Genomic DNA, 55172 nt, shown 5'->3' on the forward strand with positions numbered 1-55172 from the left:
GGTGGTCCGGATAACCAGATGCGCCTGCCTTCGGCGCCCCCGCCCATTCCCCCAACCGCCGCGTACCCCCCCCCCCCCCTCCCCCCTCCCCCCCCCCCCCCCCCCCTCCCCCCCCCCCGGCACGCGGTGGCGGCGACCGGAGCCGCGGCGCCGGCCTCGCCATCGCGCTGCTCTCCGCCCTCGCCTTCGGCGGCTCGGGCGTCGCCGCCAAACCGCTGATCGCGGCGGGCCTCGAACCGCTGCACGTCACCTGGCTACGGGTGGTCGGCGCGGCGCTGGTCATGCTGCCCCTGGCCTGGCGCCACCGAGACCTGCCGCGCCGCAAGCCCGCCCTGCTCGCCGGCTTCGGCCTGCTCGCCGTCGCCGGCGTGCAGGCCTGCTACTTCGCCTCGATCTCCCGCATCCCGGTCGGCGTCGCGCTGCTCATCGAATACCTCGCCCCCGCCCTCGTACTGGGCTGGGTGCGCTTCGTCCAGAAACAGCCGGTCACCCGCGCCGCGGCCGTCGGTGTCGTCCTGGCGGTCGGCGGTCTGGCCTGCGTCGTGCAGGTGTGGTCCGGTCTGAGCTTCGACGTCATCGGTCTCGCGCTCGCGCTCGGCGCGGCCTGCTGCCAGGTCGGCTACTTCGTGCTGTCCGACCAGGGCGGCGGCGACGAGGACGCGGCGGACCCGCTCGGCGTGATCGCCTACGGACTGCTCATCGGGGCCGTCGTCCTCACGCTGATAGCCCGCCCCTGGGGCATGCGGTGGTCGGTCCTCGGCGGCAGTGCCGACATGAACGGCACGCAGGTCCCCGCCGTGGTGCTCCTCGCCTGGATCGTGCTGATCGCGACGGTGGCCGCCTACCTGACCGGCGTGGTGTCGATCCGCCGGCTCTCGCCGCAGGTGGCGGGCGTGGTGGCGTGCCTGGAGGCGGTCATCGCCACGGTGCTGGCCTGGATCCTGCTGGGCGAGCATCTCGCGGCACCGCAGATCGTGGGGGGTGTGGTGGTACTCGTGGGCGCCTTCATCGCACAGTCGGCGAAGCCGGAGCCGAAGCCGAAGCCGAAGCGGGAGTCGAAGGCAGAGCCGCAGGCGGAGACGGGGCTGAAGCAGAAGCCGGAGCCGGAGCCGATGCCGCAGGTGGCGGGGCTGGACGTTTCGCTGTCCGGGGCGGTCGGGGGCGTTGGTGGGGAGGGGCGTGCCGAGGGGGATGAGGTGCTGGTGCCGACCGTGGACGGGGTGCCGGCACCTGGTACGGGGGCGGTGGACGAGGAGCAGTAGGCGTCGAGGGGCGGCGCGTAGTCGCTGATCCCCGTCCTCGTGCTCAACGGGTGGTGGGGATGGTGGGTGCGGGGGACGGTGTCTCGCCCGCCGCCCAGGCTGGCGGGGGACGGTGGCCCCGCCCGCCGCCCGCCGCCCGCCGCCCCGGCTCCGCCTGGCCGGCTGCCCGCCTGGCCCGCGCGTCGGCCGTCCGCCCGCGAGCTGGTTGCTCGTACGCGACCTGGTTGTCCACCCACGGCCTGGTTGTCCACCCACGGCCTGATTGCCCACCCGTGACCTGGTTGGCCGGTCAGCCCTCCGCCGGAGCGGATCCCGCGCCTGACAGGCGTCTGTGCTGATGGCGGCGGGCCGCCGCGTCCCCGGGGCCGTTCCGCTCGGCGAGGCGCTCCGAGATGCGCCGCTGGACGGCCTCGCTCCGCTTGCCCGCGTACTTGAATTTCGCGCGTATCTCCCGCACCTCCAGCCGGAGCCCACGGATGCCGGACAGCAGCCGCCCGTACGGCGCCTCGCCGGCGGCGACCGGAGCCGAGCCGCCGTTCGGCTGGAAGTGGCCCACCTGCCGTCGCAGCAGCGCTGCCTTGGCCTCCGGGTCGTCCACGATGTGCGCCGTGCAGGTCAGTTGCACGGCGGCGTAGAAGCTCGTGGGCACACCGTGCTCGGGCGGTTGGCCCTCATCCGCCTGCCAGGGCCCGGGGATGAAGGCGTAGTCGTCCACCACGCTCAGCAGAACCGTCGGCCGCTCCTCCAGCGCATCCCAGATCGGGTGGGGGCGGGCCAGGTGCGTGACGGCCTCGCGGCGGGCCGCGTCGTAGGCGAAGTGGAGCGGCTGGACGATCGGTGCCTCACCGGGCGGTCCGTTGGCGGCGAGCTGCCCGAAGTCGTGCGCGGCGAGCCAGTCTGCCCACTCGGCCTCGTCCTTCGGCGCATCCCAGGGATGAATCAGCACCGGGCCTCCTCAGCGCTCGGAGAGGGCGGCGAGGTAGGGCGGCTCGGCGGTGCCGGGTGCCAGATCGCCGGACGGTATCGGGGCGCCGTATACCGGAGCGACGGGGAGGACTCCGCTCCAGTAGGGCAGCGCGAGATCTTCGGGCTCGTCGTTGGGGCCGCCGGTGCGGAGCTTGGCGGAGACCTCGCGCAGATCGAGGCGGATCACGGCGGTGGCCGCCAGTTCCTTGGCGTTGCCGGGCCGGGAGTCCGCGGCGCGGCCGGGCACGACGTGGTCGACGAGGGCGTCGAGAGCGGCCGCCTTCTCCGCGGCGTCGGTGACCTGATGTGCGGTGCCGTGGACCACGACGCAGCGGTAGTTGATGGAGTGGTGGAAGGCCGACCTGGCCAGGACCAGGCCGTCGACGTGGGTGACGGTGACACAGACCTCAAGGCCCGGGTCCGGTGCCTCGCCGGCCATCCGCAGCGCGCGTGCGCCCGTCGAACCGTGCAGGTAGAGGCGGTCGCCGACGCGGCCGTAGAGCGTGGGCAGGACGACCGGGGCGCCGTCGCGCACGAAGCCCAGATGGCAGAGGTATCCCGCGTCGAGAATCGCGTGCACCGTCTCGTGGTCGTAGGCGGCGCGCTCGCGGGCGCGGGTGGGGACCGTGCGCTCGGTCGGTGCGTACGACTCGACCGGTGACTCGGCCGGTGCGGATGACTCGTCTCGTGCCATTGCAATCTCCATTGCACTAGTGCATAATCAAGTTTGTGCTAGGAGAGTATCGGATCGAAGGGCGGCGCGCATCGGAGATTGCCGCCAGCGTCGAGCGAGCCGTCGGTGCGGGCGAGCTCCAACCGGGCGAAGTCCTGCCCCCGCTAAGGGAGTTGGCCGTCTATCTGGAAGTCAATCCGAATACGGTCGCGGCCGCTTACCGCACGCTGCGCGATCGCGGTGTGATCGAAACGGCGGGCCGGCGTGGCAGTCGTGTGCGGCCGCGGCCCGCGAGCACCTCGCGGGAGGCCCTGCGGGTGGAGGTGCCGCCAGGGGTCCGGGACGTCTCCGACGGCAATCCCGACCCGGCTCTGCTGCCGCCGCTGGAGCGGGCACTCGCCGAGGCCGCGGCACGCAGCGCTCGTCGCCCCGTGCTCTACGGCACCCCCGCCGTCGACGACGACCTCGCGGCACTGGCCCGCTCGGCCTTCGCCGCCGACGGCGTGCCGGAAGCGCCGGTCGCCGTGACCAGCGGCGCCCTCGATGCCATAGAGAGAGTCCTGGCCGCGCATCTGCGGCCCGGCGACTCCGTGGCCGTGGAGGACCCGGGGTGGGGGAGCTTGCTGGACCTCATTCCGGCCCTCGGTCTGCGTGCCGCGCCGGTCGGAGTTGACGACGAGGGGCCGCTGCCCGAGCAGTTGGCGCGGACGCTCGACGGGGGCGCCCGGGCCGCCGTCGTCACCGCCCGGGCGCAGAACCCCACGGGGGCGGCCGTCAGCCGTGCCCGGGCCACCGAACTCCGCACCGTACTGGCCGACCACCCCGATGTGCTCCTCATCGAGGACGACCACGGTCACGGAATCGTCGATCTGCCTCTCCAACCACTCTCCGGGGTCACCGAGCACTGGACGCTGGTGCGCTCCACGGCCAAGGCCTATGGCCCGGACCTGCGTCTGGCCGTGCTGACCGGCGACGCCGTCACCGTCGACCGGGTCAGTGGCCGGCAGCGGCTCGGGCCAGGCTGGATCAGCCATCTCCTCCAGGACACGGTCGCTCACCTGTGGCGGACCTCCGCGATCGAACCGAAGGCAATCGCCGGAGCGTACGGCCGTCGGCGGGACGCCCTGATACACGCGCTCGCGGACAGAGGGGTGCGGTCGCGCGGGCGTAGCGGCATGAACGTCTGGGTGCCCGTCCCGGACGAAACAGGCGCGGTGGCCCGGCTCCTGCACTCCGGCTGGGCCGTGGCCCCGGGAGCCCGCTTCCGCCTGCAATCCCCACCGGGCATACGCATCACCGTGTCGGGGATGAGGGATGAAGACATCCAACCCATGGCAGATGCCGTCGCGTCGGCTACGGGGGTGGGGGCGGGAGGGCCGCGAAGATACGAGTGAGGGCGCCCGGTAGCTGCTCGGAGGCGGAGCCGCCTGGCAGGGGGCTCGGTGGGGTGGCCGAGTTGGGCGGCCGACTGGGGTGGTGGCCGCGTCGGGGCGTCGGGCTTGCGGGGTAGGTGGGGGTGGCGGGGGCGGCGGGGGGAGGGAGAGGGGGAGGGGGCGCTGACGTGTCAGAGCCTGCTGGAGCGCCGAGCTGGGGGGGGGTGCCGTGCCGCCGGAGCATCGCCCCCGCTGGAGCACCGCCCGACGGATCACCGAGCCGCAGGGGCAGGCGTGGCAGGGCGGTGAGGTCGTCGAGCCGTAGGGGCACCGTTCGTAGGTGGTTGCCGGGCGGCAGGGGCTCCGGACTCCGTGGCGGCTGCCGGGCCGGGCCGCGGGGGAGGGGGGGAGGGGAGGGGGCGATGGGGGCCTGGCCCGAGCAGCCGACGCGAGGCGAGGCTGGGGCCAACCGCCTCGCCTCGCCTTGCCTCGGGTCGCCTTGCTCGCCTCGGGTCAGGGGGCGGTCCGACGGGCCCTAAGGGTCCGGCCGCCGGTGCGGGGCTTGCTTTGGGTGAGGGCGGCGCCGGCGAGGATGATCAGGGCGCCGACCGGTGTGTTCCAGCTCAGGTGCTCGTTCAGGAGCGTCACGCCGGCGGTGGTGGCGATCACGGGGATGAAGTAGGTGACCATCTGGGCCGTCGTGGGGCCGATCTCGGCGACCAGCCCGTACTGCAGGAGGAAGGCGACGCCGGTGCCCAGGGCGCCGAGCGCCAGGACGGCGAGCAGCGGGACGATCGGGTAGGCGGTCGGCAGGGAGGTGAACAGGGGAGTCACGACGGCGAGTTGCACGGTGGCGAGCAGGAGTTGGGCGCTGGACATGGAGAGGTGGGAGTCCGCTGCGCCCGCCAGAGTGCGGCGGACGTAGATCCAGCCGACGGCGTAGCTGAGGGAGGCGCCGAGCGCCATCGCCGTGCCCGCCGCGTCCGTACCGGCGAAGCCCTGCCAGGCGCCCAGCACGGTGAGCACGCCCAGGAAACCGATCCCCAGCCCCGCCACCCGGCGCCGGGTGGGACGGTCCTCCGAGAGCGCGACCACCGACAGCGCCATGCCCCACAGCGGAGAGGTGGCGTTGCAGATGCCGGCCAGGGTCGACGGGATCGTCAGCTCGGAGTAGGCGAAGAGGGAGAAGGGGAGGGCGTTGAGGAGAAACGCGGCGACCGTCAGATGGGCCCAGGTCCGGGCCGACCGCGGCAGCCGCTCCCGCTTGATCACGAGCATCATCACCAAGGCCGCCGCGCCGAATCCGACCCGGCCCAGAGTGACCTGCAACGGCGCGAAGCTCTGGGTGCCGACCTTGATGAACAGAAAGCTGAAGCCCCAGACCAGGGAGAGAAGGGCGAAGCGGATCGGCCAACCCAGCGTCCGTCGGCGGGCGGTGCCGTTGCCGGTGCCGGGTGCGGCCGGGACCGTACTGCCGGCCCGGGTCGTGGCGACAGCGGTCGGGGAGGCGGCGTCAGGCGGGGAGGCGGGGGCAGCGGAGACGGTCGCTGCGCTGGTGGTGGGGCTCATGATGTCTACGATGAGGCTCGAAGACTGCGTAGCACAAGCGAATATTTGTCCACGGTATCGCGTAGCATTCCTTACATGTTGAACCTCGATCGCCTACGGACGCTGAGTGCGGTCGCCCGCCACGGCTCGGTGAGCGCCGCTGCCGACGCGCTGCACGTCACCACCTCGGCCGTCTCGCAGCAGATCGCCAAGCTGGAGCGGGAGACCGGACAGCAACTGCTGGCCAAGAACGGGCGCGGAGTGCGGCTGACCGACGCGGGCCGGCTGCTCGCGGACCACGCGGCGCGCATCCTGTCCCAGGTCGAGCTGGCGCAGGCCGACCTGGAGGCGCATCGCGGGCAGCCGGTCGGCGAGCTGCGGCTGAGCGCGTTTCCCACCGCAGCGCGGGGTCTCTTCCCGGCCGCGCTCGTCAGTCTCCGTGCCGAACATCCGCAGCTTCGCGCGCGGCTGACGGAGCTGGAGCCGGACGAATCCGTGCGGCGCGTGATGCGGGGTGACGTCGACCTGGCGGTCGTCCTGGACTGGTACAACCGGCCGCTGCCGCTCCCCGAAGGGCTGGCCAAGGCTCCGCTGCTCGACGACCCGGCCGATGTGGCGATGCCGGCGGACCACCGGCTGGCCGACCGGCGGTCCGTGGAGCTGGAGGACTTCGCGGACGACGAGTGGATCTCGTGGCCGCAGGGGGAGTTCTGCCAGGAATGGCTGATGTTCACCTTGCGCAGCAAGGGAGTTGAGCCGCGTATCGCGCACATGGCCGAGGAACACCACACCCAACTCGCCCTCATCGCGGCCGGCCTGGGTGTCGCGGTGGCCCCGCGCCTCGGGCGCGGTCCGGTGCCGGACGGAGTGAGCGTGGTCCCCGTACGTCACACGATGCGCCGCCATGTCTACGCCATCTGGCGCGCGGACGCCGACCGCAGACCCTCGATACGCGCCGCCGTCGACGCCCTGCGGAAGGCGGGCCAGGGGGTTGTCGATTGCTGAGGCGGCCGGGCTGGTGATGCAGGGAGGGACGCCTACGCTCCCTGGGCGCGGTAAGGCTCTGCGATAGGGCTCTGCGGCAGGCGGCAGGCGGCAGGCGGCAGGCGGCAGGCGCTGGACGGTGGACGGCACGGTGGACGGCAGCGGCGAGGTGGGCGGCAGCGCCGGGGGCGGGGACCAGGGTGGTGCTGGGGGCGTCGCCCTGGTCCCCGTCGGGACGTGTGCGGTCGGCGCCCGGGCCGGGCGTCGACCGCTTGTCCGCCAGTGGTCAGTCGGACGTCCGGCGCAGGACCATGCTGAGGAAGCCGAAGGAGTCGCGGTAGCCGCGCAGCCATTCGGTGCGGCGCGTGGCGGCCATAGCGAGCGCCTGCGGGCTGTCCGGATGCGCGGGACGGTCCAAGGCCCATTCGGCCAACGAGCCCCAGCAGGCCCACTCGTAGTCGTCCAGCTCGCGCCGGGTGCTGACGTGCCCGTGGACGGGCGTCCATCCCGCGGCGACGACGCGGTCCACGGTGGTCGCCAGGTCGGCGAAGTCGCCGAGCATCTCGACGGCCTCCGGGGAGGGCTCGCTCTCCCAGAAGCCGTCACCGATCAGGACGCGGCCGCCGGGAGCCAGGTGCTTGCGGGCCGCGGCCAGAGTGGGGAGCAGGCCGCCGAAGGCGTGCGCGGACCCGACGCTCAGCACGAGGTCGAACGGATCCGGGGAGGTGAACTCCCCGGCTTCCTGGTGGTGGAGTTCGAGGCGGTCTTGGACACCGAGGCGGCTCGCGTCCTCGCGGGCCCGCACGAGATCGCCCTCGGAGATGTCGACGCCCTCGGCGTGCACCTTCGGATGGAGGGTCAGGGCGCGCAGGAGCCATTCGCCACCGCCGCAACCGAGGTCGAGCACACGCTCGTCGCCGCGTGGGAGGCTCCGTTCCAGTAGGCGGCGCACGGAGTCGTCGTCGAGCGGGGACTTTATCGGGTGGCCGGCGTGGGCGATCCGGGACATCTCTTCACGATTCACCAGCGGAGCTTGTCAGCTCGGGAGTCCCCGCGCACCCGTATTTCGTCCGTAGCCCGGTGCCGCCTCGGGATATCCCTCAGCCACCGACTGAGCTGAACAGATGCGGTCGTTGAGCGGAAAGGCGCAGGTCCGGGTCTCAGGCCGGTGGGACGATGCCACGGATGATGCCCAGGTCCAGCAAGTCCTGGGGGCGGAGGTGAAGTTGGTCGGCGGTGGACCGCACCTGCTGGTCGTCGCGCTTGAGGATGGCGGCGGCCAGTTCCGGGGCGATCACGGAGAAGTAGCTGTCGGGGGTCGCCCAGAGCCGGTCCGGTGCGGCGAGGGCGAGAGCGCCTCCCGAACCGCCTTCGCCGATGAGCAGCGACGTGACGGGCACGCGAGCCGAAGCTATGGCGGCGAACGTGTCGGCGATGGCCGCCCCGGCACCGGCGCGCTCGGCCTCCGGGTCGTTGGCGGCGCCGGGTGTGTCCACGAGCGTGAGCACGGGAATGCCGAGCCGGTCGGCGAGACGGATCAGGCGGGCGGCGGTCCGGAAGCCGGCGGGGCGGGTGGCCGTGCCGCACTGGGCGGCGAACGCGATCGTGCGGCCGTCACGACGGCCGAAGCCGCAGCGCATCCCGGGGTCGACGCCGCCGCACCGGTCGCCGCTGAGCTCCTCCCAACTGTCGAAGTACGCGTGCAGATACGTCTCCGCGCGCGGCCGGCGGGCGTCACGAGCGCGGACGACCGCCTCCCAGCCGGTCTCCGGCAGGGCGTGAGAGCCGCACGCGTACGGCGGAGGCGCCGGCTCCGGAGCCGGCCCGAACGCCGGCTGCGGCGCTGCCCCGGCAGGGCCCGTCGTGGAAGCCGCTCCCGCAGGACCTGTCGCGGACGCCGCTCCCGTGGCGGAAGCCACCCCTGCCGCTCCCGTCACGGACGCTGCCCCCACCCCCGATGCCACCCCCGCTCCAGTCGCACCAGTCGTATCAGCCGCATCCCCCGACGCTCCTTCCCCGCCCAGTAGTTGGAGCCACCGACGCAGCCTGGCGCGGAGCTGCTCCGGTGGGACGATCGCGTCGATGTGGCCCGTCGCGAGCTGGCCTTCGGCGGAGTAGGCGTGGGGGTCGGCGTCCTTGGGACGCACGCGGGAGCCGGCGAAGCCGATCTGGGCGCCGGGCAGGGCGAGGGTGACATCGGCGCCGGCGCCGAGCGTCGCCCAGCCGCCGCCGGTCGTCGGATCGCGGAGTACCGCGATCTGGGGCAGCCCGGCGGCGCGGTTCAGCGCGCTCTGCCCGGCCACCCGCTGGAGCTGCGTCAGCGCGCGCATGCCTTCCTGCATACGGCTGCCGCCCGTGGCGATCAGCGAGACGACCGGCAGGCGGCGCTCGCGGGCCAGGGTGTAGGCGGCCACCAGGCGGTCGCCGGTGTGTTCGCCGAGCGAGCCGCCCAGGAATCCGAACTCGAAGGTGATGAGGACCGCCTGCCTGCCGCCTATGGTGGCCAGGGCCGTGACCACGGACTCGTCTTCGCCGGTCCGGGCGCGGGCGCGTTCCCGGGAGGCGTCGTAGCCCTGCCAGCCGAGCGGGCCGTCGGGCGCATCCACGCGACGACGGTCCTCGGAGACCAGCCCTCCGGGGTCCGCCGGTGTGGCCGGCTCGGTGTAGGCGTCGACCACCGCCTCGATGACCTCGCGGGCGGTCAGTCGGGCGGCCGGCGGGGCGGCCGGTGGGACAACGGCCCCGGCTCCCGTCCCACGCTCGGCCTGAGGCCCCGCCAAGGGCTCGCTGTCACGCACGGAGTTCTCGCTTCAAGACCTTCCCCATCTCGTTGCGCGGCAGGGCGTCCACGAAGTGGACCGTACGAGGCCGTTTGTGTGGGGCCAGTTGGCGGGCGACATGGTCGGCGAGTTCCTGGCCGGAGGGTGGTGGCCCGGTGTCCGGGCCGCCTTCGGCCACGATCCAGGCGGTGATCCGCTCGCCCAGATCCTCGTCCGGCTCGCCCGTGACGGCGGCCTCGGCGACGCCCGGATGTGCGAGGAGGGCGTTCTCGATCTCGCCCGCGCCGATTTTGTAGCCGCCGCTCTTGATCAGGTCGGTCGCCTTGCGGCCGACGATGCGGTAGTTCCCCGAGGGATCGCGGATCGCCATGTCGCCCGTGCGGAACCAGCCTCCGTCGAAGCCGGCGGCGGTGGCGTCGGGCCGGTTGAGGTATTCCTGGAAGAGGTTCGGGCCGCGGACCTGGATCTCGCCCACCGTCTCGCCGTCGCTCGTCCGGATGGTCTCCCCCGCGTCGTCGACGAGGCGGACGTACACCCCCGGCAGCGGCACCCCGACCGTCCCCGCGGCATCCGGACCATCCGCCCGCACACTCGTGTTCATGAGCGTTTCGGTCATGCCGTAGCGCTCGATCACCCTGCGGCCGGATGCCGCCGCGATCCGCTCGTGGTCCGTCAGCGGTAGCGCCGCCGAACCGGAGACCAGCAGCCGGGCCCGGGAGAGCGCCTTCGCCAGCGCCGGGTCGCGGCCGGCTTCGACGGCCAGCCGGTGGTACATCGTCGGAACGCCGAACAGCATCGTGCCGTCCGCGGACAGCTCGCGCGCCACGGCGTCGGTCCGGAAACGCCCCAGGTGATGGACGCTGCCGCCGCGGCGCAGCGGGCCGAGGATGCCGAGGATCAAGCCGTGGACGTGGAAGAGCGGCAGGGCGTGGACGAGGACGTCGTCGGCGGTCCACTGCCAGGCGTCCTCCAGGGCGTCCAGCGTGCGGGCGATGGCGCGCCGGGGGAGGACGACGCCCTTGGGCGGCCCGGTGGTCCCGGAGGTGTAGACGATCAGGGCCGGTGACTCGTCATCGGGCTCGTAAGGGAGGAGGGGGGCGGGGCTGTCCTCGGGTGGCGGGGTGGCGTCCACATCGAGGCGGGGAAGGGCGGCGAGGGCGTCCGGCAGCTCGGCGTCGGGCTCGGCCAGGACGAGCGTGGGCGTGCTGTCGGCCACGATGTGGGCCAGTTCGCTCTCGCCGGTCTTCGGGTTCACCGGGACGGCCGGCACCCCGGCGAGCAGCGCGGCGACGACCGCGACCGAGGTTTCGAGCGTCGCGGTCGCCCAGACCGCGATCCGGCTCTCGCCGCCGATCCGCTCGGCGAGCGGGGCGGCCACCGCGGCGAGTTGGCGGTAACTGAGCGCGCGGTCGCCGAAACGCAACGCGGGTGCGGGCGACGCGTCGCGCAGCGCGGGGAAGAGCACGTTCACCGGATCTCCTTCGTCCTCGTCGGCGCCCGGCCCGTGGCGGCCGGAACGGCCCGCTCCCGCACCCGTGCGGTGGAGAACGGCTGACCCCACCCACTCTCGCAGAGACCACTGACATCGCGATCACTTCCAGGCACCCGGCCGGGTCCCGGCTCCGGTCGCGGGCTCCGTTCAGCCGCATCGATACGCGTCGCCGCCCTGTCAGTACCGTCGCCGTCCTGCCGGCCCGTCGCCCGTAGCGCGCTTCCCTCGCCAGCCGTCCGCCGTCCGCCGTCCACAGGCCCGTCCCGCCATTCCGACAGGCCCTGCATGCCACAGGCCCGACAGGCCCCACCGTGCAGCCCGGCCACACCATGCACCCCGGCCCCGCGAAGCCACTCAGCCCCGCGAAGCCGCCCGGCCCCGCATCACCCCGGGAGCTTGCGGAAGTCCCAGGAGGTGAGGGACTCCGGCGTCAGGCGCAGCCAAGCGTGCCGGCCGTCGTGCGGCATCGTGCCCATCCCGAAGTACTTCGAGGCGAACAGCCTTTCCGGAGCGTCGAGTTCCGGGCACGGCTCGCCGGTACGCGGCACCTCACCGATGAAGTCCGCACGGCCCGCCAGCTCGATCCCGCGCAGCTCCCCGTACTCGTGGCCGTCGTCCACGACCACCGCGATCCGCGGATCCTTGCGCAGTTGGGCCCAGCGTTTGCTGCGGGTGATCGAGTACAGCCACAGCGCCGTCCCGTCCCACACGAACCACAGGGCGCCGACGTGCGGCGCGCCGTCGCCGCCGACCGTAGCCACCCGGCAGGTCCGCTGTGCCACCAGGTACGCGTCCCGTTCCGCCCGCGTCATCATGATCCGGCGCCCGCGCCGTTGTGTGTCGGTCATCGCCCTCGCCCTCCCCGCTCGTTCGCCCTACGTGGCCCCGTATCCAGGGCCGCGACAGTACCTGACTGGGTGTCAGGAAAGCATGGGGCCTCTTCCTGGCATGCGCAATGACGGATAGTCTCGCGCGCCTCGGAGAGGGTGCCAGGCCCGGAATACGCGAGAAGGGGAACGCCATGCCTTCGAACGCACCGAACGCACCGAACGCACCGAACGCGCCGCTCATGGAGCAACTGGACCCGGCCTCCACGGTCCTGCTCACCGTGGAGTGCCAGCGCGGCGTGGTCGGCCCGGACAGCGCGCTGCCCGAACTCGCCGACGCGGTCCGCACCTCGGGTGCGCTGGTCCACATCGCCCGGCTCGTCGTGGCCGCTCACGACGCGGGAGTGCAGGTGTTGCACGCGGTCGCCGAACGCCGTCCCGACGGGCGCGGCGCCAACCACAACGCGCGGCTCTTCAAGGCCGCCGAGCGGCTGCCCGTCCAGCAGGTCATCGGGTCCACCGCCGTACGCATCGCCGACCCGATACCGGTCTCGGAGGACGACCTGGTGGTGCGCAGGCTGCACGGCCTGTCGCCGATCGCCGGCACCGAGGTGGACGCCCTGCTGCGCAATTTCGGGTGCCGCACCCTCATCGTCACCGGCGTGTCGGCGAACGTGGCGATACCCAACGCCGTGTTCGACGCGGTCAACCTCGGCTACACAGCCGTCGTCCCGGCGGACGCCATCGCGGGCGTGCCCGCCGACTACACCCCCGCGATGGTGCGCAACACCCTCGCCCTCGTCGCCACCGTCACCAGGACCGACGAGATCCTGGCCTGCTGGAAACGCCCCCGACGCCCCCGACGCGTCCGCTGACCTGCGGATTCCACACCGCGCGGCGTCTCAGCCGCAGCACCTCGCGGTGCCCACGCCGGCCCTGGCGGCGGCGGGGACCGAAGCGCCTTCTGCTTCAGCGACCGCGTCGCGGCCTTCCGAGCCGGTGCCCGCGAGCTGGTTCCCGCGAGCCGGCGCCCGAGGTGCGTGGCGACGACTCCGGCCTCGCGCTCGCGTCAAGAAGGGGAGATCAGCGTGCTGTGGTGGAAGCCGAGTCGTGGGTCGTGCCACCAGGGGAGGCCGTCGACGTACTGCCGCAGCTCTGGCATGCGCACCCGCAGGCGGACCGTGTTGGCGGGGTAGTCGTAGACGGTGATGGAGTTGAGTCCACGGTTGGCGGTGAACAGCAGGGTCTGGTCGGCGGAGAGCTGGCAGGCGTAGACCGAATCGAGCAGGGTTCCGCGCGAGACCCGCAGCGCGCCGAGGAAGTGCCTGCTGCTCGCGGCCGGTGAGCCGCGGGTGAAGGCGTCGGTCACCTGGTGCAACGCTTGCCGTCCGGCGATGAGTTGATCGGGCGGGGTGGGGCGTTCGTCGATGATCCGGTGGGTGGACAGGTCGTCCAGGTCGATCATGACGATGGTGCCGCTGCCGCCGTTGCAGTAGATCAGTTCACGATCGGAGACGCAGACGTCCGAGTTGATGTGCGCCGGAGTGTCACGAGGGGCCGTCCAGTGGCGCAGGACCCGTCCATGTTCGGCGTCGATCTCGAAGACGTACTCCTTGAGGTAGGCCATGGCCCATTCGTGCCAGTCGCGTCCTTCCTGGGGAAGGACGCGGAAGGAAAGGGCGTAGAACCGGTCTTCGCGGGGATGGGCGGCCACGTGCCAGCAGGTGGCGGGTAGGTCGACGCGGCGGGCCGTGCCGGTGCGGAGGTCGAAGACGCCGACCTCGCGGGCCTCGCCGCGGCCGGGGTGATCCATGCCGCCGTAGACGAGGTAGCGGCCGGAGGCCGTGGTCTTCATGGCGTGGGGGAGCTTCAGCCCGTGCGGGCCCAGGCGCTCAGGAGCGTCGAGCTTGTCGACATCGAACCGCCACAGGTGCTCGCCGATCGCACCGACGAGCTCCCGGTCACCCAGCCAGGCGATGTGCGTGGTGCCTTTGATGGACGAGTCGGTGGCCTCGATCCGCAGGGTGGAGAGGCGGTCGGCCTCGTCGAGCGTCGCGGCGTCGTAGAAGAGCAGGTGTTGGCCGGTGTTTCCCAGGAACCCGAGAGAGCGGTCCGGGCTGACGCTGACGGCATGACCGCCGGCGATGCCGTCGTAGTACTCGATCTTGTACGCGTACCGGCCGGTGGCCGGGTCGTAGCGGAAGACGCAGACGCCCGCGCGGCCTTCCAATCCGTTCAGGCCGTTGCCGTCGAGGGCGATGTGGAAGGCGTACGGGTACGCGTGCGGCTCGGTGGCGAACGGGATCAACGGGGCTGCCTTTCGGGCCTGAAGTGGCGGAAGCCGGCAGCGTCGGTGTACTCAGGCCGCGTCGACCTCCACCGGGCCAGCGCGGCTAACGGTTCAGCCAGCCTGGCGAGGTCGTCCCAGAGCGCGGAGTCGGCTCGGGCCGACTCCGCGGTGGGCGCGGCGCTGCCCTGTCCGAATGCCGTGATGGTGTTCAAAGTGGTGAGGAAGGACCTGCGGTAGGCGTCCTCCACCAGGGCACGTCGGACCGCGGGCCACAGCACCGGGGTGATCGCCCGCCACAACGGGGGGAGTACGAACTGCTGATGGGCGCAGATGGTCACTCTGGTGCCGACCCCGGACCGGGCGAAGGACACCGAGCCGTCGTCCTGAAGCGCGGAGGCGTTCGCACTGTGGACCTGCCGCCAGCGCAGCAGTTGCTCGTCCGGACCGTATTCGATGGTCTCCAGCTTGCAGACGTCGAGTACATCGGCGCCGGACAGCGCGAGGTAGGCGGGCTGGGCCCGGCTGATGCTGCGTTCGAGCTGCCACATCGGCCTTCCGGACTCGTCGCGTGCTTGGACATTCGTACAGCCGGCAATGTAGCCGCTGGTCAGACCGATCACTCGGCTGATGTCGAGGCGCGCGGTGAACTCGTCAAAGGGCGTGGGTACTTCCCTCTCGCAGCGGAACAGGACGGCGTCGTCCAGGTAGCGCCACCGCATCCCGTCGGCATCTGGCGGGACGGCCGCGATCAGTTGGTCCAGCGGTGCCAGCCGACTGGCGACGGCGTCGAACTCCGCAGGCCCGAAGGCACGCGGATCGATGCCGAGCGCTGTCGCCCTCGTGCGGGTCGCGGCGTCGTTCGGGTGGATGCGAAGTGCGGCCGCTAACTCCGCCGTATGGTCGACGGCCGTCAGCACCCATCGCAGCGCTTCTCCGGCCAGGGGGATGTGGGGCATGATCCCGCTCTACCCTGCGCCACCACCTCCCATACCGGTCACGGATGGGCACAGCTCTCGCTGTGCCCATCCGTTTGTCGTGCCACCCCGACAGATCCCCTTACGCTCCATGATGCGTGGCGTTCCCGCTCGCCGTCACCGTGGTGAGACCGGTCGGGGGCTGTCGCCCGCGAACGAGGACGGGGGGCTGAAGCTGAGCTCTCTGGCATTCTTCACAGAGTGTCGCCAGCGGCCTGAGCGGCGCCTGTGACAGCCGTGCCGGGGCTCCGGCCCCAGTGGGCGGCCGGGTGGCCGCACGGTCAGGCGGTGGTGACCGAGCCTCCCTTGACGTTCACCTTGGCAGGCGCCAACGCGCTGGTCGCGGGCCCCTCCTTCACACTGCCGTCGGTGATGTCGAACTTGCTGCCGTGACACATGCAGTTGATGGTGCCGCCGGAGACCTCGCCGACGAGGCAGCCCGAATGGGTGCAGACCGCTGAGAACGCCTTGAACTCCCCGTCCTGCGGCTGCGTGACCACGACCTTCTGAGCCTTGAAGATCTTGCCGCCGCCCTTGGGGATCTCCGAGGTCTTCGCCAGCCCATCGCCTCCGCCCCCGGCGGTGCCCTCGCCTCCTGTGGCGCCCGCATTCCCGGCGCTCCCTCCGCTCCCGGTGGTGGCGTCGATGTCACCTTCCCCGGAGCCGCCCGATCCGCCGGCCGCCGGTTCGTCCCCTTGGCCGGCACCGCTGTCCATGGAGCCGCCGCAGGCCGCGAGGGCGGCGGTGAGTCCGGCCGCGCCCACCGCCGCGACGACCGCCCGCCGGCTCGTACAGCGCCGTCCGTGGCCGCTCGCCTCAGCCTTCCGGCCCGCCACGGTTGCTCCGGCCGCCTTCCCGCCCGCCACTACGGCCACGGTTTCTCGGGCCGTACCCCGCTTGCCGCACGCACCCTCCGTACCCGCGCCGTCGGTCGGCTTCCCGCGCTCCGTGGTCTCGGTGACTTCCGCAGCCGGTATGGCCGGCACGGCCGTCGGGCCTTCCCTGCCGCCGGTTACCGCCGCACCTTCGGTTACCGCCGCACCTTCGGTGGTCACCGCACCTTCGGCGGCCGCCGTACGCCTCGCGGGCTCCGCCTGTCCGCCGCTCGCTGCCCGGCGGGTCGTCCTCCCGTCCACCTGCTCGTCGGCGTTGCCGTCCACCCTCGTAGCCGCCGCGTCGATGCGCTGTGACGTTGTCTGCCGAGCCATGGTGTGCCTCCGGTTCCTGGTGCCTTCGGTGGGTGGCCGGCGGCCGGTCGTCGGCTGATACGAGCGGGACGACGTGCCGCGACATCCGCCACCCGGAGCCCTCCTGTCGCGTGCCTCCCGGATGCGGTCCGGGCTGAACGGCGGGCAGGTGGGCCATGGACGTTGCGCTTGTCCATACGGGCGGGCGGTCGCGTGCGTTCAACTCCGGGCGGAAGGCGGCAGGGTTCGACCACCGGAATCGAACCTGCCGCGCCCGGAAGAGTGCCCGGTCGCCGGCCGTCCACAGCAGCCCGTCACTCCCGCTCCGTACGCTCCGCCGCTCCCGCTCCCGCTCCCGCTCCCGCTCCCCCTCCCGCTCCACCGAAGTCACCGGAACACTCACTCAGGTCCCGCTCAACGCGTCCCCACCCTCACGCCAACCCCCACCCGCTTCCCCACCGGTCCCAACGCCTCGACCAGGAAGTCGCGCTGAAAGCGCAGCAGGTTCTCGTTGACGCGTTCGTCGGACGGCGCATGTGTCGCGCCGGGCAGCGGGAGCACGCTGTGCGGCCTGCCCGCCGCGAGCAGTTCGGCCGAGAAGCGCAGGGTGTGTGCCGCCGCGACGTTGTCGTCCGCCAGCCCGTGGACGAGCAGAAGCGGGCGGCGCAGCAGATGCCCCTTGCCCGTCAGAGAGGAGCGCGCGTAGTTCTCCGGCCGCTCGTCCGGGTGGCCCAGATACCGCTCCTTCCAGTGGGTGTCGTACAGCCGCATGTCGGTGGGCGGGGCGCCGGCGACCGCCGCGTGGAAGACATCGGGGCGGTGCAGCACGGCCGCCGCCGCGAGATATCCGCCGAACGACCACCCCCGGATCGCCACCCGCCCCAGATCCAGCTCCGGGAACCGGGCCCCCGCCGCCGCCAACGCGTCCACCTGGTCCTCCAGCGCGGGCGTGAGCTGGTCGCCATGAACGGCCTTCTCCCAGGCCGGGCCCCGACCGGGCGTCCCGCGCCCGTCCACCACGAGTACCGCGAAGCCCTGCTCGGCGAACCACTGGGAGACGCACGCGAACCACCCACGCGCCCGCACCGCGATCTGCATCCCGGGGCCCCCGTACGGGTCGAGCAGTACGGGAAGCGTGCCCGCGCCCTCCCGGTGCCACGAGGGAAGGTAGAGGGCGGCGCGCAACTTCCTCTTCCCGAGCGTGAGATGGACAGGACGCGGATCGACCACAGGCTCCTCGGCCAGCGAGGCGATGACTCCCACCGGGACCTCCACCGGGACCTCCACCGGGACCTCCACCGGGACCTCCACCGGGACACCCACTGGGACCCCGACCGGTACCCCCACCGGGGCCCCGACCGGCGCGCCACCACTCACCACCGAGCCTCTCCCCGAGCCTCCTCCCGCGCCCCTCTCCGCCCCGCCTTCCGCATCCGCCTCCCGCACCACGCTCACCACACCGCCGCGCGGTGTCAGCCCCGCCAGGACCACCGTCCCGCCACGCGCCACGCCCGCGTACGTGCCGGGCTCCCCGCTCAGTCGGCGGATGCCCCGGCCCGGCTCGTAACGCCACACATGGGTCTCGACGGGGTCGTCGCTCGCCGTGAACAGCACCTGTTCGCCCTCGACGCCGAGAACTTGCCGCAATTGCAGCCCCTCCGGGGTCACCCGGTGCCCGCCGACGGTCAGATGGCGGGTGTCACCCGCGTCCTCGGGCAGTACCAGGGCGCCCGACGCCGTACGCGCCGGTGTGCCGGGAATGAGCTCCACCCAGGCCGGATCGGCCCGCTCGTGCAGCACCTCGGTGGTGCCGGTCGCGGGATCGACCGCGAGCGTGCGCAGGGTGCGCTGGTCGCGGCTCTGCACGGCGACGAGCGGCCCGTGCGCGTCCCAGCCGGCGTCGGCGACGTATTCGTACGCCGCACGGCCCCACCGGACCTCGACGCGTTCGCCGTCCAGGGACAGCACGTGGAGGGTGACCTCGGCGTTGGCGGTGCCCGCCGCCGGATAGCGGATCGCCTGCGGCGGCTTGGCCGGGTCCGCCGGATCGCTGAGGTAACGCCGCTGGACCGGTGTGGTGTCGACCCTGGCCACCAACACCCGGCGGCTGTCCGGCGCCCACCAGTAGCCGCGCAAGCGGCCCATCGACTCGGCGGCCGTGTACTCGGCCAACCCGTAGGTGATCTCCGGGCCCTCGGCGCGGGCCAGTTGGCAGTCGGTGCCGTCGAGCCCGACGACGTGGAAGGAGCGGCGGCTCACATAGGCGATGTGCCGGCCGTCGGGAGAGGGGCGCGGATCGACCACCGGTCCGGCCGCCGGCACGGAGAACGGCGCACCGTCATCCGTACGCACCGCCCACAGGGCGCCCGACAGCGCGAAGGTCACCAACTCGGCGGCGCTGTCGGCCGCGTACGCCACCACCCCGCCGGACCGCTCACGTGCCCGCTCCCGGCGCAACCGCTCCTCCTCGGGCACGGGCCCCCCGCCCCCACCCACCAGAGCCACCGGATCGGCGAGCAACCGCTCCGCACCGTCCTCGTACTGCCACAGCCGGCCCACCGCGTCCGTGCCCGACCCCGTACGGACGAAGAGGATCCGCCGGCCGTCGGGGGAGACGGTGAAGTGCCGTGGCACACCGAGAGAGAAGCGGCGGCTGCGCGCGAACTGTCGCGGGAAGGCGTCGGAGTTGGGCGTGGGGTCGTTGTTGGGGGTGGGGTCGTCGTTGGGGGTGTGGTCGGCCAAGGTGCTGTCCTCCGAGATGAGGTCGGGATTACGGGCGTGCCCGTGCGGGACGAAGTTGCGAGCGAGAGTGCGAGTGCGAGCGGGAACGGGAGCGGGAACGGGAACGGGAACGGGAACGGGAACGGGAACGGGAACGGGAACGCCAAGGGAAATGAGCACGCTAACGAGCGGGAGCACTACTGAGGAAGGGAACGCATACGCATGTGGCTGGCGCGGCGGCCGGCACCTTGGCTGCACCTGTCGGCTGCCGACCAGGCGTCGCTCACCGTCGCCGACCTGGAAGCCGCCGTCGACGAAGCGACAGCGCCGGGTGCCGAGATGGTGAGGGGGCGGCCAGGGCTTGGCGGGGCGAAGGCCCAGCCGTTCAGACGGCCGGCGTTTCGCCGGGGTTCGGGCCTCCGCCGTGTCCCGGGCTGAGCAGGCCGGTGATGACCGCGTCGAGTTGACGGGCGATGTCGTAGTGCTCGGTCAGCTCGGTCCAGCGACCCGCGAGCGAGGCGAGACGGGGCAATTCCGTGGCGTCCGCCTCGCTCAGCATGGCGGGGAAGTACTGTTTGCGGTCGTCCTCTTGGGCACGTTTCGCCATCGCCTGCCGGTAGACCAGATCACCGTACACGCAGTGCCAGATCGTGCGGTACGCGCTCACCGCGTCCTCGGGTGTCAAACCGCAGCCGATGCCCGCGTCGACGATCGCCTCCACCATCCACAGCGCCCCCTTGTCGGTGAGGTCGCCGAGGCCGAGCACCTCCACCACCCAGGGCATCTCCCGCAGCACCGCGTGCATGTGCAGGGAGACGGCCAGCATGCGCTCGCGCGGGTTCTCGGGCAGCTCCGGGCGGGGAACCGTCCGGGCCATGCCCGACAGCGTGAGCATCAACAGCTCGTCCTTGTCGCGCACATGGTGGTACAGCGCCATCGGGGTGGCGCCGACCTCCTTGGCGACCCGGCGCATGGAGAGCGCGCCCACGCCTTCCTCTTCGAGGATGCGCCGGGCCACGTCGACGATCCGCTCCGTCTCCAGACGCCGGGGGCGTCCTCTCCTACCGCTGCTCTCACTCACCCCCATATTCTGCCCCTCCAATTTTCTATACGCGTATAGTAATGTCTCGCCGCATGACGAACTCGCAGACGAACTCGCAGACGAACTCGCAGACGTACTCGCATAAGAACAACGTGCGTTGGTTAATGCCCGTGGTGCTCACCGTCCAGTTCCTGGTGTCACTGGACATGTCCGTGGTGAACATCGCCCTGCCCGACATGCGGGACGACCTGGGCTTCACGCCCGCGGGCCTCTCCTGGGTCGTCAACGCGTACGCCCTCACCTTCGGCGGACTGCTGATGCTCGGCGGCCGCCTCGCCGACGTGTACGGACGGCGGCGCGTCCTGGTCGCCGGATTCGCCCTCTTCGGCGCCGCGAGCCTGGCCGGGGGAGTGGCCGACGGGCCCGGCCTGCTGATCGCGGCCCGCGCCGTGCAGGGAGCCGGAGCCGCCGGCCTCGCGCCCGTCGCCCTCGCGCTGATCACGGTCACCTACCAGGGCACCGCACGCGCCCGCGCCCTCGGCCTGTGGGGCATGGCCGGGGCGGTCGGCGGCGCGGTCGGGGTGCTCGCGGGCGGCCTGCTGACCGACGCGTTCGGCTGGCGCGCCGTGATGCTGATCAACGTGCCCGTAGTCCTGCTCGCCCTGGCGGCCACCCCGCGCGCCGTGCCGGCGGACCGCTTCCTCGGCGGCGTGCGGCCCAAGCTGGACGCGGCGGGCGCGCTGCTGATCACCGCGGGCATGTCACTGCTCGTGCTCGGCCTCGTACGTACGCAGACGTACGCCTGGGACTCCCCCGTCACCCTCGGCACGCTCGCCCTCGCCGTGCTGCTGCTCACGTCCTTCGTCCTGGTCGAGCGGCGGGTGCGACAGCCGCTGCTGCGACTCGGGCTGCTCGCCAAGCGCCCCGTTCTCGCCGCGAACCTCTTCGCGCTGCTGATGTCGTCCGGCCAGTTCGCCGCCTTCTACTTCACCTCCCTCTCGATGCAGAACCTCCTCGGGTACGGGCCTACGCGGGCCGGGCTGGCCTTCCTCCCCTTCTGCGCGGGCGTCGTCGTCGGCTCGCTGCTGGCGCCCCGCGCCGTGGCACGCTTCGGCGAGGGAACGGTTCTGGCGGCCGGGGGACTCGTCGGGGCGGCCGGCTTCGCATGGTTCGCGCTCGCCGTGGCTCCGGGAGCGCCGTTCGTGACCGCGGTTCTGGTGCCCTCCCTGATCGCGAGCGTGGGCATCGGCCTGTGCTTCGTCCCTCTCGGTACGGCGGCGACGAGCGGGGTCGCCCCGGCCGAGGCGGGCATGGCCTCCGGCCTGCTCAACGCCTCCCGCCAGACCGGCGGCGCCTTCGGCCTCGCGGCCCTCGCCACGGTCGCGGCCTCGGCGACAACCGCCGCCGAGGGGTACGCTCGCGCCTTCGCCACCGCGGCCCTGCTCCTGGTGGCGGCGGCGCTGCTCGCCGCCTTGGTGACGGGCAGGCGGACCGGCGCGCCGTCCGGCACGGCCCGATCCGGCGAGGGGCGCCGGGTTCCGACTCGGGAGACGGAGACCTCCCTGAACGAGCCCCTCTGAACGAGTCCCTCTGAACTTCACCGACCACCAGGTCCCGGCGGCGCGAGGCCGAGTCCCACTGAGGAGCAGGGGTTCGACCCGCGCCGTGGATCGTGAAGCTCGGCGGCCGGATAGCCTGGGAAAATGCTGACCGAAGTCACAGCGACCCGCTACGTCACGCCCTTGCGTGAGGGCGGCTCGCTCCCGGGGATCGTCGAGGCCGACGATCTCGGTACGTACATCATGAAGTTCACCGGCGCGGGGCAGGGCCGCAAGACGCTGGTCGCCGAGATCATCTGCGGGGAGCTGGGCCGGCGGCTCGGCCTGCGGGTGCCGGAGCTGGTCACCATGCAGCTCGACCCCGTGATCGGTCTGAGCGAGCCCGACCAGGAGGTCCAGGAGCTGCTCAAGGCCAGCGGGGGACTGAATCTCGGGATGGACTACCTCCCCGGATCGCTCGGATTCGACCCGCTCGCTTTCGAGGTGACCTCTCGTGAGGCGGGGCGCGTGGTGTGGTTCGACGCGCTGATCAACAACGTCGACCGCTCCTGGCGCAATCCCAACCTCCTGGTCTGGCACGGCGAACTGTGGCTGATCGACCACGGCGCCACGATGATCTGGCACCACAACTGGCCCAGCGCCGAGAAGGCCGCCACCAAGCCCTACGACGCCTCCGATCACGTGCTGGCCACGTTCGGCCCCGACCTCGCGGCAGCGGCCGACGAATTCGCGCCACTGATCACCGAGGAACTCCTCACCGAGATCGCGGCCGACGTACCGGACGAATGGCTGGTCGACGAGCCGGGCTTCGACTCGCCGGACGCGCTGCGCCGGGCATACGTGACGACACTGCTCGCCCGCTCCCGGACGGTCGGTGACCACCTCACCATCGGGGAGCGCAGCAAGGACGAGCCGTCGCGGGCGCCGCAGTGGCTGGCGGGAAAGCTGACGCGGAGGGCAGTGAAGTGAGCGGTCTGCACAACGGGCGGGATGTCTTCGAGTACGCCGTGCTGAAGGTCGTGCCCCGGGTCGAGCGCGGCGAGATGATCAATGCCGGGGTGGTCGTCTACTGCCACGCCCGTCGCTTCGTCCAGGCCCGGACGCATCTGGACGAGGCCCGGCTGCTGGCCCTGGATCCCACCGTTGACGTAGCCGGGGTACGGGCCGCGCTGGACGCCGTCGAAGGGATCTGCCTCGGCGGCGAACGGGCCGGGCAGGCGGCGGGGGACGACGCGGGACGCCGGTTCCGCTGGCTGATCGCGCCGCGCAGCACCATCGTCCAGCCCGGACCGGTCCACACGGGCCTGACCACGGACCCCGCCGCCGAGACGGAACGGCTGCTGGAGCTGCTGGTGCGCTGAGGCGGACGCCATGGAGGCGCCAGGTGCGGGGGAAAGGGGCATAGGGGGGAGGGGGATACGGGGTAGGGGAGTGGGCTGGTGTGGGTTGGGGTGGGGGCCGGGCGGGCTTCGCGACCGGATCGCGCCGGGGCGGGCGCTTCGCGCCCCAGGTGAGGTGGGCAACGGCGCGCCCGTGGGGCGTTGACAGCGGGTGGCCGGGCTTCTAGCGTCAGCCCTGCTGAAGCTACTAAGCGGTTGCTCACCTTCGGGATCGGTGCGGCGGACCGCTTGTCGAGGTTTCGAGGGTGAGGAGAACCCGCATGTCCACCACCGAGCAGCGCGTCGCCATCGTCACGGGCGCGGCCCGCGGTATCGGCGCGGCCACCGCCGTCCGCCTGGCCGCCGAAGGCCGCGCCGTCGCCGTACTCGACCTTGACGAGGCGGCCTGCAAGGACACCGTCGAGAAGATCACCGCGGCCGGCGGCAAGGCCCTCGCCGTCGGCTGTGACGTCTCGGACTCGGCGCAGGTGGAGGCGGCGGTCGAGCGGATCGCGGCCGAGCTCGGCGCGCCGACCGTCCTCGTCAACAACGCGGGCGTGCTCCGCGACAACCTGCTGTTCAAGATGAGCGACACCGACTGGGACACCGTCATGAACGTCCACCTGCGCGGTGCGTTCCTGATGTCGCGGGCCTGCCAGAAGCACATGGTGGACGCCAAGTTCGGCCGGATCGTCAACCTCTCCTCCAGCTCCGCGCTCGGCAACCGGGGTCAGGCCAACTACTCGACCGCCAAGGCCGGCCTGCAGGGCTTCACCAAGACGCTCGCCATCGAACTCGGCAAGTTCGGCGTCACCGCCAACGCCGTCGCCCCCGGCTTCATCGTGACCGACATGACGGCCTCCACCGCCGAGCGTGTCGGCATGGACTTCGAGGAATTCCAGGCCGCGGCCGCCACCCAGATCCCGGTGCAGCGCGTCGGCCGTCCCGAGGACATCGCCAACGCCATCGCCTTCTTCACCGGCGAGGCGGCCGGCTTCGTCTCCGGCCAGGTCATGTACGTCGCCGGCGGCCCGCTCAACTGACCGCCCCACCGACCTCAGGAGTACAGGACATGACCGAGCAGGACAGCGGGCTCCCCGAGCCCTCCGGCAAGGCGGCGCTCGTCACGGGCGCCAGCCGTGGCATCGGCTACGGCATCGCCCAGGCGCTGGTGGCCCGCGGCGACCGGGTGTGCATCACCGGCCGCAACGAGGACGCCCTCAAGGAGGCCGTCGAGAAGCTCGGCGCCGACCGGGTGATCGGCGTCGCCGGCAAGGCGCACGACGAGGCCCACCAGGCCGTCGCCGTGGAGCGCGCGATGGAAGCCTTCGGGCGCGTCGACTACCTCGTCAACAACGCCGGTACGAACCCGGTGTTCGGCCCCATCGCCGACCTCGACCTGGGCGTCGCGCGCAAGGTGTTCGAGACCAACGTGGTCTCGGCGCTCGGTTTCGCGCAGCGCACCTGGCACGCCTGGCAGAAGGACAACGGCGGCGCGATCGTCAACATCGCCTCGATCGCCGGCCTCAACGCCTCGCCGTTCATCGGCGCGTACGGCATGAGCAAGGCCGCGATGGTGAACCTCTCGTTCCAGCTCGCCCACGAGTTCGCGCCGGTGGTGCGGGTCAACTCCATCGCGCCCGCGGTGATCAAGACCAAGTTCGCGGCCGCGCTGTACGAGGACCGCGAGGCGGAGGCGGCGGCCGGCTATCCGATGGCGCGGCTCGGCGTCCCGGAGGACATCGGCGGGGCCGCGGCCTTCCTGCTCTCCGACGCCTCGGGTTGGATCACCGGGCAGACGCTCGTCGTCGACGGCGGGCTGTTCCTCAACGCCGGGGTCTGAACGCCGGAGTCTGACGGCGGGGCGGGGTTCGAAGGGCCTTGATTGCTCGAATGGCCTTGATCGGGTGTGCGCTCCAGGAGCGGAGTCCGTGATGCCGGTCCCTCGGGGCCGGCATCACACTCGGTACGGGGGGATCTTCCGGGTCGGCGGGGTCGGCCGGGCTGTCCTCGCCCGACTCATGGGCGCTACGTTCCGGCCGTACCATTGCTCGGTGCTCGGTGCTCGGTGCTCGGTGCTCGGTGCTCGGTGCTCGGTGCTCGGTGCTCGGGATGAGCTCGGTGCGCGCGGTGTCCGATCAGGGTGGGGAGCACGGCCCGGAGGGCGGCGTTGTCAGTGGTCGCCGGTAGGTTCTGGGAACGAGAACGGAACGTACACCGGAGGTTGTTGACGTGGTGACCGACATGCTGCCCGAGTCCTGGCGCGGCGTCCTCGGCGAAGAGTTGGAGAAGCCCTATTTCAAGGAGCTGACCGACTTCGTCGAGCAGGAGCGGGCCAGCGGCCCGGTCTACCCGCCCCGTGAGGAGGTCTTCGCGGCGCTGGAGGCCACGCCCTACGACCGGGTGAAGGTCCTCGTCCTCGGCCAGGATCCGTACCACGGCGCGGGGCAGGGGCACGGCCTGTGCTTCTCCGTCCGGCCCGGAGTCAAGACGCCGCCGTCGCTGCGGAACATCTACAAGGAGATGAAGGAAGAGCTGGGCCACCCGATTCCGGACAACGGCTATCTCATGCCGTGGGCCCAGCAGGGCGTACTGCTGCTGAACGCCGTCCTCACCGTCCGCGAGGGCGAGGCCAACTCCCACAAGGGCAAGGGCTGGGAGAAGGTCACCGATGCGGTGATCCGCGCGGTCGCCGCCCGGCCCGACCCGGCCGTCTTCGTGCTGTGGGGGAACTACGCCAAGAAGAAGCTGCCCCTGATCGACCAGGAGCGGCATGCCGTGGTGCAGGGTGCGCACCCCTCGCCGCTGTCGGCGAAGCTGTTCTTCGGCTCCCGGCCCTTCACCCAGATAAACGCCGCGGTCGCCGCGCAGGGCCACGCCCCGATCGACTGGCGCATCCCCGACCTGAGCTGAGCGACGTCGGCGGAGAGCCGGACTCCGGCACCGCGGCCGCTCCGCACGCCGCGCGGAGGTTCCCCTGGGCGGTTAGCGTCGGGGGGACGGCAGCGGCTGGATGACGAGCGAATGCTAGGAGTCTGCGGTGGCGGAGAGGCAAGCGGAGGAGGCACCCGGGGACGGTCTCCTGACGCGGATCGGCCAAGCGATCATGTTGCATCGCGCGGGCGACCGGGAAGAGGCACGCAACCGCCTCGCGGACCTGTGGCACGAGGTCGGGCCACAGGGAGACGCCTTCCACCGCTGCACGCTCGCCCACTACATGGCCGACACCCAGGACGACCCCAGGGACGAGCTGGACTGGGACCTCAGGGCCCTGGAAGTCGCCGAGGGCTTCGTCACCGAGCGGGGCGCGGCCACCGGCGCCGCCCTCGGGGCGACGAGCGTCGCCGACGCCCCCGGGCATCCGCTTGTCGCCCTGCGGGCCTTCTTCCCCTCCCTGCATCTGAATCTCGCGGCCGACTACGCCGGACTCGGCCGCCCCGCCGACGCGCGTGCCCAGCTCCTGCGGGCCAAGGCGTCGGCCGGCGCGCTCGCCGACGGCGCCTACCGCCAGGGGCTCCAAGAGGCCATCGGCCGTCTGGAGTCGCGCATCGCCGACGCCCCGGACAATTCGCCGTAGGTCCCCCCGACGATCGCGGCCGCCGCGCCCACTCCGCCAGGACCGCCGTAGCGGGTAATCGCTCGCCCCGCCCAACTGCGCTGCGTGCGGCGCGACTTGGAGCGGCCTATGCGCCGCAACCTGGGGGAGTCCCAGCAGACCGTGATGCCGACCCCGACCGCCGACCGCCGACCGCCGACCGCCCACCGGCAGCCGCAGAGGCCCCGCCGCGTGTGCGAGCGCCGGTCAGCGGTTCAGCATGCCCGCGAGTAGTTCCGCGCAGGAGGCGCGCAGGGCGTCGCGGGTGGGAACGGCCGCGTGGTACTGGCCCGCGGTGCAGGAGAAGAGCACGCCGTCGCACCAGGCGATCACGGTGAGCGCGTGCCGCTCGGGATCGGCGGAGCCCGCCGCCTCCAGGAGCGCGACCACCGGGTCCCGGAATGTCCGGCCCGCCCGGTCGTAGACGGCCCGCAGTTCGGGCCGGCGGGTGGCTTCCAGGGCCAGTTCGTACCGGGCCAGGAGCAGCTCGCGATGGCGGGTCAGGGAGCGGTGCATGGCCAGGGAGACGGCGTCGGCGACCGTGGCCATGGCGTCGTCCGCCGGTTCCTGGGGGGCGTCCGCCGCACGCGGCCGCAGCGCCGACGCGTCCGGCATCTCGCGCGGCGAGAGCACCGCCGCCTCACGCTCGGCCAGCCGCCGCACCGCCGCCTCCAGCAGGGCCGCGCGGGTGCGGGCGACATTCGAGGTGGAGCCCGGTGGGAGGCCGGCGGTCTCGTCGACGGCCCGGTGGGTCAGCCCGCGCATGCCGCGCTCGGCGAGCAGGGTCAGGGCGGTGTCGGCGATCAGCTCGTGGCGGGGGGTGTTGCGGGCGCTCATGGCAGGTGAGCCTATCGCGGTGACTACGGGTGTAGTAGTGTGTCCGTAGGAACTACGCCTGTAGTGGCGTGACGGTGGGGGAGGAATCATGGGGCAGCGCACCGCGATCGTGATCGGCGGCGGCATCGGCGGGCTCACGGCGGCGGTGGCGCTCCACCGTCGCGGCTGGTCGGTCACCGTGCTGGAGCGCGCCCCCGCGCTGGAACCGGTCGGCGCCGGCGTCGGACTCGCCCCCAACGCCCAGCGCGCCCTCGACTCCATCGACGCCGGTGACGAGCTCCGGGGCATCACCGCCTGGCAGACGGAGGGCGAATTCCGTCTCCCCAGCGGCCGCTGCCTGGTCCGTACGAGCAATGCCGCGGCCGTCCGGCGCTTCGGCGGGCCGGTCCTCATCCTCCACCGCGCCGAACTGGTCGCGCTGCTCGCCGCCCGCCTGCCCGAAGGCTGCGTACGCACCGCGGCCCCGGCCGCCCTCGTCGACGAAGGCGACCCCGCGCGAGGCGGCCGCCCGGCCCGCGTACGGACCGAGGACGGCGAGGAACTGACCGCGGACCTCGTCGTGGCCGCCGACGGCATCCACTCCACCGCCCGCCGCACGCTCTTCCCCGACCACCCCGAACCCCGCTACGCCGGCTTCACCGCCTGGCGCTTCGTCGTCCCCGCCCCCGCCGACCCGTTCCCCGCCCAGGAGACCTGGGGCCCCGGCGGCGTGTGGGGGTCCCTGCCCCTGCACGACGGACGCGTCTACGCCTACGCCACCGCGGCCGTACCCGCGCGAGGACGGGCCGACGACGAGCGGGCCGAACTGCTGCGCCGCTTCGGCCACTGGCACCAGCCCATCCCCGCGCTCCTGGCCGCCGCCGACCCGGCCGCCGTCCTCCGCAACGACGTCCACAGCGCGGCCGCGCCGCCGCCCGCCTTCCACCGAGGGCGGGTCGCCCTGCTCGGCGACGCCGTCCATCCCATGACCCCGAACCTCGGCCAGGGCGCCTGCCAGGCCATCGAGGACGCCGTCGTCCTCGCCCACGAGGCGGCGCCGGACGCGGACCTGGGCGCCGCGCTCGCCGCGTACACCCGCAGCCGGTTGCCGCGCACCTCGGAGGTGGTGCGCCGCTCCGGGCGGATCGGCCGCCTGACCACCTGGCGCTCCCGTCCGGCCTGCGCGCTACGCGCCGCCTTCATGGCCGCGACCGCCCGCCTCGCCCCGGATCTCGGCCTGCGCGCCCTGGACGGCATCGCGGACTGGCACCCGCCGACGGCCACGTAAACTTCGGCACGCGGGCCATCCGGCCCCGGCGCTACCCAAGGAGAACGCGTGAAGGTCGGCTGCATAGGACTCGGCGATATCGCGCAGAAGGCATATCTCCCCGTGCTGGGCGCGCAGCCCGGCGTCGAGCTGCACCTGCAGACCCGGACCCCGGCGACCCTCCAGCGCGTCGGCGCCGCCCACCGGCTGGCGGACGACCGGTTGCACACGGACCTGGACTCCCTGCTCGCCGCCGGCCTGGACGCGGCGTTCGTGCACGCGCCGACCGCCGCGCACCCCGAGATCGTGACCCGCCTGATCGAAGCGGGCGTGCCCACGTATGTCGACAAGCCGATCGCCTACGAACTGGCCCGGACCGAGCGCATCGTGCGGCTCGCCGAGGACCGGGGCGTAGGGCTGACCGTGGGCTTCAACCGCCGCCACGCGCCCGGCTACGCCCAGTGCCTGGAGCACCCCCGTGACCTGATCCTGATGCAGAAGAACCGCGTCGGCCTGCCCGAGGACCCGCGCACGCTGGTGCTGGACGACTTCATCCACGTCGTCGACACCCTGCGCTTCCTCGTCCCCGGCGAGATCGATCACGTCGACGTGCGCGCCAGGATCCGCGACGGGCTGATGGAGCACGTCGTCCTTCAGCTCTCCGGCGACGGCTTCACCGCGATCGGCACCATGAACCGCCTCAGCGGCTCCGCGGAGGAGATCCTCGACGTCTCCGGCCGGGACACCAAGCGCCAGGTCGTCAATCTCGCCGAGATCATCGACCACAAGGGACAGCCGAGCGTGCGCCGCCGCGGCGACTGGGTGCCGGTCGCCCGCCAGCGCGGCATCGAACAGATCGTCCTGGCGTTCCTGGACGACATCCGCGCGGGTCGGCGGCCGTCCGCCCAGGACGCGCTGCGCACGCACGAACTGTGCGAACGGGTGATCACCGAGGCCCTCGCGCAGGCCGCCTGAGCAGCCGCCCGCCGGCCGCCGCCGCGGCCAGAACGAGCGCCGCCGCCGCGCCGTACACGGCCCAGTCGCCGAACCGGGCGTACGGGCTGGTGCCCTGGGCCAGCGGCAGGTCGTAGACGGCCGCCGCCCGCCGGTCGGTGCCCAGCCGGTCGCCGACCGGCTCGCCCCGGGGGCCGTGGACCGCGCTGACACCGGTCAGCGTGGCGTGCACCATCGGCCGCCACGTCTCCGCGGCGCGCAACGCGGCGAGCGAGGCGTGCTGCTGCGGCGCCCAGCCGTCCTGGAACGTCGAGGTCGAGGACTGGGCGACCAGCACCCGCGCACCGGTGCGCGCCAGATGGCGGCTCAGATCCGGGAAGGCCGTCTCGAAGCACACCAGCGGCCCGATGCGCAGCCCGCCCGCCGGGGCGACCGGCATCAGCACCTGGTGCCCGCCGCGCATCCGGTCCGTGGCGGCCGCCTTGCCCACCGAGGTCGCCCAGCCCAGGACGGAGCGCGCCGGCAGGTATTCGCCGAACGGCACCAGCCGCATCTTGGCGTACCGGTCACCGGTCGGCCCGTCCGGCCCGATCAACACCGCGCTCTTGTAGATCCCGGGCCGGCCGGCGCGCGCCGCGTCGGCGTTGACCAGAAGGGCGGCGCCCGTCCGCCGGGACAGCGCGGCGAGGCGGGCGGCGAGCGCGGGGTGGTCGGCCGGGTCTTGGTAGAGGCTGCTCTCGCCCCAGACGATCAGACGGACGCCGCGTCCGGCGAGCTCGCGGGTCAGCGTCTCGCTGCGGTCCAGCCGGCCCTGGGGGCCGCCCGCGTCGCCCGGCTGGACGACCGCGATCCGAACCGTGCCGGCGGGCCGCGGGCTCGGTCCGCCGTACCAGGCGACCGTGCCGGCCAGCGCGCACACCAGCAGCCCGGTGACGGCGGGCAGCCGCGCCGCGCGGTGGGCGACCAGCTCGGCCAGCGCGGTGTTCACCGCCACGATCAGCAGGCTCAGTAGCCACACCCCGCCGATCGACGCCAGCCGCAGGGCGGGCGCCACCTGCCACTGACTGGCCCCCAGCAGCCCCCAGGGCCCGCCCAACTGCTCCCAGGAACGGACCAGTTCGACCATCAGCCACCCCGACGGCACCAGCACCAGGGCGGCGGCACACCGGCCGGCACCGGGCGTGCCGGACAGCACCGCGCGCACCAGCAGTCCCCACGGCGCCCACAGCGCCCCCAGCAGCAGGGCCAGGACGAGGATGAAGACGTGCAGGCTCGGCAGCAGCCAGTGGTGCACCACGAGCAGGAATCCGGCGCCGCCCAGCCAGCCGTCCACCGCCGCCCGGCGGGCCGTCGGCGCCGACCGCACCAGCAGCAGCCACGGTACGAGCGCCACGTAGGCCAGCCACCACCAGGACGGCGCGGGGAAGGCGAGCGCCGGCAGGGCTCCGGCGAGCGCCGCGGCCGGGCCGCGTGACCAGGGCGAGGTGAGCCGGCGACCGAGCGGTCCGTGCGGGGTGTCCTCCTGCGCCGGACGCGCCGGGCTCACGCCGGGCACGCGGTCGGTTTCCGCTCCGGTGCCGCGCCGCCCCGCCATTCGTGGGCCTGTCATCTGGGCGCCTGCCCGTTCGGGGCCGGCCGTCCGGGGCCCTGCCATGTCGCGGCTGCCGGGGACGCCGGGGTCTGCCGCCATTTCTCGTGGACGACGACCTCGCTCAGGCGCCAGCCGTCGGGGGTGCGGCGGGCGGCGAACGCGTAACGGCCGGCACAGGTGAAGTCGGGCATGGTGGGGCCGCCCGGACCGCTCTCGCCACCCGTAACGCCCGCCTCCTCCGCCCCCTCCGTCACCGGGTCGGCCAGCCGCATCGGATTGAGGTAGTCGGCCTGGGCCGCCGCCGTGTCGCCCGCCGACCCGTCGCGCGAGGGGACCACGATGCGGCGGTTGACGATCAGGTGCTGGCGTACGGAGAAACGGCGCAGCATGTCGGCGAGCCAGTCCGCGACCTCGTCGGTGCCGCCCTCGATGCCACCGGCGGAACGGTAGTCGGCCCGGCCGTCCGGGGTGAACAGGGCGCGATAGGCCGGCCAGTCGCCATCGTCCAGGGCGATGGCGTAGCCCGTGATCAGATCGTCGATCGCGAGGCGGTCCATGACAGTCGAGTGTTCCGCGCGCTGCGTCATCACCTCAGTTTTCGGCATACGGAGGTCCCCGCCAAGAGGCGGGGACTTCCCGGGCGCGGCGTCAGGGCACCAACGCCGTCTCCTCGGCGGTCTCGGCTCCGGCCTCCGCGGGAGACTCGCCGGTGGCGAACTGGGTGCGGTACAGCTCCGCGTACCGCCCGTCGGCGGCCAGCAGCGTCTCGTGCGTACCCCGCTCCACGATCCGCCCGGCTTCGACGACGAGGATCAGATCGGCGGCCCGTACGGTCGACAGCCGGTGGGCGATCACCACCGAGGTCCGGCCGGCCAGCGCCTCGGCGAGGGCCTCCTGCACCGCCGCCTCGGAGGTGTTGTCCAGGTGGGCGGTGGCCTCGTCCAGGATGACCACCCGGGGGTGGGCGAGCAGGAGACGGGCGATGGTCAGCCGCTGCCGTTCGCCGCCGGAGAGGCGGTAGCCGCGCTCACCGACGACGGTGTCCAGGCCGTCGGGCAGCGAGCGGATCAGCTCTTCGAGCCGGGCGCGGCGCAGCGCGTCCCACAGCTCCTCCTCGGCCGCCTCCGGCCTGGCCAGCAGCAGGTTCTCGCGGATCGAGTCGTGGAAGAGGTGCCCGTCCTGGGTGACCATGCCCAGCGTGTCGCGCAGTGAGGCGGCGGTCAGATCGCGGACGTCCACCCCGGCCAGCCGGACCGCGCCCGAGTCGGTGTCGTACAGCCGGGGCAGCAGTTGCGCGATGGTCGACTTGCCGGCGCCCGAGGAGCCGACCAGGGCGACCATCTGGCCCGGCTCGGCGCGGAAGGAGACGTTGTGCAGGACTTCTTCACCGCCCCGGGTGTCGAGGGTGGCGACCTCTTCCAGAGAGGCGAGCGAGACCTTGTCGGCGGAGGGGTAGGCGAAGCGTACGGAGTCGAACTCCACCGCCACCGGGCCCTCGGGCACCTCGCGGGCGTCCGGCTTCTCGGCGATCAGCGGCTTGAGATCCAGGACCTCGAAGACCCGCTCGAAGCTGACCAGCGCGCTCATCACCTCGATGTGCGCCCCGGACAGTGCGGTCAGCGGGGCGTAGAGCCGGGTCAGCAGCAGGGCGAGCGAGACGATCGCACCGGCCTCCAGTTGGCCGCGCAGCGCGAAGAACCCGCCCAGGCCGTAGACGACGGCCAGCGCCAGGGCGGAGACCAGGGTCAGCGCGGTGACGAAGTACGTCTGCACCATCGCCGAGCGGACCCCGATGTCGCGCACCCGCCGGGCCCGGGCGGCGAATTCGGCGGACTCGCGGGACGGGCGGCCCATCAGCTTGACGAGCGTGGCGCCCGGCGCGGAGAACCGTTCCGTCATCTGCGTGCCCATCGCGGCGTTGTGGTCGGCGCCCTCGCGGCGCAGATCGGCCAGCCGCCGCCCGACCCGGCGGGCGGGCAGCACGAACACCGGCAGCAGGACGAGCGCGATCAGGGTGATCTGCCAGGACAGGCTCAGCATCACCGCGAGGGTCAGCAGCAGCGTCACGATGTTGCTGACGACTCCCGAGAGGGTGTCGCTGAACGCCCGCTGCGCACCGATCACGTCGTTGTTGAGGCGGCTGACCAGCGCTCCGGTGCGGGTGCGGGTGAAGAACGCGATGGGCATCCGCTGCACGTGGTCGAAGACGGTGGTGCGCAGGTCCAGGATCAGGCCCTCGCCGATGCTCGCCGACAACCAGCGGGTCAGCAGGCCCAGGCCCGCCTCGGCGATGGCGATGACGGCGATCAGCCCGGACAGCCCCAGAACGATGGTGGTGGAATCGCCGTTCACGATCGTGTCGACCACCCGGCCCGCGAGCAGTGGGGTGGCCACCGCCAACATCGCGGTCACGGTGCTCAGCAGCAGAAAGAACACCAGGTGGCGGCGGTGCGGCCGGGCGAACGCCGCGATGCGGCGCAGCGTCCCCCGGGAGAGCGGGCGCCGACCCTGCTGTGCCGTCATCGAGCTGCGCAGCGAATGCCAGGCGGTGACTTCCATGTCCATCGCGGTCTCCAAGGTGTTGTTATCGGCACGCCATCGCCGTGGCTGACCGGCGATCTGTAAGGAACCTAGGACCTCAACCAATATTGAGGTCAACTGTTCCCGTGCCTCTCACCTTCCCGGGGCCGCCCGAACAGCGAGGCGGCCCCCTCACCGACGGGCGGTGCGGGGGCGCCTCAACCGTTCACGAAGCGGCGGCGCCTCAACTGTTCACGAAGGTCCGCACCTGCCCGTACACCGTCGTGTCCGTGCCCAGGGCATTGTGCCCCAGACAAGCGGTCCGGGTGTTCTGCGCACCGCTCAGGGAGACGCTGCTGTCGGGGTTGATGACGGTGTCGCAGGGCGACCACCAGGTGGCGTACCGAGGGGCGCCCGGGGTCTCGTCGCCGGAGTTGAGCGCGCCGAGGAAATCCGATCCGACGCGCATCTCCCCGCAGGAGGTGTCGAAACAGGCGTTCGCCGAGTCGGTGCCGTGATTCGGGCCGCCCAGCGAGACCCAGGCGTCGATCTTGCCGCCGCCACCGAGGTTCTTGGCGTAGTGACGACTGGAGAGACCGCCCATCGAATGCGTGACGATGTCGACCTTGGCCGCGCCGGTGGCCGCGAGCACGCGGTCGACCTCGGTGGCGAGCTGCTGAGCGGTGACCGTGTTGGACTGGCGTGTGTCGTAACTCCACTGGTCCAGGAAGGCGGACGGCCAGCCGTCGGCCCTGAAGTGGCCGGCCATCGTGTCCCAGTACGAGCCGGACGAGTTGTAGCCGTGGACGAACACCACGGGATTGCTGGACGGGCCGAAGGTGGTGGTGCCGGCCGACGCGGGGGTCGGCATTCCCGCGCTGACCAGCGCGAGCAGGACGCCGACGAGCCCGGCGCGGAACATACTCTTTTTCATGGCCTACCTCTGAACGGGAGGCGGGGGGCGGCACGCAAAAGGAGGTTACTGACGAGTTGGCGTAAGTCAATTGTCTCGTCAAAAACAATGGGAGATCTCCGGAATTGATTTCCGCTCCAGGTCGTAGCGTTAATCGACTTCTGCCCCGATTTCCGCCCCGACTGCCGCTCGGACTTCCGCCCCGACTTCCGCTCCCGGGTGGAGCGAATTCTTCTGCGGTGATTTCCGACGGATCGGGAATTGCGTCCCGCGAGCGGCCCGGACCCCCGCGAGCGGCCCGGACCCCCGCGCGCGGCCGGGCCCTCCCCACCCGCCGACGCGCCCGACTTGCCTTGGAGAGGGCTCCAACTCGTAGCGTCTGACGCACAACCTGACCGGAGGGAAACACCTTTGCGTTACACACTGTTCGGCAAGACCGGCCTGCGGGTGAGCGAGCTGAGCCTCGGCACGATGACCTTTGGCGGTGACCCCGGCCGGGGCGCCGACAAGGACGTCAGCCGACGAATCGTCGACGCCTACGCGGAGGCCGGCGGCAACTTCATCGACACGGCCAACGTCTACACCGAAAGCCGCTCCGAGAGCATTCTCGGCGAGGTGCTCGACGGCCGCCGCGACGCATTCGTCCTGGCCTCCAAATACGCCTGCGCCACGCACGAGGGTGACGTGAACTCCGGGGGCAACCACCGCAAGAACCTCGTCCGGTCGGTGGAGGCGAGCCTGCGCCGGCTGCGTACCGACCACCTTGACGTGCTGTGGGTGCACGCCCGGGACAACTTCACGCCGGTCGAGGAGGTCATGCGGGCCCTGGACGACCTCGTACGCGCGGGGAAGGTGCTCTACACCGGGGTCTCGGACTGGCCCGCCTGGGAGATCGCGCAGGCCAACACCCTCGCCGAGCTACGCGGCTGGACCGCCTTCGCGGGCTCGCAGCTTCGCTACAGCCTCCTGGAGCGGACCCCCGAGCGCGAACTCCTCCCGCAGGCGCGCGCCTTCGACCTGGCGGTGCTGGCGTGGGCCCCGCTGGCGGCCGGAAAGCTCACCGGCAAGTACCGCCGCGGCGAGTCGGGCAGGCTGAGCGCGGACGCCGTCGGCGGCGGGGCGGACGGCAAGGAGGACGCGATCCTCACCGAGGTGCTGGAGATCGCCGAGCAGGGCGGCTGGAGCCCGGCACAGGTGGCGCTGGCCTGGCTCCGTGACCGGCCCGGCAACATCATTCCGATCATCGGCGCCACCAAGGAGAGCCAGCTCGCCGACAATCTGGCCAGCGTCGACGTCACGCTCGACGCGGACGCCGTCGAACGCCTCAACGCCGTGAGCGCGGTCCCGCTCGGCTTCCCACACGACTTCTTGCGGGAGCCGCAGGTCAAACGGAACGTCTACGGCGACCGCTGGGCCGACATCGAAGACCGGCGGTCCACTTATCGCCGGACGACGGGAGAGGTGCTCTGACGACGGGAGAGGGGCTCCAAGGACTTCCGGGTCACGCCGGCGCCCTCAACGGGCCGCCGGTGACCGGGAAACGACTTTGAGACAACCTCTCAACGAAGCCCGGCCCGGGACTTGACCATCCCGGCAAAAGGGTAAGTCGTAGTCACGTAAGGTCACAGCAGACACGTAAGAGCACAGCCGACGGCCCGGAAGCGGTGGGATCGCCCGGATCGCGTCGGGCGCTCCTCTCACCCTCCGTATGCCTTAGCCGTAAACGGGCGCGGCCCTCTCGCGCCCTGGCATGAAAGTGGGTCGGGCTGATGGACGACGGCCAGGACTGCCAAGGATTTGTCACCTACGCCCCCCGGACAGGCGCCACCCTCGTGCTCGAACTCCGCGGCGAGCTGGACGTCTTCGCCGTATCGGTGCTCTCCGGCAAGCTCGACGACATCACCGGCGCCCCACGCCGCGACCTGCTGCTCGACGTGCGCGCCGTGACCTTCATGGACTGCGCCGGCCTCTCCCTCCTCTGCCGCGCCCGTCACCGGATACGCGAGCGCGGCGGCCGGCTGCGTCTCACCGGCGTCGCCGACAGCGAGAGCGTCAGCCGGCTGCTGCGACTGACCGGTCTGAGCGGCGATTTCGACATCGTGCCCGCGCGGGACGACATCCTGCCCGCGCGGGACGGCGTCGCGGAAGGCAACACGGCCGGTCGTGCCGTGGCGTGACGGTCGCGCGCACGCGACGGCCAGCAGCCACACGCGACGGTCAGCACCCACAGGACAGCCGGGTGCTCACCTGACGCCGGTCCCGCCCGGGCAGGGGTGCCCGCCGCCTCAGGCCGGCAGGGCCGCCTCGATGGCCTTGACCAGCTCCTCGGCCTCCGGCTCGGTCCGCGGCCGGAACCGGCCCACGACCGCTCCACTGGGATCCACCAGGAACTTCTCGAAGTTCCACTGGACATCGCCCGCCGTGCCCTCGGTGTCCTCGGCGCGGGTCAGCTCGGCGTAGAGCGGATGCCGGTCCTCGCCGTTGACATCCGTCTTCTCGAACAGCGGGAACGTCACGCCGTACGACGCCGAACAGAAGGTGGCGATCTCCTCGGCCGAGCCGGGCTCCTGGCCCGCGAACTGGTTGCTGGGGAAGCCCAGCACGCTGAAACCGCGGTCCGCGTAACGCTCCTGCAGCCGCTCCAGGCCGGAATACTGCGGGGTCAGCCCGCACTTGGAAGCCACGTTCACCACCAGCAGCGCCTTGCCGCGGTAGTCGGCGAGCGAAGCGGGTTCACCGGTCAGGGTGCGCAGGGGAATGTCGTACAGGCTCATGGTCAGGCTCCTCGATGCGGGTCCGCGGACAGGGACGTACGTCATCGGTCCCAACAGCGGAAGCCGGCCTGATCTTCCCGGGTTCGTCCACCGGCCAGGAAACGACCGGGCGGAGCGAGCCGGCGCGCCACTCCTTGAGCAACTGATCGAAGATGGGTGTCGCCTCCTCCGGGGGCCGGCGGGCCGGTGGGGGAGGGGGCGGCGGCAGCGCTGGTGCCCGGTGGGGATGGGAGAGGCGCCGGAAGGGATGGCCGGCGCTCGGCTTGGCGTCCATACCCTGACCCAACCCGCGGACCGGCCCGGGAGTTGCGGGACGCGGCCGGGCGGCCGTCAGATGCCCCTCGGGCGGTGACGGTCAGAAGATACGTTCCAGCTTTGCCCGCGCCCTCTTCCGCTCCACCGGCTCCTTCCGTACTCCCTGTCCCCTTCCGTACCGTCCGCCCCGTTCCGTAGGGCTCATGCCTCCCCCGTCCTCCCTCGTCCGGCTTTGTGGATCGCCGCCTCGATCCCGTCCAGGATGACGGTGAGGCCGACCTCGAAGGTGGTCTTGGCCTCCCGCTCCAGATAGGGCACCGAATCGTCGGTGTGCGGCGCGGCGCCCTCGGTCTCCAGGCGCACCAGGAGCGGGAAGCGGTGCGGGAAGTCGGGCGCGACCTCGCCCAGCACGGCGGAACGGGACTGCCACCACTCCTCGTCGGTCACGCCCGTCGCCGCCGCGGCGAGACGTGATTCGGTGACGGTCTGCGCCGCCCCGCGGACGAAATGGGACAGCGCCCCGACGATGCGCCGCAGCACGGTGGAGTGCAGTTCCGTGGCGTAGAGCAGGCGCACCAGCGTTTCCAGGGCGGTGTATTCGTTCGGGCCGAGCACCGGCCGCGCCTGGGAGACCTGGAGGACCCAGGGATGGCGCAGGTAGAAGTCCCAGGTGTCCTCCGCCCACGACGTCACGGCGGCCCGCCAGCCGGGTGTGAGGTCGTAGTCGGAGGGCAGCTCGGCGAGCGCCCGGTCGTACATCAGGTCCACCAGCTCGCTCTTGCCGGGAACGTAGGTGTACAGCGCCATCGCCGTCCGGCCCAGGCGCTCGCCGACCGCGCGCATGGACAGCGCGGCCAAGCCGTCGGCGTCCGCGACCGCGATCCCGGCCTCGACGATCGCCGCCATGCTCAGCGCCGGCTTGGGCCCCGGTGCGGAGCGCCTCCCGTCGGCACCCTCGCCGCGCCACAGCAGCGACATCGAACGGTGGGCGTCGCCCTGGCCGGCGTAGAGAACCACTTGCAACTCCTTACGACGTAAAGTAACGTCTTCCTCGTGAACTCTTTACGTCGTAAAGATATCAGTAGGTGCTCCACTCCATCCCTCACCCACCCCACCCCCTCACCTGCGGAGGAAGCCATGGCGGACGTGCCGGCCGCGCTCATCAACGTCACCGGCGTCCGCCGGATCACCCCGCGCATGGTCCGCGTCACCTTCGCCGGCGGCGGACTCGAGACCTTCCCCACCTGGCCCGACCAACAGCTCAAACTGTGCTTTCCCCGGCCGGGCCAGCGGGAGCCCAGGCTTCCCGACCAGGGCACGGACGCGGACGTGATGCGCTGGTATCAGGCATTCCTCGCCCTCCCCGAGGACGAACGGCCGTGGATGCGCAGCTACACGGTGCGGTCCTACGACCCCGCCCGCGCGGAAATCACCGTCGACTTCGTCCTGCACGGCACTGCCGCCTCGACGCCTGAGGACGCGACCGGCCCGGCGACCCGATGGGCGGCCACCGCCGAGGTGGGGGACACCCTCGCCCGATACGGCCCGGATGCGATGTACGCGCGCCAACTGCCGCTCGATACGGCCGACTGGTTGCTGCTGGCCGGCGACGAGACGGCCTTGCCGGCCATCGGCTCACTCGTCGAATCCCTGCCCGGCGGCGCCCGCGCGCTGGTCTACGTCGAGGTGGCCGACGCCGCGGAAGAGCAGCCCTTCACCACCCAAGCCGACCTCACGGTGCGGTGGGTGCACCGCAAGAACGCGGGGGACGCAGGCGGCGACGTCCTGCTGAACGCGATACGTGAAGCCGACTTCCCGCCGACCGCCTCGGGCTTCGCCTGGCTCGCGGGCGAGGCCGGCATGGTGCGCGGCCTGCGACGCCACCTGCTCGGGGACCGTGGATTCACCAAACGACAGATCGACTTCACCGGCTACTGGCGCCGCAAGCTCAGCCAGGACGACGCCCCGACCGAGGCCGACCTCGCCGACGCCCAGGAGACGCTCGCGGCGGTGGAGGGGCAATAGCGGGGGCAGGGCGGTGGGGTCAGGGGCTGAGGGTTGGGTAGTTGGGGAGGGGAGGGGAGTAGTTGGGAATTGGGTGAAGGGCCGCCGCCGCGCCCGCCCGGCGTCACCCACCCGGTGGCAGGCTTCTTCGTGGCGGAGGCGCGGGTCGGCTCCTGATGTCAGGCGGTGGAGTTGGCAGTGGTGCGTTCAGGGGGCTGCCTTCAGGGGGCGTTGCGTTCAGGGGCGCTGCGTTCTACGCAGAATTCGTTGCCTTCGGGGTCGGCCAGGGTGGCCCAGCCGTGGCCGTCGGGCCGGCGGTGGTCGGCGACCAGAGTGGCGCCCAGCTTCAGCAGCCGTTCCACTTCCTCGTCGCGGGTCCGGTCCTGGGGCTGGAGGTCGAGATGGACGCGGTTCTTCCCGACCTTGGCATCGGACACCGTGACGAACAGCAGGGCACTGCCCGCAGCGGTCACCAACGCCTCGGGATCGCCGGGCAGGTCGTCCTCGGCCAGCGATCCCTCCAACACCTGCGCCCAGAAGCTCGCGAGGGCGTAGGCGTCGGCGCAGTCGATCGTGATGTGGCGCACCAGTGAAGTCATGGGCGCCACTATGGGGTTGGGGTGCGGGGGGTTGTCCAGCGAGTTCTTGGGGAGTGCCCGGTGGGCCGGGCGGCGGGGAGGGATGGCGTCGGGCTGTGACGGGCCGGTGTGTGTGAGGTGGGGGCGCGGGAAAGGGGGGCGTAGCCATGGTGCGGTGCCTTGCGGGGCTTCCGTTTACGTCGTCTAGAGTTGCAGAATTCTGCAAGTCAGCAGAAGTCTGTGATTCAACAGGTGACGCGACGGCCGGTCGGCCGGGACGCGGAGGGCGTGCGTGGGCGGATTCGCCGAGTCGGTACGGGAACGGGTGCGGGTGGCGCGCGACGCCGTGTCGGCCGCACAGGCGGCGGATGACGCGTACGCGCTGGCCGTGGCGGAGGACGAGCTGGACGACGCGGTGCGGGTGGCCCGTAACGTCGGCATCGATCCGGGCGGCGAGAACGATGCCGGGCAGAAGGACGGGGAGCCGGCGTGAACGGTGCCCGCGTCCCGCTTTATCAGGCGAAGGCCGAATTCTTCCGGATGCTGGGGCACCCGGTGCGGATCCGGGTGCTGGAGCTGTTGCAGGACGGGCCGCTGCCGGTGCGCAGTCTGCTCTCCGCGATCGAGGTGGAGCCGTCCGCGCTCTCCCAGCAGTTGGCGGTGCTGCGCCGGTCGGGCATCGTGACGGCCACGCGCAGCGGGTCCACCGTCGTCTACGAGCTCGCCGGCGGTGATGTCGCCGAGCTGATGCGTGCCGCCCGCCGCATTCTCACCGATGTGCTCGTGGGGCAGCATGCGCTGCTCACCGAGCTGCGGGAGGCGGAGGCCGGCGGCGGGGTGGCCACGGTTCGTGGTGCGACGGCAGCGTGTGGAGGGAAGGCGGCTCTTGGCGCGGCAGTGGCAGCGGCAGCGGCCGAGGGTGCGGGCGCCAGAGGAGCTGTGGGGGCGGTGTTGTGACGCGTGAGCGCACCGCGCCCGGTCTCCTGGCGAAGGGTGCCAGGGTGTTCGAGCCCTGGACGGTCGGTTCCTGGGCGGCCACTCGTTGGCCGGACACTGCCCGGTCGGCCGCTTCCTGGGCTGATCCCCGGTCGTCGAGGCGGGTGTGCGTCGGCGGGCCGTCGCCCAGCCGCCCCTTGTCCAGCCCTCGGTCGTCCGTTTTCCGGTGGGACGAGACGTGTGCCCGGGGCCGTTGCCGGCCGGCGCGTGACGGGGCCGGGTGATCGCTGATGGCCGGCGCACCCAGGCGTAAGGGACCGCCGCCGTGGCGGGCGGTCCGTTCGCGTACCTGCATACCGACCGCCTTCGGGCCGGGCACCTCGCGGCCCTGCCCGGGGCGCCATCATGGCCGGGCCCTGCGGCGTGCCGCCGGCCGCGCATGCCCGGATATCGTCGTACGTCACCGCACCTCGCCCCGATGTTCCGGCCCACGGACCGTGACGACCGCCGTGCGCCCCGGGGCGCAACTGGCGAGGCGGCACGGAGTCGTCCTGACGCCCCGCCGGGCGGTGCGGCGGAGTGTGTGGCGGCGGGTGCTGCTGACCATCGTTGTGACGCAACTGGTGATTGTTTTCCTGGCGTTGGTGATCTACCTGGGGCGCCACGCCGGTACGTAGCGGGTGGTCACACCGTTCTGGTGGCCCGTCGCCCCCGGCCTCGTCCTGGCCCCCGTCCCCGCCAAAGCCAAGCCACATCTCGTCCGAAGGACCACACCAGCAGCGCCAGCGAAGTGGCCAGCAGGGCGCATGACGGGGAGTGGGGCAGGAATCCTGTGCCGGCGGTGGCCAGGGTGATTCCCTGGAGGGCCGCGACGGATTTGCGGGCCGGGCTGGGTGGGAGAGGGCGCCGTAGCCAGGGGAGGGGCCAGGAGGCGGCTACGAAGGCGTAGCGCATGGCGCCGATGGCGAGGGGCCAAGTTCCCAGGTGGGTCGCGGCGTAGGTGGAGAGGACGAGGATGAGGAAGGCGTCGACTTCCATGTCGAAGCGGGCGCCCAGTGAGGTGGCGGTGCCGGTGCGGCGGGCCACCTGTCCGTCGACGGCGTCCAGGGTCAGGGCCACGAGGGACAGGATGATCAGTGCTGGGCCCGGTGGGCGGCCCGTGAGGGCGTCGGTGACCAGGGCCGTCACTCCGCCGACGAGCGTGGCGCGGCCCAGCGTGACGCGGTTGGCGGGGCCGAAGGCAGTGGTCCGCGAGGTGCGCAGGGCGTGGCCGAGGATGGCGGGGAGGGCGGCGGCGAAGGCCGTACCGGCCAGCCATCCCGCGGGGCCCAGTCCGACCGTCTCGTGGAGCAGCACCAGCAGCAGGAGTTGCGTGACCGTACCCAGGGCGAGGTCCGGCACGAACGACCCCGCGCGGTAACGGGTTTGAACGGCCACGATGGCTCCCTGGGGTGTGGCGGAGTCGAGGGGTGCCGCGTATCGTAACGGCGTCCTCATGATCCGCAGCGATCGTGCGCCGTAGCCGCGCATTCATGGGTTTTTGCCGCGCGGTCGTGCGTCATTGCCGTAGCGTTCAGGAGGTTCGATGCCGCGCCTCGTCGCCCGTGCCTTGTGGCTCCGCGTCCCCGGGCAGGCGGAGCTCCGGACGGTCGAGCTGCCGCGGCCCGGTGCCGACGAGGTGCTCGTGCGTACGGTGTTCTCCGGAGTGAGCCGGGGAACGGAGACGCTGGTCTTCCGCGGTGGTGTCCCCGAGAGCCAGCACGCCGCGATGCGGGCGCCGTTTCAGGACGGGGAGTTCCCGGCGCCTGTCAAGTACGGCTACCTCAATGTGGGTGTGGTGGAAGAGGGGCCGCGGCGGTTGCTGGGGCGTACGGTCTTCTGTCTCTATCCGCACCAGACGCACTACGTCGTCCCGGCGAGCGCCGTCACCCCCGTGCCGGACACCGTTCCCGCGCCCCGGGCGGTGCTGGCCGGCACGGTCGAGACCGCGGTGAACGCCCTGTGGGACGCGGCCCCGCTGCTCGGTGACCGGATCGCCGTGGTAGGCGCGGGAATGGTCGGTTGCGGGGTCGCCGCGCTCCTCGCCCGCTACCCCGCGACGCGGGTGCAGTTGGTCGACGCGGACCCCGCGCGGGCCGCCGTCGCCACCGCGCTCGGCGTCGACTTCGCGCTGCCCGGCGACGCCCTGGGGGAGTGCGATCTCGTCGTGCACGCCAGCGCCACCGAGGACGGACTCGCCCGGTCGTTGGAACTGCTCGCCCCGGAGGGCACGGTCATCGAGCTGAGCTGGTACGGCGACCGGCGGGTCAGCCTGCCGTTGGGGGAGTCGTTCCACTCCCGGCGGCTGGTCGTGCGCAGCAGCCAGGTCGGCGCCGTCTCGCCGGCCCGGCGCGCCCGCCGCACCTTCGCCGATCGCCTCGCGCTCGCCCTCGACCTGCTCGCCGACCCGGCCTTCGACGCGCTGATCACCGGTGAATCGGCCTTCGAGGACCTGCCGTCGGTGCTGCCCCGGCTCGCCACGGGTGATCTTCCGGCACTGTGCCATCGCGTCCGGTACGACACCGAGGGCCACTGACGTCACCGTGGCCTGACGTGACCGGGACCCGATCGGACCCGGTGGCGGTCAGCACGCCCCTCGCCCCCGCCCACGTAGCCAGTCCAGACAGACACCCACTCGCCCCCGCCCCTTCACACCCGCCCCTTTACACCCACCAGCCCCCCCACACCCACCCACCCACACCACCCGCTCCCCCCCGGAGGCCCTCGTGTTCAGCATCACCGTCCGCGACCACCTGATGGTCGCCCACAGCTTCCGTGGCGCGGTTTTCGGGCCCGCCCAGCGGCTGCACGGCGCGACGTTCGTCGTGGACGCCACCTTCCGCCGCGCCGAACTCGACGCCGACAACATCGTCGTCGACATCGGCCTGGCCACCCAGGAACTCGGTGGGGTGATCGGCGAGCTCAACTACCGCAACCTGGACGACGAACCCGCCTTCGCCGGCATCAACACCTCGACGGAAGCCCTGGCCAAGGTCATCGCCGACCGGCTCGCCGACCGCGTGCACGCCGGCAGTCTCGGCGAGGGGGCCCGGGGCCTGGCCGGGATAACCGTGACCCTCCACGAATCGCACATCGCCTGGGCGAGTTACGAGCGCACCCTGTGAACCGGCCCGGCGCCACCGCCGCGGCGGAGCGCGTGGTGCACTTCATCCTGCCCGGTGACGTCCGCGACCCGACCGTCCCCAGCGGCGGCAACACCTACGACCGCCGGGTGTGCCGTGGCCTGCCCGCCGCCGGATGGCGGGTCCGGGAGCACGAGGTGCGCGGCGGCTGGCCGCGGCCGGACGGCGCCGACCGGGACGAACTGGCGCGGCGACTGGCCACGTTGCCCGACGGTGCCGTCGTCCTGCTCGACGGCCTCGTCGCCTGCGGCGTCCCCGGCCTCATCGCCGCCGAGGCGGCCCGGCTGCGCATGGCCGTACTGGTGCACCTGCCGCTGGCCGACGAGACCGGGCTGAGCAGCGAACTGGCGGCGGAGCTGGACGCGGGGGAGCGCCGCGCCCTGCACGCGGCGGGCGCGGTGGTCGCCACCAGCGAATGGGCCGCTCGGCGGCTGACCGATCACCACCAACTCCCGGCCGCCCGGGTCCATGTGGCCCGGCCCGGCACCGACCCCGCGCCCCTGGCGCCCGGCACCGATGGCGCCACCCGGCTGCTGTGCCTCGCGGCGGTCACCCCGCGCAAGGGGCACCGCACCCTTGTCGAGGGGCTCGCGGCCGTCGCGGACCTGCCGTGGAGCTGCGACTGCGTGGGCGGGCTGCGCCGCGAGCCCGACCATGTCGGCGGACTGCGGCTGCGCGTGGCGGAGTTGGGGCTCGCCGACCGGATCCGCTTCGTCGGGCCGCGGGTGGGCGAGGAGTTGGACGCGAGCCTGAACGCGGCCGACCTCCTGGTGCTCACGTCGTACGCGGAGACCTTCGGCATGGTCGTCACCGAAGCACTCGCGCGCGGGATTCCCGTGCTGGCGACGGCCGTCGGCGGGGTGCCCGAAGCGGTCGGACGGGCTCCCGACGGCAGCGTGCCGGGCCTCCTCGTCCCCCCGGACGACCCGCCGGCGCTCGCCGGAGCCGTGCGCGCCTGGCTCGGCGATCCACAACTGCGTCACAGGGCGAAGATCTCAGCATATGAGCGACGTGCCATGCTGGAGGGGTGGGAGAAGACGTCGCACGCTCTGGCCGGAGTTCTGGAACGACTTCGGCACCGGCCCCGAAGCCCCGGATGAGCACCATCGGGGCACCCCGGTTCGCGCCGCGCTGGCTGGAGTTGCGCGAGCGCGCCGATGCCGCCGCCCGCGCGCCGGAACTGCTCCATCCGCTGCGCGCCCGGCTCGCGGCCCAGGCGCCGCAGGTCCTTCCGCCCGCCGCCGTCCCGGCCGCCGTCGGCGCCTACCAGCCCGATCCGGTGCGCCGGCCGCCGGGCGCCCGCGGCCTGCTGATCCGCGATATCGGCTGCGGCACCGGCTCCATGGGGCGCTGGCTCGCCGTCCGCCTGCCCGGCCCCCAGCACTGGGTCCTGCACGACCACGACGCCGCGCTGCTCGCCCGCGCCGGTGACGGCATGCCCGCGACGGCCGCCGACGGCACGCCCGTTACGGCGACGACGCGGAAGGACGACCTCGCGGGCCTGAGGGCGGACATGCTCGTCGGCACCTCGCTCGTCACCGCTTCCGCGCTGCTGGACCTGCTCACCCGTAGCGAGATCGAGTCGCTCGCCGCGGCCTGCACCGGCGCCGGCTGCCCGGCGCTGCTGGCCCTCTCCGTCGCGGGCCGGGTCGACCTCACCCCGTCCGACCCCCTCGACCGGGAGGTCACCCGCGCTTTCAACGACCACCAGCGGCGTACGGACGGAAGCCGCACGCTGCTCGGTCCCGACGCGGTGGTGGTGGCCACCGAGGCGTTCGAGCGGCGCGGTGCGACGGTCGTGGCGCAGGCCAGCCCGTGGCGGCTCGGCTGCCCGGAGGCCGCGCTGACCGCCGAATGGCTGCGGGGCTGGGTCGGCGCCGCCGTCGCCCAGCGACCGGACCTCGCCCCGCGCGCCGTCGCGTATCTGCGCCGGCGCCTGGAAGCCTGCGCGGCGGGCGAGTTGAGCGTCGAGGTGCACCACACCGATCTCCTCGCGCTGCCCGGGCCCGCCGGGAGCGGGTGATGAACCGCGCCCTGGGGGTGTGGCTGCGGATGCTCGCGGGAGTGGCCATCCTCGCCGTGCTGCTGTGGCACCTGGGAACCGGCGCGTTTCTGGCCGGTGTCCGCCGGATCGACGCGGCCACGCTGCTGGCCGCCGTCGGCATCGGCCTGCTGACCACCGTGTGCAGCGCGTGGCGGTGGTGCCTGGTGGCGCGCGGTCTCGGACTGCGGCTGCCGCTCGGCCGGGCCGTCGCGGACTATTACCGCGCCCTGTTCCTCAACGCCGCGCTGCCCGGCGGCGTACTGGGGGACGTACACCGCGCGGTGCGGCACGGCCGGGACGCCGGAGACCTGGGCCGCGGCGTCCGCGCGGTGGTCCTCGAACGCGCCGCCGGCCAAGTCGTCCTGGTGGTGCTTGGAGCGAGCCTCGCGCTCCTCGGGCCGTCCGCGGTGGCGGGCCGGGCCGGCCGTCTGATCGGCACGCCCGGCGCCATGACGGCGGCGGGCGCGGTGTGCGTGCTCGCACTCGCGACCGCCGTCCAACTGCACCGCGCCCCCGCCCGCGCCTCGCGCCGCAGCCGCGCCGTCCGCGAGGCGCTGGCCGAGGCGCGCCGGGCCCTGCTCGCCCGGAATGTCTGGCCGGGCGTCGCACTGTCCTCCGCCGCCGTGCTCGCGGGCTACCTGACGACGTTCCTGCTCGCCGCCCGCGTCGCCGGATCGACCGCGCCGGTGGCCGTACTGGTGCCGCTGACGGTCCTGGCCCTGCTCGCGATGGCGCTGCCGCTGAACATCGGCGGCTGGGGCCCGCGCGAGGGCGTCGCCGCCTGGGCGTTCGGCGCCGCCGGGCTAGGGGCGGCGCAGGGCCTGACCACCGCCGTGGTCTACGGCGTGCTCGCCTTCGCCGCGAGTCTGCCCGGCGCCGGCGTCCTCCTCGTCCGCTGGGCCGCCGGGTCGCGGCCCGCGCGCCCGCAGGTCCAGCTCGAAAAGCGTGTCCGCGCCGAGCGTGCCGCGCCGCAGCGGCGGCCGTAGCGCGTCCCGCATCACGGGCGTGCCGGGAAACCGCAGCCCGGGCACGCCGTCGCCGAGCAGGACCGGGGCGACGGTGACATAGAGCCGGTCCAGCGCCCCGTCGCGCAGAAACCGGGACACGGTGACGCCACCGCCCTCGACGAGCACCCGCCGCAGGCCACGCCGCGCGAGCGTATCCAGCAACCGGCGCGGGGCGAACGCGTCCGCGTCCGGCAGCGCCACGATCTCCACCCCGTCCGCAGCCGGACCGGCGTCCGCGGCGTCCGGGCCCACCAGCCACAGCGTCGGGGCCGCGCCGTCGGTGAACAGCCCGAGCCGCGGCGGCACCCGCCCGCGCGGATCGAGAACGACGCGCACCGGGTTGTCCCCCGCGCAGGCCCGCACCGTCAGCCGCGGATCGTCCGCGTCGGCGGTGCCGGCCCCGACGACCACCGCGTCGGCCAGCGCCCGCAGACGGTGCAGATGGCGGCGGTCCTCGGCGCCGGTGACGAAGTCGGCGTCGCCCGTACGGGTCGCGATGAAACCGTCCAGGCTCTGCCCGAGCTGGGCGAAGGCGGTACGGGGCGGGGCCAGGCACAACGGCAGATAGCGCTCGGCCAGCCCCGCGGCCTCGGCCGCGGCGGGGCGCGCCCACCGCAGGCCGCCGTTCCCGTCGGGCACCAGGCCGGCGGCCGCCGCCTGCTCGGGGGTGCGGACGCGGCGCAGCAGGTCCCAGGCTTCCGGCGCGCCGAGCGGTGCGTCCGCCGGCCCGGTCACGCCTGTCCCTCCCCGGTCGCGGGGCGCCCGCCGAGCAGCGCGGCGTACGCGCCGAACGCCTCGACCAGGCCGGCCAGCAGCTCCTCGCCCTTCCCGGCGGAGGCCAGGGACGGGCGGCCGATGACGCCGGACGCGGTGTAGGGGGCCATGCCGAGGGTGAGCAGGTGCGCGCGGTCGTCGGCGAGATGATCGGCGGTGGCGTAACCGGGCCGGACGAGTTCCGGGTGGGCGTGCAGCAAAAGGGAGGTCTCGACTTCACCGGCGTGCATGTCGCTGTGCGAAGGCGTCGCTATACCGGCCCGGGTGCGGGCCGCTTCCCAGTCGGCCGGTCCGGGAAAGAGCGCCATTCGCGTCCCGCTTCCCGCGGATTCCTGAACGACGTTGCGCAGTACGTAATTGCCGCCGTGCCCGTTGACGAGGAGCAGGGAAGTGATGCCGGACCGGCGCAGCGATTCGGCGATGTCCGACACGACACCGTGCAGGGTCCGGGCGGAAATGCTGACGGTGCCGGGCCACGCGGCGTGTTCGTGGGAACAGGAGACGGTCAGCGGCGGCAGCAGTTGGACGGGATGGACGGCGGCGATCTCCGCGGCGATGGTGCAGGCGATGACCGTGTCGGTCGTCAACGGCAGGAAAGGACCGTGCTGTTCGAGGCTGCCGACGGGCAGCACGGCGATTTCCGCCCGCCGCGCCCGTATCTCCTCGGTGGTGTCCACCGGCAGCACGCCGGGGGCCGAAGCCCGTCGTCCCGTAGCGGTCATCGTGGGATGCGGCCTTTCGTCGCTCACTCGTGCGGCGGTCACCGGGGTGACCGGCGCTCGGTCGTCGTGGTGGTCGAAGCATAGGCGGGGGTTGCCCAGGACGTCGCGCACCGGGTTGTTGGGCCCTCAATCATGGCTCTGACCAGCGGAGTTGGCGAGAGTTGTAGGAATGTGAGCGAGCGCCGCCGTGCCTTCGCCGGCGCGGGTACGATCGCGCCATGACGGACCCCTCTGCCGATATCGCCTGCGATGCCGCCGCCGGTGCGCCAGGAGTTCCGCGGCTGCCGGAGCCCGCGCGCCCGGCCTCGGCCCCGCGCCCGGCGGGTGTCGAACGTATCGTGCGGACCCGACTGCCCACGGCGTACGGCGAATTCCTGGCCGTCGGTTATCTGGACCGGCACAGCGGCACCGAACAGGTGGCGCTCGTACACGGCGACATCGGCGGAATGCCGGCCTTGACCCGGGTGCATTCGGAATGCCTGACCGGGGACGCCTTCGCCTCCACGCATTGCGAATGCGGCGGTCAGTTGTCCGCGGCGCTGCAGGCCATCGTGGCGGAAGGGCGCGGCGTTCTGGTCTATCTCCAGGGCCATGAGGGCCGGGGAATCGGACTTCTGGCGAAACTGCGGGCGATGCGGCTCCAGGAGGACGGGCTGGACACCGTCGAGGCGAATATCGCCCTGGGACTGCCGGTCGACGCCCGTGAATACGGGGTCGCGGCGGAAATGCTCCAGGACCTGGGAGTCCGTTCGGTGCGGCTGCTGTCGAACAATCCACGCAAACGCCAGGCGCTGGTGCGGCACGGTATCGCCGTCGCCGAACAGGTGCCGCTGCTGATGCCGCCGTGTGCGGAGAACATCCGCTATCTGCGGACCAAACGGGAGCGTCTGGATCACGAACTGCCGCATCTGGACGGCGTTCCCGGCCTGTCCTGATGCCCCGGCGCGGAAGGCGCCCAGGCCGGAAGACGTCCCGGCCGGAAAACGAGGACAAGGGCCCGCGATGGCGGTCGCGGACCCTTGGCCGTGGTGAGGCAGCGCGCGGCGCGTCAGGGTGTGGCCGGCACACTCCGGTCGGCGGCGGCTGCCCCGGTCGGGACGACGCGCTCCGCGAGGTGGCCGAAGATCAGCCCGAAGGCCGTCCACAGCACCAGTTGGATGGCGATCGCCGACAGCCGGAACTGCCAGAGCAGGGTGCCGGAGAAACCGTCCGGCACCTCGTTCATCGACGGCAGGAAGGCGTAGGCGATCCCGATGGCGAGGGCGAACGCGGCTCCGCCGGCCACCGTGGCGTTCCAGTTGCCCAGCCTGGGCGCCAGACGCCGGCCGAAGAGAGTCGCCGCGACGGCCAGCAGGATGCCGAGGACCATCATGAGGAAATACAGCGCCGTGCGGGTCCCGATGGTGTCGGGATCACCGACGGCCGGCGGATTGGCCGGGTACTTCAGGAACGGGACGAGGTAGACGGCCAGCAGTGCCGCGCCGGCGACCAGGACGGCCGTGGCCTTGGCGCCGAAGCGGCCGATCCGGCCCAGGGCGAAGCAGAACGCCAGCGCGGCGATCCCGCCCAGGGCGACGCCGTAGACCAGCACGCCGGTCGCCAGCCCCGCCGTGGACTGCATGCCGCGGCTGACGACCTCCACCCCGTGTTCGTGCTCGTGGCTGTGCGCTTCCTCGAACGCGATGGCGGCGTTCACCCGCGGTTCGCCCAGGAGATAGGCGACGACGAAGGCGAGGACACCTGCCGCCAGGCCGGCGAGCATGCCGCGCACCAGAAGATTTCTGATGGTGACGGAGTTCATGGTGCGGCGTCCGATCAGTGGCACGGGAAGCCGAGCAGGTGACGTCCGTCGTGCACCCATTCGTGAACGTCCGTACCGGACAGCAGGGAGGTGGCGCCCTGCTCCGCGCCGATGAAGTACAGCAGGACCAGCATCAGGACGCCGACGAACAGCGCCCAGGGGGCGATCGTCTTGAGGGGCAGTGGGGCCGGGGTGACGGCGCCGGTGGCCGGCGGCGCGATGGTCTGAGCCATGGCGGAACCTCCTGAGTGGGGAACTCGCGTCCCTTGTGGATGGAGTGCTGGGCGACATGCCGGGTCTGGCTCGCCCGGTCCCGGCCCCGCCTGGGGCCTAGTCAAAACCGGACATACAGTGGCGCGACCGCGCCGGGATCCCACCGGCTTCCGTCATGTCGTCGTCAATATCATCGGGAAGGTACCGCGAACCGGAGTCCGGGCCAAGGCCCCGCGGGGGGCGGAGAGGCGCAGTCCGGGGCGCGCCGGGTGGACAACTTCCCTTCCCGGACCAGTGGTTGACGGTGTGGAAGAGCGAGGGGAGAGGGCATGACAACCCGGGTGATGTTGATCTCACCGGCCGCCGGGGAGGCGCACCGCGAGGTGCGTTTCGACGACGACGGCGCGCTGAGCGAGGCCGGGCTGCGCCGCGCCCGTGCCGTCCGCGCGGCCGACGTGCTGCCGGCCGCGGCCCGGATCGTCGCCTCACCCTCCGTCCGCTGCCGCCGTACGGCCGGGGAACTCGGGCTGACGGCCGAGCCCGCGCCGGAGCTGGCCGGCTGTGCGATGGGCCGCTGGCGCGGCCGGACCCTGGCCGAGGTGGCCGAGGCGGAGCCGGAGGCGGTGGCCGCCTGGCTCGGAGACCCCTCCTTCGCCGGGCACGGCGGCGAGTCGCTGCGGCGGCTGTGCGCGCGGACGGCGGACTGGCTGACGCGGGCGGCCGCCGTTCCGGGTCGCCTGATCGCGGTCGTGGAGCCGGATGTCGTCCGCGCCGCGGCGGTGTGCGCCCTGGGGGCCGAGGCGGACATCTTCTGGCGGATGGACGTGCCGCCGCTCACCGCCGTCGAGCTGAGCGGGCGCGGAGGGCGCTGGAATCTGGCCCTGGGCCGGCCGCTGGATCCGGGCTGAGCGGGCGAGGGGGCGGGCGTCGAAAAAAATCCCGCCACCTCTACACATAAAGGCGGCATAAGTGCACAATTAGGGCACGTGGCTCGATGTCACGGGTACGGCCAGGCTTGCGGAGCGAAGGAGGCGAGTCGCATGGCCGACGTCTCACACAGCAGGGGAGACCTCGCCGGTCACCCTGACGCTACGGAAATGCAGGCTCGGTACGATCGCGTCCTGGGCGGGCGTGACGTCGTACTCGTCGACGGCCCGGTCTTCCTGGTCGGCCTGTACTGCGCCGCTTCCCCATGGGTCATCCACTACACGAGCTCGCAGCCCGCACTGGTGACGCACAACCTCATCGTCGGCATCGCGATCTCCCTGCTGGCGCTCGGGTTCACCATCACCCCGGGCCGGATGTACGGCCTGAGCGGGGCGATGTGCGCGATGGGCGCATGGCTGATCATCGCGCCCTGGGTCGTCGGCGACGGCCCCGACGCGGGTGTCATCTGGAACAACGTGGTCATCGGTGCTCTGACGTTCCTGCTGGGTGCGACGTGTGTCGCCGTGGCGTCGAGGAGCCGCCGGGTCACGTGACCCACGCCTGCCGGGCAGGCGTCCAAGGAGACCGCCGGCCTGTTCACCGCCCCTCAGTGGTGAACGGGCCGGCGATTCTGTTCGTCACCGCGGTCAGGACGTGACGTCATGCGACATGACGTGACGTCATCCCCGGTCACGGCCGTCCCGGCCCTCGCCGTCACGGAAGGTCGCGGAGAGTTCGACCAGTCCCGTCCGGGCGGGGCCGGGGCGTAACGGGGAACGGGACAGCCCGGCGAGGACGAGGCCGAGCGCCATGAGCAGGCCATGGCCGAGCACGATGCCGGCGGCCAGGGCGCAGGTCGCGGCGCTGAGCGCCAACCAGGTGGCGGCGCGCGGCACGCCGGTGGCGGAGGCGGACCGGCCGGTCGGGGGCTGTGACGTCACAGGTGGTGTTGTGCCCGGTACGGCGCGGCACGTAACGCCGCCTCCGCACGTTGGCCGCCCCGGCGACCGGCGGCCGTCCGCCACCTGGTGGAGTAGGGGCGACAGGACCCCGCGACCCGCGGACGCCCGCCTCCGGAAGGGACCGACGTGAGCCAGCCCGCCACTCCCACCGCCCCCGCCGGAGCCCGGCGATGAGCGACGACGCCCCCGTACTGACCCGCACCGAGGGCCGGGCCGGCTACCTCACCCTCAACCGGCCGCGCGCCCTCAACGCCCTCAACCACGCCATGGTCCGCCGGATCGACCAGGCGCTGACGGCCTGGGAGCGGGACCCGGCCGTGGCGACCGTGGTGATCGGCGGAGCGGGCCCGCGCGGGCTGTGCGCCGGCGGCGACATCCGCACCATCCATGACGACGCCCGCTCCGGCGGCGGAGCGGCCTCCCGGGCCTTCTGGCGGGACGAGTACCGCCTCAACGCGCGCATCGCCCGCTACCCCAAGCCGTACGTCGCCCTGATGGACGGCATCGTGATGGGCGGCGGCGTCGGCGTCTCGGCGCACGGCGGCGTCCGGATCGTCACCGAGCGCTCGCGGATCGCGATGCCCGAGACCGGCATCGGCTTCGTCCCCGACGTGGGCGGGACCTACCTACTCTCCCGCGCCCCCGGCGAACTGGGCACCCACCTCGCTCTCACCGGCGCCGCGGTGGGCGCCGCCGACGCCCTGCTGTGCGGCCTCGCCGACCACTTCGTCCCCGCCGCGCGACTGCCCGACGTCGTCGCCGCGCTCGCGCGCACCGACGTGGCGGCGGCCCTGCGCCCGTACGCCCAGAGCGCCCCGGAGGGGGACCTGGCCGCCCGGCGCGAGTGGATCGACGCCTGCTACGCCGCCGACCGTGTCGAGGAGATCATCGACCGGCTGGAGCGCACCGGTGAACAGGCCGCGAAGCAGGCCGCCGCGACCCTGCTGAGCCGGTCGCCCACGGCGCTCAAGGTCACGCTGGCCGCCCTGCGCCGGGCCCGTGCCCTGGATCGCCTGGAAGCGGTGCTGGACCAGGAGTACCGGGTCTCCTGCGCCGCGCTCGGCGCACCCGACCTCGTCGAGGGCATCCGTGCCCAGATCATCGACAAGGACCGCGCTCCCCGCTGGTCACCGGCCCGCCTGGCGCAGGTCACGGCGGCCGAGGTGGAACGGCATTTCCGGTCGCCGGGCGCCGGCGAACTCGGCCTGGCGGGCGGTACGGCGGGCGGTCCGGTTCCGGGCCGGGACTGAGGCCCCGGCCCGCCCCTCACAGCGTCGGGTCGCCGGCGAGCGCGTACAGCAGGTCGTAGGCGGTGCCCACCATGCGGCAGGCGTGGCCGCGGCGGGTGGCCACCGCGGCGAGGCCGGTACCCGACGCCGGGTGGAAGCCGAGGAACGCCTGCTGGCCGAAGGTCGCTCCGACGTGGAAGAGCAGCGGCCCGTCCTCGGCGGGGTGCTGATACCACGTCAGCGTGTGGGTCTCGCGGTGGCGCCGGCCGCGGCGCAACTGCGGCACCTGGACCTCGCGCAGGGCCGGCCCCAGCGGGGTGTTCTCGGGGAAGAGATGCGCCTCCAGGTAGGTGAGCAGATCGCCCGGAGTGGCGCGGACGGCGCCGGCGGCGATGAAGCCGCCCATGTCGGCGCTGGGCACCGGTGTGCTGCCCCTCGCCCGGTGCCCGATCGCGTCCGTGCCGGTGGTGCCCGGGCCGAGCGTCGTTCCGGTCAGCCCGAGCGGCCGCAGCACCCGCTCGGTGAGCAGCTCCGGATAGTCGGCGCCCGCGGCCCGGGCCATGGCGGGGCCCAGCAGCGCCAGCCCGAGATTGGAGTAGCTCCAGTGCGTTCCGGGCCGGTGGCGGGGCCGGGTGCGGGCGAAGGCGCGCAGCAGCCGGTCGGTGTCGTAGCGGGCGTAGCCGCTGGCGTACGGATGGAGCAGCGCGCCGGGCACCAGGTCGCCGGGGATGCGCGGCAGCCCCGCGGTGTGGGTGGCCAGATGCCGCAGGGTGATCGCGCGGGAGGCGGCGTGCCGCAGCGGCAGGTCCGGGAGGTGGGCGGTGAGCGGATCGTCCAGGTTCAGCACGCCGGACCGGTCCAGGTCGGCGAGCAGCAGCACGGTGAAGGTCTTGGACAGCGAGCCGAGTTCGTAGCGCAGCGCGTCCCGCGGCATGGGGGGCGCCAGGGCACTGCCCCCGGTGACGAGCGTCCGGCGGCGGTGACGGGTGGCGGCGAGCACGACGTCGGGCGCGTCGATGCGGGTCAGCGCGTCCGCGAGGCGGTCCCCGAG

The 55172-nt window shown here is 72.6% G+C and carries 53 protein-coding genes and 2 pseudogenes (1 of these 55 only partly in view); 28 read left to right on the forward strand and 27 right to left on the reverse strand.

Annotation, left to right across the window (positions count from 1 at the left end; translation table 11 throughout):
- Positions 1-167: 167 nt before the first annotated feature.
- Positions 168-1262: an EamA family transporter gene (locus ACZ45Z_RS27160; protein ID WP_468367905.1), complete on the forward strand. Its 1095-nt coding sequence runs from the start codon at positions 168-170 to the stop codon at positions 1260-1262.
- 289 nt (positions 1263-1551) lie between these two features.
- Here the strand turns inward: ACZ45Z_RS27160 and ACZ45Z_RS27165 are convergent, their stop codons facing one another.
- Both ACZ45Z_RS27165 and ACZ45Z_RS27170 read right to left on the reverse strand, forming a co-directional pair.
- A complete protein-coding gene (locus ACZ45Z_RS27165; RefSeq protein WP_468367556.1) occupies positions 1552-2208 on the reverse strand; it encodes an FMN-binding negative transcriptional regulator in 657 nt (218 codons plus the stop codon).
- Between the two features lie 9 nt (positions 2209-2217).
- Entirely contained in the window at positions 2218-2922 is a 705-nt protein-coding gene (locus tag ACZ45Z_RS27170) for a pyridoxamine 5'-phosphate oxidase family protein (protein WP_468367559.1), read from the reverse strand.
- Positions 2923-2957: 35 nt separating this feature from the next.
- Here ACZ45Z_RS27170 and ACZ45Z_RS27175 point away from each other — a divergent pair, with 35 nt between their 5' ends.
- Positions 2958-4295: an aminotransferase class I/II-fold pyridoxal phosphate-dependent enzyme gene (locus ACZ45Z_RS27175; RefSeq protein WP_468367562.1), complete on the forward strand. Its 1338-nt coding sequence runs from the start codon at positions 2958-2960 to the stop codon at positions 4293-4295.
- 492 nt (positions 4296-4787) lie between these two features.
- On the opposite strand, the gene ACZ45Z_RS27180 is transcribed toward ACZ45Z_RS27175, so the two are convergent.
- The gene (locus ACZ45Z_RS27180; protein ID WP_468367565.1) at positions 4788-5843 is read right to left on the reverse strand and encodes a DMT family transporter; all 1056 of its coding nucleotides are present in this window, start codon (positions 5841-5843) and stop codon (positions 4788-4790) included.
- Positions 5844-5918: 75 nt separating this feature from the next.
- On the opposite strand from ACZ45Z_RS27180, the gene ACZ45Z_RS27185 reads away from it, so the two are divergent.
- Positions 5919-6827, forward strand: coding sequence for a LysR family transcriptional regulator (locus ACZ45Z_RS27185; RefSeq protein ID WP_468367568.1), 909 nt, complete (start codon positions 5919-5921; stop codon positions 6825-6827).
- 265 nt (positions 6828-7092) lie between these two features.
- Here the strand turns inward: ACZ45Z_RS27185 and ACZ45Z_RS27190 are convergent, their stop codons facing one another.
- From ACZ45Z_RS27190 to ACZ45Z_RS27205, 4 genes are all read right to left on the reverse strand, one after another.
- Entirely contained in the window at positions 7093-7830 is a 738-nt protein-coding gene (locus ACZ45Z_RS27190) for an SAM-dependent methyltransferase (RefSeq protein WP_468367571.1), read from the reverse strand.
- A 136-nt stretch (positions 7831-7966) separates the two neighbouring features.
- Entirely contained in the window at positions 7967-9511 is a 1545-nt protein-coding gene (locus ACZ45Z_RS27195) for a carboxyl transferase domain-containing protein (protein ID WP_468367908.1), read from the reverse strand.
- Positions 9512-9596: 85 nt separating this feature from the next.
- Entirely contained in the window at positions 9597-11057 is a 1461-nt protein-coding gene (locus ACZ45Z_RS27200) for an acyl-CoA synthetase (RefSeq protein ID WP_468367573.1), read from the reverse strand.
- Positions 11058-11461: 404 nt separating this feature from the next.
- Positions 11462-11926, reverse strand: coding sequence for a pyridoxamine 5'-phosphate oxidase family protein (locus ACZ45Z_RS27205; RefSeq protein WP_468367576.1), 465 nt, complete (start codon positions 11924-11926; stop codon positions 11462-11464).
- A gap of 173 nt (positions 11927-12099) precedes the next feature.
- Between ACZ45Z_RS27205 and ACZ45Z_RS27210 the strand changes: the two genes are divergently transcribed.
- Positions 12100-12780, forward strand: a complete 681-nt coding sequence (locus tag ACZ45Z_RS27210; protein WP_468367578.1) for an isochorismatase family protein — start codon at positions 12100-12102, stop codon at positions 12778-12780.
- Positions 12781-12974: 194 nt separating this feature from the next.
- On the opposite strand, the gene ACZ45Z_RS27215 is transcribed toward ACZ45Z_RS27210, so the two are convergent.
- The 5 genes from ACZ45Z_RS27215 to ACZ45Z_RS27235 form a co-directional block, all read right to left on the reverse strand.
- Complete coding sequence (locus ACZ45Z_RS27215) at positions 12975-14213, reverse strand: NHL repeat-containing protein (RefSeq protein WP_468367580.1); 1239 nt, start codon at positions 14211-14213, stop codon at positions 12975-12977.
- The gene (locus tag ACZ45Z_RS27220; RefSeq protein WP_468367583.1) at positions 14210-15151 is read right to left on the reverse strand and encodes a hypothetical protein; all 942 of its coding nucleotides are present in this window, start codon (positions 15149-15151) and stop codon (positions 14210-14212) included. Before ACZ45Z_RS27220 ends, ACZ45Z_RS27215 begins: the two co-directional genes overlap by 4 nt.
- Positions 15152-15450: 299 nt before the next feature.
- Positions 15451-16377, reverse strand: coding sequence for a Rieske (2Fe-2S) protein (locus ACZ45Z_RS27225; protein ID WP_468367586.1), 927 nt, complete (start codon positions 16375-16377; stop codon positions 15451-15453).
- Between the two features lie 393 nt (positions 16378-16770).
- On the reverse strand, positions 16771-19098 hold the full coding sequence (locus ACZ45Z_RS27230; protein ID WP_468367589.1) for a S9 family peptidase: 2328 nt from the start codon (positions 19096-19098) through the stop codon (positions 16771-16773).
- 364 nt (positions 19099-19462) lie between these two features.
- Positions 19463-20164, reverse strand: coding sequence for a TetR/AcrR family transcriptional regulator (locus tag ACZ45Z_RS27235; protein WP_468367592.1), 702 nt, complete (start codon positions 20162-20164; stop codon positions 19463-19465).
- A gap of 47 nt (positions 20165-20211) precedes the next feature.
- Here ACZ45Z_RS27235 and ACZ45Z_RS27240 point away from each other — a divergent pair, with 47 nt between their 5' ends.
- The 7 genes from ACZ45Z_RS27240 (at position 20212) to ACZ45Z_RS27270 (ending at position 26634) form a co-directional block, all read left to right on the forward strand.
- The gene (locus tag ACZ45Z_RS27240) at positions 20212-21699 is read left to right on the forward strand and encodes an MFS transporter (protein ID WP_468367595.1); all 1488 of its coding nucleotides are present in this window, start codon (positions 20212-20214) and stop codon (positions 21697-21699) included.
- A 123-nt stretch (positions 21700-21822) separates the two neighbouring features.
- Positions 21823-22647 (forward strand): HipA family kinase, encoded by an 825-nt coding sequence (locus ACZ45Z_RS27245; protein ID WP_468367598.1) that lies wholly within the window; start codon positions 21823-21825, stop codon positions 22645-22647.
- A complete protein-coding gene (locus ACZ45Z_RS27250) occupies positions 22644-23039 on the forward strand; it encodes a DUF3037 domain-containing protein (RefSeq protein ID WP_468367602.1) in 396 nt (131 codons plus the stop codon). Before ACZ45Z_RS27245 ends, ACZ45Z_RS27250 begins: the two co-directional genes overlap by 4 nt.
- 299 nt (positions 23040-23338) lie before the next feature.
- Positions 23339-24100: a 3-oxoacyl-ACP reductase FabG gene (gene fabG, locus ACZ45Z_RS27255; protein WP_468367605.1), complete on the forward strand. Its 762-nt coding sequence runs from the start codon at positions 23339-23341 to the stop codon at positions 24098-24100.
- A 29-nt stretch (positions 24101-24129) separates the two neighbouring features.
- Positions 24130-24900 (forward strand): SDR family oxidoreductase, encoded by a 771-nt coding sequence (locus tag ACZ45Z_RS27260; protein WP_468367608.1) that lies wholly within the window; start codon positions 24130-24132, stop codon positions 24898-24900.
- A 401-nt stretch (positions 24901-25301) separates the two neighbouring features.
- On the forward strand, positions 25302-25970 hold the full coding sequence (locus tag ACZ45Z_RS27265) for a uracil-DNA glycosylase (protein ID WP_468367911.1): 669 nt from the start codon (positions 25302-25304) through the stop codon (positions 25968-25970).
- A gap of 127 nt (positions 25971-26097) precedes the next feature.
- On the forward strand, positions 26098-26634 hold the full coding sequence (locus ACZ45Z_RS27270; RefSeq protein ID WP_468367611.1) for a hypothetical protein: 537 nt from the start codon (positions 26098-26100) through the stop codon (positions 26632-26634).
- Between the two features lie 225 nt (positions 26635-26859).
- Here the strand turns inward: ACZ45Z_RS27270 and ACZ45Z_RS27275 are convergent, their stop codons facing one another.
- Positions 26860-27489, reverse strand: coding sequence for a TetR/AcrR family transcriptional regulator (locus ACZ45Z_RS27275; protein ID WP_468367614.1), 630 nt, complete (start codon positions 27487-27489; stop codon positions 26860-26862).
- Positions 27490-27577: 88 nt separating this feature from the next.
- Between ACZ45Z_RS27275 and ACZ45Z_RS27280 the strand changes: the two genes are divergently transcribed.
- Positions 27578-28756 (forward strand): FAD-dependent oxidoreductase, encoded by a 1179-nt coding sequence (locus ACZ45Z_RS27280; RefSeq protein WP_468367617.1) that lies wholly within the window; start codon positions 27578-27580, stop codon positions 28754-28756.
- A gap of 48 nt (positions 28757-28804) precedes the next feature.
- Complete coding sequence (locus ACZ45Z_RS27285; RefSeq protein WP_468367619.1) at positions 28805-29710, forward strand: Gfo/Idh/MocA family protein; 906 nt, start codon at positions 28805-28807, stop codon at positions 29708-29710.
- On the opposite strand, the gene lnt is transcribed toward ACZ45Z_RS27285, so the two are convergent.
- The 4 genes from lnt to ACZ45Z_RS27305 all read right to left on the reverse strand — a co-directional run bounded on the left by lnt (position 29682) and on the right by ACZ45Z_RS27305 (position 34734).
- A complete protein-coding gene (lnt, locus tag ACZ45Z_RS27290; RefSeq protein WP_468367622.1) occupies positions 29682-31298 on the reverse strand; it encodes an apolipoprotein N-acyltransferase in 1617 nt (538 codons plus the stop codon). The genes ACZ45Z_RS27285 and lnt overlap by 29 nt on opposite strands.
- Positions 31295-31867: a nuclear transport factor 2 family protein gene (locus ACZ45Z_RS27295; RefSeq protein WP_468367625.1), complete on the reverse strand. Its 573-nt coding sequence runs from the start codon at positions 31865-31867 to the stop codon at positions 31295-31297. The genes lnt and ACZ45Z_RS27295 overlap by 4 nt, the downstream gene beginning before the upstream one ends.
- A 61-nt stretch (positions 31868-31928) precedes the next feature.
- Complete coding sequence (locus ACZ45Z_RS27300; protein ID WP_468367628.1) at positions 31929-33845, reverse strand: ABC transporter ATP-binding protein; 1917 nt, start codon at positions 33843-33845, stop codon at positions 31929-31931.
- A gap of 199 nt (positions 33846-34044) precedes the next feature.
- On the reverse strand, positions 34045-34734 hold the full coding sequence (locus ACZ45Z_RS27305; protein WP_468367630.1) for an esterase/lipase family protein: 690 nt from the start codon (positions 34732-34734) through the stop codon (positions 34045-34047).
- Between the two features lie 390 nt (positions 34735-35124).
- On the opposite strand from ACZ45Z_RS27305, the gene ACZ45Z_RS27310 reads away from it, so the two are divergent.
- Together ACZ45Z_RS27310 and ACZ45Z_RS27315 are read left to right on the forward strand one after the other, a co-directional pair.
- The gene (locus tag ACZ45Z_RS27310) at positions 35125-36183 is read left to right on the forward strand and encodes an aldo/keto reductase (protein ID WP_468367632.1); all 1059 of its coding nucleotides are present in this window, start codon (positions 35125-35127) and stop codon (positions 36181-36183) included.
- A gap of 299 nt (positions 36184-36482) precedes the next feature.
- Entirely contained in the window at positions 36483-36890 is a 408-nt protein-coding gene (locus ACZ45Z_RS27315; RefSeq protein ID WP_468367634.1) for an STAS domain-containing protein, read from the forward strand.
- A 108-nt stretch (positions 36891-36998) separates the two neighbouring features.
- Here ACZ45Z_RS27315 and ACZ45Z_RS27320 read toward each other — a convergent pair whose 3' ends face one another.
- Complete coding sequence (locus ACZ45Z_RS27320; RefSeq protein WP_468367636.1) at positions 36999-37487, reverse strand: glutathione peroxidase; 489 nt, start codon at positions 37485-37487, stop codon at positions 36999-37001.
- A gap of 456 nt (positions 37488-37943) precedes the next feature.
- Complete coding sequence (locus ACZ45Z_RS27325; RefSeq protein ID WP_468367638.1) at positions 37944-38759, reverse strand: TetR/AcrR family transcriptional regulator; 816 nt, start codon at positions 38757-38759, stop codon at positions 37944-37946.
- Between the two features lie 120 nt (positions 38760-38879).
- Between ACZ45Z_RS27325 and ACZ45Z_RS27330 the strand changes: the two genes are divergently transcribed.
- The gene (locus tag ACZ45Z_RS27330; protein WP_468367640.1) at positions 38880-39767 is read left to right on the forward strand and encodes a siderophore-interacting protein; all 888 of its coding nucleotides are present in this window, start codon (positions 38880-38882) and stop codon (positions 39765-39767) included.
- Positions 39768-39967: 200 nt separating this feature from the next.
- Here the strand turns inward: ACZ45Z_RS27330 and ACZ45Z_RS27335 are convergent, their stop codons facing one another.
- Positions 39968-40345, reverse strand: a complete 378-nt coding sequence (locus ACZ45Z_RS27335; RefSeq protein ID WP_468367643.1) for a VOC family protein — start codon at positions 40343-40345, stop codon at positions 39968-39970.
- A gap of 271 nt (positions 40346-40616) precedes the next feature.
- On the opposite strand from ACZ45Z_RS27335, the gene ACZ45Z_RS27340 reads away from it, so the two are divergent.
- From ACZ45Z_RS27340 to ACZ45Z_RS27350, 3 genes and pseudogenes are all read left to right on the forward strand, one after another.
- The gene (locus ACZ45Z_RS27340) at positions 40617-40817 is read left to right on the forward strand and encodes a hypothetical protein (RefSeq protein WP_468367646.1); all 201 of its coding nucleotides are present in this window, start codon (positions 40617-40619) and stop codon (positions 40815-40817) included.
- A pseudogene (locus tag ACZ45Z_RS27345) lies at positions 40814-41149 on the forward strand (ArsR/SmtB family transcription factor); the annotation flags it as partial. The gene ACZ45Z_RS27340 and the pseudogene ACZ45Z_RS27345, both read left to right, overlap by 4 nt.
- Positions 41150-41757: 608 nt before the next feature.
- Positions 41758-41937, forward strand: a complete 180-nt coding sequence (locus ACZ45Z_RS27350; RefSeq protein WP_468367649.1) for a hypothetical protein — start codon at positions 41758-41760, stop codon at positions 41935-41937.
- A gap of 7 nt (positions 41938-41944) precedes the next feature.
- Here the strand turns inward: ACZ45Z_RS27350 and ACZ45Z_RS27355 are convergent, their stop codons facing one another.
- Entirely contained in the window at positions 41945-42697 is a 753-nt protein-coding gene (locus ACZ45Z_RS27355) for a CDP-alcohol phosphatidyltransferase family protein (RefSeq protein ID WP_468367652.1), read from the reverse strand.
- A 148-nt stretch (positions 42698-42845) separates the two neighbouring features.
- Here ACZ45Z_RS27355 and ACZ45Z_RS27360 point away from each other — a divergent pair, with 148 nt between their 5' ends.
- From ACZ45Z_RS27360 to ACZ45Z_RS27380, 5 genes are all read left to right on the forward strand, one after another.
- Positions 42846-43835: a zinc-dependent alcohol dehydrogenase gene (locus ACZ45Z_RS27360; RefSeq protein WP_468367654.1), complete on the forward strand. Its 990-nt coding sequence runs from the start codon at positions 42846-42848 to the stop codon at positions 43833-43835.
- Positions 43836-44025: 190 nt separating this feature from the next.
- Positions 44026-44424, forward strand: a complete 399-nt coding sequence (locus ACZ45Z_RS27365; protein WP_468367657.1) for a 6-pyruvoyl trahydropterin synthase family protein — start codon at positions 44026-44028, stop codon at positions 44422-44424.
- Positions 44421-45542, forward strand: a complete 1122-nt coding sequence (locus ACZ45Z_RS27370) for a glycosyltransferase family 4 protein (protein ID WP_468367659.1) — start codon at positions 44421-44423, stop codon at positions 45540-45542. The genes ACZ45Z_RS27365 and ACZ45Z_RS27370 overlap by 4 nt, the downstream gene beginning before the upstream one ends.
- Entirely contained in the window at positions 45539-46465 is a 927-nt protein-coding gene (locus tag ACZ45Z_RS27375; protein ID WP_468367661.1) for an SAM-dependent methyltransferase, read from the forward strand. Before ACZ45Z_RS27370 ends, ACZ45Z_RS27375 begins: the two co-directional genes overlap by 4 nt.
- Positions 46465-47472, forward strand: coding sequence for a lysylphosphatidylglycerol synthase transmembrane domain-containing protein (locus ACZ45Z_RS27380; protein WP_468367664.1), 1008 nt, complete (start codon positions 46465-46467; stop codon positions 47470-47472). The genes ACZ45Z_RS27375 and ACZ45Z_RS27380 overlap by 1 nt, the downstream gene beginning before the upstream one ends.
- Before the next feature lie 102 nt (positions 47473-47574).
- Here ACZ45Z_RS27380 and ACZ45Z_RS27385 read toward each other — a convergent pair.
- Together ACZ45Z_RS27385 and ACZ45Z_RS27390 are read right to left on the reverse strand one after the other, a co-directional pair.
- Positions 47575-48228, reverse strand: a pseudogene (locus ACZ45Z_RS27385) (RibD family protein); the annotation flags it as partial.
- On the reverse strand, positions 48225-48989 hold the full coding sequence (locus ACZ45Z_RS27390; RefSeq protein ID WP_468367667.1) for a creatininase family protein: 765 nt from the start codon (positions 48987-48989) through the stop codon (positions 48225-48227). The pseudogene ACZ45Z_RS27385 and the gene ACZ45Z_RS27390, both read right to left, overlap by 4 nt.
- Before the next feature lie 218 nt (positions 48990-49207).
- Here ACZ45Z_RS27390 and ribA point away from each other — a divergent pair, with 218 nt between their 5' ends.
- Entirely contained in the window at positions 49208-49924 is a 717-nt protein-coding gene (ribA, locus tag ACZ45Z_RS27395; RefSeq protein WP_468367670.1) for a GTP cyclohydrolase II, read from the forward strand.
- A gap of 113 nt (positions 49925-50037) precedes the next feature.
- Here the strand turns inward: ribA and ACZ45Z_RS27400 are convergent, their stop codons facing one another.
- Both ACZ45Z_RS27400 and ACZ45Z_RS27405 read right to left on the reverse strand, forming a co-directional pair.
- Positions 50038-50790 carry a CbtA family protein gene (locus ACZ45Z_RS27400; RefSeq protein ID WP_468367672.1) on the reverse strand — a complete coding sequence of 251 codons (753 nt, stop codon included), beginning with the start codon at positions 50788-50790 and terminating at the stop codon, positions 50038-50040.
- Between the two features lie 14 nt (positions 50791-50804).
- Complete coding sequence (locus ACZ45Z_RS27405; RefSeq protein WP_468367674.1) at positions 50805-51023, reverse strand: CbtB domain-containing protein; 219 nt, start codon at positions 51021-51023, stop codon at positions 50805-50807.
- 309 nt (positions 51024-51332) lie between these two features.
- Here ACZ45Z_RS27405 and ACZ45Z_RS27410 point away from each other — a divergent pair, with 309 nt between their 5' ends.
- Positions 51333-51911 carry a histidine phosphatase family protein gene (locus ACZ45Z_RS27410; RefSeq protein WP_468367677.1) on the forward strand — a complete coding sequence of 193 codons (579 nt, stop codon included), beginning with the start codon at positions 51333-51335 and terminating at the stop codon, positions 51909-51911.
- 132 nt (positions 51912-52043) lie between these two features.
- Positions 52044-52484: an SPW repeat protein gene (locus tag ACZ45Z_RS27415; protein WP_468367680.1), complete on the forward strand. Its 441-nt coding sequence runs from the start codon at positions 52044-52046 to the stop codon at positions 52482-52484.
- A 126-nt stretch (positions 52485-52610) separates the two neighbouring features.
- Here ACZ45Z_RS27415 and ACZ45Z_RS27420 read toward each other — a convergent pair whose 3' ends face one another.
- Complete coding sequence (locus ACZ45Z_RS27420) at positions 52611-52871, reverse strand: hypothetical protein (RefSeq protein WP_468367682.1); 261 nt, start codon at positions 52869-52871, stop codon at positions 52611-52613.
- Positions 52872-53062: 191 nt separating this feature from the next.
- Between ACZ45Z_RS27420 and ACZ45Z_RS27425 the strand changes: the two genes are divergently transcribed.
- The gene (locus tag ACZ45Z_RS27425; RefSeq protein WP_468367684.1) at positions 53063-54142 is read left to right on the forward strand and encodes an enoyl-CoA hydratase/isomerase family protein; all 1080 of its coding nucleotides are present in this window, start codon (positions 53063-53065) and stop codon (positions 54140-54142) included.
- A 16-nt stretch (positions 54143-54158) separates the two neighbouring features.
- Here the strand turns inward: ACZ45Z_RS27425 and ACZ45Z_RS27430 are convergent, their stop codons facing one another.
- Positions 54159-55172 carry the 3' portion of a serine hydrolase domain-containing protein gene (locus tag ACZ45Z_RS27430; RefSeq protein ID WP_468367687.1) on the reverse strand. It continues 27 nt past the right edge of the window, so 1014 of the gene's 1041 nt are visible here — the last part of the coding sequence; its start codon lies off the right edge, out of view; the stop codon is at positions 54159-54161.

It is taken from the genome of Streptomyces sp. NPDC031210, assembly GCF_055570395.1.

Coding starts and splice junctions, on each gene's coding strand:
- ACZ45Z_RS27170 (WP_468367559.1), bottom strand. CDS start 2,922: ATGGCACGAGACGAGTCATCCGCACCGGCCGAGTCACCGGTCGAGTCG.
- ACZ45Z_RS27180 (WP_468367565.1), bottom strand. CDS start 5,843: ATGAGCCCCACCACCAGCGCAGCGACCGTCTCCGCTGCCCCCGCCTCC.
- ACZ45Z_RS27185 (WP_468367568.1), top strand. CDS start 5,919: ATGTTGAACCTCGATCGCCTACGGACGCTGAGTGCGGTCGCCCGCCAC.
- ACZ45Z_RS27205 (WP_468367576.1), bottom strand. CDS start 11,926: ATGACCGACACACAACGGCGCGGGCGCCGGATCATGATGACGCGGGCG.
- ACZ45Z_RS27210 (WP_468367578.1), top strand. CDS start 12,100: ATGCCTTCGAACGCACCGAACGCACCGAACGCACCGAACGCGCCGCTC.
- ACZ45Z_RS27220 (WP_468367583.1), bottom strand. CDS start 15,151: ATGCCCCACATCCCCCTGGCCGGAGAAGCGCTGCGATGGGTGCTGACG.
- ACZ45Z_RS27225 (WP_468367586.1), bottom strand. CDS start 16,377: ATGGCTCGGCAGACAACGTCACAGCGCATCGACGCGGCGGCTACGAGG.
- ACZ45Z_RS27235 (WP_468367592.1), bottom strand. CDS start 20,164: ATGGGGGTGAGTGAGAGCAGCGGTAGGAGAGGACGCCCCCGGCGTCTG.
- ACZ45Z_RS27240 (WP_468367595.1), top strand. CDS start 20,212: ATGACGAACTCGCAGACGAACTCGCAGACGAACTCGCAGACGTACTCG.
- ACZ45Z_RS27245 (WP_468367598.1), top strand. CDS start 21,823: ATGCTGACCGAAGTCACAGCGACCCGCTACGTCACGCCCTTGCGTGAG.
- fabG (WP_468367605.1), top strand. CDS start 23,339: ATGTCCACCACCGAGCAGCGCGTCGCCATCGTCACGGGCGCGGCCCGC.
- ACZ45Z_RS27260 (WP_468367608.1), top strand. CDS start 24,130: ATGACCGAGCAGGACAGCGGGCTCCCCGAGCCCTCCGGCAAGGCGGCG.
- ACZ45Z_RS27265 (WP_468367911.1), top strand. CDS start 25,302: ATGCTGCCCGAGTCCTGGCGCGGCGTCCTCGGCGAAGAGTTGGAGAAG.
- ACZ45Z_RS27275 (WP_468367614.1), bottom strand. CDS start 27,489: ATGAGCGCCCGCAACACCCCCCGCCACGAGCTGATCGCCGACACCGCC.
- ACZ45Z_RS27280 (WP_468367617.1), top strand. CDS start 27,578: ATGGGGCAGCGCACCGCGATCGTGATCGGCGGCGGCATCGGCGGGCTC.
- lnt (WP_468367622.1), bottom strand. CDS start 31,298: ATGACAGGCCCACGAATGGCGGGGCGGCGCGGCACCGGAGCGGAAACC.
- ACZ45Z_RS27295 (WP_468367625.1), bottom strand. CDS start 31,867: ATGACGCAGCGCGCGGAACACTCGACTGTCATGGACCGCCTCGCGATC.
- ACZ45Z_RS27300 (WP_468367628.1), bottom strand. CDS start 33,845: ATGGACATGGAAGTCACCGCCTGGCATTCGCTGCGCAGCTCGATGACG.
- ACZ45Z_RS27305 (WP_468367630.1), bottom strand. CDS start 34,734: ATGAAAAAGAGTATGTTCCGCGCCGGGCTCGTCGGCGTCCTGCTCGCG.
- ACZ45Z_RS27315 (WP_468367634.1), top strand. CDS start 36,483: ATGGACGACGGCCAGGACTGCCAAGGATTTGTCACCTACGCCCCCCGG.
- ACZ45Z_RS27320 (WP_468367636.1), bottom strand. CDS start 37,487: ATGAGCCTGTACGACATTCCCCTGCGCACCCTGACCGGTGAACCCGCT.
- ACZ45Z_RS27330 (WP_468367640.1), top strand. CDS start 38,880: ATGGCGGACGTGCCGGCCGCGCTCATCAACGTCACCGGCGTCCGCCGG.
- ACZ45Z_RS27335 (WP_468367643.1), bottom strand. CDS start 40,345: ATGACTTCACTGGTGCGCCACATCACGATCGACTGCGCCGACGCCTAC.
- ACZ45Z_RS27360 (WP_468367654.1), top strand. CDS start 42,846: ATGCCGCGCCTCGTCGCCCGTGCCTTGTGGCTCCGCGTCCCCGGGCAG.
- ACZ45Z_RS27375 (WP_468367661.1), top strand. CDS start 45,539: ATGAGCACCATCGGGGCACCCCGGTTCGCGCCGCGCTGGCTGGAGTTG.
- ACZ45Z_RS27380 (WP_468367664.1), top strand. CDS start 46,465: ATGAACCGCGCCCTGGGGGTGTGGCTGCGGATGCTCGCGGGAGTGGCC.
- ACZ45Z_RS27390 (WP_468367667.1), bottom strand. CDS start 48,989: ATGACCGCTACGGGACGACGGGCTTCGGCCCCCGGCGTGCTGCCGGTG.
- ribA (WP_468367670.1), top strand. CDS start 49,208: ATGACGGACCCCTCTGCCGATATCGCCTGCGATGCCGCCGCCGGTGCG.
- ACZ45Z_RS27400 (WP_468367672.1), bottom strand. CDS start 50,790: ATGAACTCCGTCACCATCAGAAATCTTCTGGTGCGCGGCATGCTCGCC.
- ACZ45Z_RS27405 (WP_468367674.1), bottom strand. CDS start 51,023: ATGGCTCAGACCATCGCGCCGCCGGCCACCGGCGCCGTCACCCCGGCC.
- ACZ45Z_RS27410 (WP_468367677.1), top strand. CDS start 51,333: ATGACAACCCGGGTGATGTTGATCTCACCGGCCGCCGGGGAGGCGCAC.
- ACZ45Z_RS27415 (WP_468367680.1), top strand. CDS start 52,044: ATGGCCGACGTCTCACACAGCAGGGGAGACCTCGCCGGTCACCCTGAC.
- ACZ45Z_RS27425 (WP_468367684.1), top strand. CDS start 53,063: ATGAGCGACGACGCCCCCGTACTGACCCGCACCGAGGGCCGGGCCGGC.